The sequence below is a fragment of the Streptococcus sp. 2020WUSS089 genome (genome assembly GCF_044427405.1).
GTDB classification, from domain to species: domain Bacteria; phylum Bacillota; class Bacilli; order Lactobacillales; family Streptococcaceae; genus Streptococcus; species Streptococcus hashimotonensis.
Map to the genome: position 1 here is coordinate 1 of NZ_JAOTGD010000013.1, position 41,818 is coordinate 41,818.

The window sequence follows — 41,818 nt, forward strand, 5'->3', positions numbered from 1 at the left end:
ACTGTAACTGGTTTTAGCCATTTCTTTTTCCTCCTTTATCTAACCTGAACAATTAGATTATATCAGGAAAAAGAAATGGAAGCTCAAAGCCTTGTCAGCCACCAGCATAGCTGGTGGTTTTCTTGTTTTTCTCTACGAGAAAAACTGGCTCGAAGCCATAAGAAAAAGATTGAAAAGAATTGACTGCAATCATCTTTTCAATCTTTTTTTACTTTTTACAACTCAACTGTCGCAACTTGGCTATCTTGATTGACTTGTCCAAGATTTTCAAGGCTGACAGATTTGATTTCAGCTGTGTTTGTAAAGGCAACGACGATGGTTGTTTCACGTCCTGCTGAGCGAATAGCTTCAAGGTCTGCAACAAGGAGCAAGTCACCTGCTTCAACGCGTTGGCCATCTGTTACCTTAGCTGAGAATGGAGCACCGTTTAGCGCAACCGTATCTAGGCCGACGTGCACCAAGACTTCTACACCCTTGTCAGACAAAATACCGACAGCGTGTTTGGTTGGGAAGACACTAGTTACAATACCTGAAACTGGTGCGTAAACATTGCCGGAGCTAGGCTCAACTGCATAACCGTCGCCCATCATTTTTTGTGAGAAGACTGGGTCTTTTACTTCTGTAATGCCAATAGCTTGCCCTTCAGCGACAGAGTAAACTGTCTCCGTCACACCTTTAAACTGAGTCTCAGGAGCAACTTCTTCTGTCGCAACAATTTCCGTACGAGGAATAGCTACGCCAGATTCTAGCAAGTCTTGAATGTCTGATTTGAGAACATCTGCTTTTGGTCCATAAACTGCTTGAACACCTGAGTCTTTGATAATCAAGCCCATAGCACCAGCCTGTTTCCAAGCATTTTCATCTCCAACCTGTGCTACATCTTTAACACTAACACGAAGGCGAGTCATACAAGCATCCACATCTGCGATATTATCACGACCACCAAGCAAGTTGATGATTTGAACTACTTGTGAATTGGCATCCGCAGTATCTACGTTTGAGTTTGAAACCACATCCGTTGTTTCTGTATCATAGTTACCATTGCGTCCAGCTGTTGCTAGGTTGAATTTCTTAATCATAAAGTTGGCAATAAAGTACATACCAACCGCAAAGAGGGCTGTTACCCAGATGAAGTTAATAACATCCATACCGATACCAGCTTTAATCGCCATCGGTGTACGTGTAAGGAATTCGATATTACCAAATGAGTGCATACGCAAGTTGACAACGTCAGCCATGGCAAAAGCCGCACCTTGTACAAAAGCATAAACGACATAGAGTGGCATTGCTGCAAACATGAACATAAACTCAATTGGTTCTGTTACACCTGTCAAGAATACTGCAAGTGCTGAAGAAATAAACATACCTTTGTACTTATGTTTTTTATCTTCATCCACATTGCGGTACATCGCGTAAGTCAATCCCATCAAAATCCCTGATGAACCAATCATTTGACCAACTTTGAAACGGGCTGGAGTAATGTTTGCAAGAAGGTCATTGTACTGAGCCATATCACCAGCGTCTTTGAGGTTGATCAAGTCTGTAATCCAAGCCAACCAGAGCGGATCTTGTCCAAATACTTGTGTACCTGCTTGTGCACCTGTTAAGATCTCATAGGTACCACCAAGTGAAGTATAGTTCATTGGAATGGTCAACATGTGGTGAAGACCGAATGGAAGAAGCAAACGTTCCAAGGTACCATAAACAAAAGGTGCAAGAATTGGTGCTGTATCCTGTGAGCTTGCAATCCATTTACCAAAGCTGTTGATTCCTGTTTGAACAACCGGCCAAAAGATAGCTAATCCTAGCGCTACAAGAACTGAGCGATAGATAACCACAAATGGTACAAAGCGTTTACCGTTAAAGAAGGTCAAAACATCAGGTAATTTGCGGTAATTGTAGTATTTGTTATAGGTTGTTGCCCCTACAAAACCAGCGATGATACCAACGAAGACACCCATGTTCAAAGCAGGTTGACCCAAGATATTGACGAAGTAGCCTGAAACTGGAATCTCTGTTCCAAAAACAGTGGTTACGGTTGCCGCTGCATCTGCAAGCATGTCAGTCGTCACACCAAAGAAGTGACCAGTAATCAAGTTAATCAAGATAAAAGCAAGACCTGCCGAGAAAGCACCGCCAGCTTTTTCCTTAGCCCAGCTACCACCGATAGCCAAGGCAAAGAGCAAGTGAAGGTTTCCGATAATCCCCCAACCGATTTGGGCGATAATATTCCCAATACGAATCAAGAGTTCTGATTCTGGGCTGATTAACGGAATAGAGTTTCCGATAGAAACCATAAGACCTGCTGCAGGCATAACTGCAATCACGACCATTAAACACTTACCGAATTTTTGCCAAAATTCGAAACTAAGAAATTTTTTCATTTTTTCTCCTTTATTTTTTGGCTCTGTGCCATTTTATACATTAATTTCAACTTCCACACCAAAATGGTCTGAAATAATCGGACGATTCTCTCCATTGAAAATCACTAAGCTGGATAAAACTTCCTTTTTCTGATTTAAGAAAATGTAATCCAATCGTTTTTCCTGACTGTGACCAGCCCAGCCATCGATAGCCTTTTCAACCGTAATCCCCTGGTCTTTTTCCATCGCTAGATTGTATGAATCATAAAGCCCAAGCTCTGTAATCGCTTCGTAGGCCTCTCGATCTGAGAAGGCATCGGTATTAAAATCTCCCATGAGAATCTTAAAACGTCTATTGCCAGTCCGTTCCACAATCGTACGAATGTTATCAAGCTGGTCTTCCTCTTCACTCCCCGGAAGATTGATGTGACAAGAATACAGGTCGATCAACTGGTCTTGATAGAAGACCGTCAAGCCCATAATTTTTCGTGATAGGATGGAATCAACAGATTTATTCTGACTACAATAAAATGGATCCACTTCATAAACTGGCAACTTGGTAAGAAAGGCAATCCCTTCTTCGTACTTATCGTAGCCGATATGTGAGTTGCTCCAATAATATGAATAGTCAAATTGTCCCAAGGCTCTTAATTTTTCTAATAAAATCAAGCCATAATTATCCGCCTTCAAGTCTTTCGTTACCAAATCAGCAGTTATGAGCTGATTGACTTCTTGAAGAGCGATGACATCATAAGCCTTTTCAGCTATTGTTTGGGCTAAAACATCTAGTTTTTCATCCTGCCTTTCTTCTAACCAGGCATGGACATTAATTGTTAGTAATTTCATTGCTCCCCCTCTCTCTGAAAATGCGTAACCGTTTTCTTTTTATAGATATAGTATAACGTAAACGTTTGCATTAGTCAATAACTTTTCCGTAATATTTTAAACTTTTACGTAAAAGTTGTGTATTCTACTAAATAAAATAGATGTATTGCCCCTTTCTGGCTCTTTTATGATACACTAATGGGTAGAAAGACAGGAAACTATGAGTAAGTATAAAAAAGTTTATCAAGATATTAAGAAAAAAATCGAAGAGCAGGTTTGGTCAACTGGACAGGCCCTACCGACAGAAAATGAATTAATGGAAGTGTATTCCTACTCCAAGGACACCATTCGCAAAGCCCTATCTCTTCTTGAAATGGATGGTTATATTCAAAAGAAACAGGGGAAATCTTCTATTGTTATCGAACATGGTCTAATGAAGGACCAGTATCTTTCTGAAATTAAAACAGCGGGCGAATTGAACAAAAGATCACAGCACCAAATCCAGACCCAACTTACTTCGCTTTATATTATTCAAGGTCAAGAAGATTTAATGTCAACTTTCGAAGTTGATGATAAGGTAGATTTCTATCGAGTGAGTCGGGTACGGACAATTGATGGTGAGCGGTTGGAATATGACATTTCCTATTTCGACCGTAGGGTCGTCCCTTATCTCAGCAAAGAAATTGCCGAAAGCTCTATTTACCGCTACTTAGAAGAAGAACTCCATTTAACAATTTCTCATTCCAGACGTGAAATCTCCTTCCGTTTTGCAAACGAAGAAGAAAAACAATTGATGGACTTAGGAGACTATGATATGGTCGTCGTGGTCACTAGTATCACCTATCTTTCAAATGGTCAAGCTTTCCAGTATGGGACCATTAGCTACCGTCCAGACAAAGTTAGCTTTGTTTCTATGGCGAAACGGTAAAAGGAAACTTTCGATTTTTTCGACCAAGTGTACAAAACTTCTAGAATTTTATAGTTATAAAAAGAATGTCTCCGCTTTTTTGCAGAGACATTCTTTGCATTTATATACTAAGGAGAGCACCAATAATGGTAAAAACTGATAGTTTTTTATTCTTCAACACATAGGAAGAATTGATCTGATAAGTTTTGGAGTGGTTCAATCAACTTTCCTACTAATTGTTGGAATTCAATTAGTTACTGTGCCAGATGTCTTGGTTGTACTGTTCAATAGTACGGTCTGAAGAGAAGAATCCAGCTTTAGCAATGTTATGAACAACTTTCTTGTTCCATGAATCTTGATCTTCGTAATCTGCAAAGACTTGTTCTTTTACTTCGATGTATTCAGCCAAGTCAATCAAGGTCATGAACCAGTCTTTCGAAATCAATTCATGGTGCAAGCGTGCAAGGCGTTCTTCGTTACCAAGTGCTTTTACCTCATCGCTAACGATAAAGTCAACCGCACGTTTGATGTTGGCATCACCATTGTAGTAGTCCGCAGATACGTAACCAGCCTTGTCGTACAAGTCGATAATGGTATCTGAATCCTTACCAAATGTATAGATGTTGTCCATACCAGCCAACTCAGCAATCTCAACGTTGGCACCGTCCATGGTACCGAGTGTCAATGCACCGTTCAACATGAATTTCATGTTACCAGTACCTGACGCTTCTTTAGAAGCCAATGAGATTTGTTCTGAAATATCAGTTGCTGGAATCAATTTTTCAGCTACAGTTACATTGTAGTTTTCTACCAAGTGAACATTGAGGTATTTATTTACTTCTGGGTCATTGTTGATCAACTCTGACAAGCAAAGAATCAAATGAATGATATCTTGTGCAATGATGTAGGCAGGTGCCGCTTTACCACCGAAGATAACAGTGATTTTACGTTTTGGAAGGTTACCATTCTTGATTTCAAGGTATTTATGGATAACATACAAGGCATTCATTTGTTGGCGTTTGTACTCGTGGAAACGTTTGATTTGTGTATCAATGATAGAATTTTCATCCAGCTCGATACCTTTATTGTCTTTAAGGTAACGTTTGAGAGCCAACTTATTGTTGAACTTAATTTCAGCCAACTTAGCATGAACTTCCTTGTCATCAGCAAAGGCAAGCAATTTTTCAAGTTTAGTAGCATCTGTCAAGTATTCATCGCCAATCAATTCTTTGATGTAGTCAGCGAGGTCTTGGTTGGCAAATTCCAACCAACGGCGGAAAGTGATACCGTTTGTCTTATTGTTGAATTTTTCTGGGTAAAGCTCGTAGAAAGCTTTCAATTCAGAGTTTTTGAGGATTTCTGTGTGAAGCGCAGCTACACCGTTCACTGAGTTAGAGAAGTGGATATCCATGTGAGCCATGTGTACACGACCTGATTCATCAATGATTTGGACTGCTGGGTCTTTAATTTCTGCACGAATAAGGGCATCCAATTCTTTGATAATATCAACCAAGTGCGGCACCACTTCTTCAAGGAACTCAAGTGGCCATTTTTCAAGCGCTTCCGCCAAGATAGTGTGGTTTGTGTAACCAGTCATATTCTTAACGATGGTGACTGCTTCCGCAAATTCAATACCATGTTTTTCAGTCAAAAGACGGATCAACTCAGGAATCACCATTGATGGGTGAGTATCGTTGATTTGCACATAAGCGTAGTCAGCCAAGTCATGCAAGTTTGAACCGCGCTCAATTGCTTCATCAATCAAAAGTTGAGCAGCATTTGATACCATGAAGTATTGTTGGTAGATACGGAGCAATTCACCATTCTTATCAGAATCATCTGGGTACAAGAAGAGTGTCAAGTTTTCTTTAATATCAGTCTTGTCAAATGAAATACCATCTGTAATCAAGTCATAGTTTACTGACTCAATGTCAAACAAATTGAGGTAGTTCTTAGTCTCTTTTTTATAGCCAAGAATATCAAGACGATCCAATTTTGATTTCAAAGTGAAGTTTTTGAATGGAACATCATAGCTGATAGTTGTTGGAATCAACCAAGAATCATTTTCAATCCAGAAGTTTGGCTCTGCTTCTTGCTCATTTTTCTTAAATACTTGACGGAAAAGACCACAGTGGTAGTTCAGACCAACACCTTCACCGTTGATAGCAAGTGTTGACATAGAATCAACGAAACATGAAGCTAGACGTCCCAAACCACCGTTACCAAGTGATGGTTCTGGTTCAACGTCTTCAACTTGAGCCAATGATTTACCAGCTGCTGCTAATTCTGCTTGAACGTCTTTGTAAACACCCAAGTTGATCAAGTTGTTTGACAAGAGTTTACCGATAAGGAACTCAGCTGAGATATAGTAAACTTTACGTTTTCCTGTGTTTTTTGGTTTTGTAGCTGCAGCTTCTTTTACGTAGTTTAACAATTGAAGATAGATTTCTTCATTTGTCAAATCAGCTAATTTTTTCGAAGTGTTTGTTTCTGCAAATGTTGTAAATTTAGTCATGGTTTTCATTTCCTCGTTGGTATAGTAATGTCATTTTTGTCAAGAAGTCTTTGCGTTCTTGGGTCAAGTCTTCAGCTTTCATGCGCCATTCCCAGTTTCCACCGATAGTTGACGGCATATTCATTCGACTTTCTTCACCCAAGTCTAGGACGTCTTGCATGGTTGCAATAGCTGTATCACTCACTGTTGCAAACAGCATACGGAGCATAGCTTGGCTAACTTTTTCAATCGGCTTACGGTTGCTGTAGGCGTCCACGTATTCTTGTTGTTCTGGATCAAGATTGTTGTACCAGCCGTTGACAACCTCATTATCGTGAGTTCCAGTGTAGGCAACTGAATTTGGAATGCAACGGTGTGGAGCATCGATACTCTTACCTGTTACATCAAAGAAACCAAATTCTAAGATTTTCATGCCTGGATAGCCACAATCTGCAAGCAATTTGCGAGCTTTAGCGTCAATGTTTCCAAGGTCTTCTGCAATGATTGGAAGGTCTCCAAGTGTTTCTTTGACAGCCTTGAAGAGATTGTAGCCAGGACCTGGTTCCCAAGTTCCAACTTTTGCCACCTCTGCCTTACCATCAACTTGCCAGAAGTCTGAGAAACCTTTGAAATGGTCAATCCGAAGGACATCATAAAGTTTGAAACTTTCATGGATACGATAAATCCACCAGTTATAGCCTGTTTTTTCATGTTCTGGCCAATCGTAAATAGGATTTCCCCATAATTGACCATCTGCCGAGAAGTTATCAGCTGGTACACCTGCTACATAAAGCGGCTTGCGTTCACTGTCCAATTTGAATAGTTGGGGTTTTGTCCACACTTCAACGCTATCAGCAGAAACATAGATTGGCATGTCTCCGATGATTTTGATGTGGTGTTTGTTGGCATATTCTTTCAATTGTTTCCATTGGCTGAAGAAGAAATACTGTGTGACTTTGTAGTAGTCGATTTGATTTGCCAATTCTAAGCGGTACTTATCAAGAGCTTCCTCGTTGCGAGCTACAACTTTTTTATCTTCCCATTCTTGGAGAGCTTTATTTCCAAAGTATTCCTTGATAGCCATGAACTCCGCATAATCTGTCAACCAAGATGAGTTAGCCTTTTCAAACTCTAGAAAAGCAGCCTTCTTCTTATCATCTTGTAAAAATGCTTGAACAGCTTTTTCCAAAATTGGACGACGTGCTTGATAGATAAGAGCATAGTCTACTTTTTCAGGATTATCTCCAAAATTTACATCTTGGAAATCTTCTGTTGCCAATAAGCCATCTTCAACCAAGAGGTCAAAGTCTATCAAGTGTGTATTTCCTGCAATAGCAGAGAAAGACTGGTAAGGAGAATCTCCATAGCTTGTAGTTGTTAGTGGTAAAATCTGCCAGTAGGTTTGCTTGGTTTCTACCAAGAAATCTACAAAATCATAGGCAGACTGTCCAAAAGTACCAATACCAAACTTACCTGGAAGTGAGGTAATATGCATCAAAATTCCACTGGTACGATTTGTCATAAAAACGTTTTCCTTTCTGTCGGTTACGAATATAGTTTAACGCAAACGTTTGCACTTGTCAAGGGTTTTATAAAAAAAGTTTTAATATGCTCTAAAAAGCCTATTTTATAGCATTTGTTAGCGAATAACAAAAAGAAAAAATCAGATATTTCTATCCGATTTTTCGAATTCTTCACTATTTTTAAGCAAAGCTTTGCTCTTTTATTTGGATGCTTCCATCAACCACATCCGCTTCCAGATATTTGACATCAACATGATCCAAATAGTAATCTGTTACCTTGTCTCGAATCTGATTTTCAATCACACGGCGCAGAGGACGAGCTCCCATGGCCTGGTCATAGCCTTCTTCCATCAAAAATTCTTTCACTGCTTCTGTTACCGTTAATTGGATGCCTTTCTTCGCCAGGGTCTTATTGACCTGGGCCAAGAGTAATTCTACAATGGCTTTGAGATCATCTTTATCCAAGTGCTTGAATTCGATAACTGCGTTAAAACGATTAAGGAACTCCGGACGGAAGAATGGGGCGATGCGGTCCATGATGTCTTGATTTTCTTCACCTTCTGGCATTCCATAACCAAAACCAGCATTAGAAGTCGCGATAATAATGGTATTTTTAAAGTTAACTTGGTTGCCCTGTCCATCAGTCAAATGCCCATCATCTAGCACTTGCAAAAGGAGGGTAATCACTTGTGGATCTGCTTTTTCAATTTCATCCAAGAGGACAATGGAGTAAGGATTGCGGCGGACACGCTCGGTAAGAGTATGGGAATTGTCATCATATCCAACATAACCAGCTGTGGTCCCGATTAATTTGGAAACGGCTGTCCGATCGCTGTATTCCGACATATCCAAACGAATAATGGCATCCTTGTTACCAAACAAGTCTAGCGCTAACTGTTTTGCCAACTCTGTCTTACCCACACCTGTCGGACCGACAAAGAGGAAGGAACCAATTGGACGGTTTCCGTCATCAAAACCTGCACGATTTCGACGAATGGCACGAGATACTGCTTCCACCGCATCGTCTTGACCAATGACATTTGTCTCCAGGCGATGTTTCAATTCCTTGAGTCGTTCAATGTCAGAAGCTCCCATTTGAGAAACTGGAATTCCTGTCATTCGCTCAACCGCCTGAGCCACATCATTGACGGTCGCTACCACTTTCTGTTGCTCCGTATGGTTGTCAATTTGTTCTTGGAGCTTGTCGATACGGACTTTTTCATTCAAGGCTTTTTCATAATCCTCTTTCTCAGCCGCTTCCAACTGCAACTGTTTTGCCTCAGCCATTTCTGCTTCTAAGGTCTGAATATCTGTCACAGGATGTTGTGCAGCTAAGTGAGCAGCGGTCACATCGATCAGGTCAATAGCCTTGTCTGGCAAGCTACGTTGTGGAATATATTGGACGGAATAATCAACCGCAGCTCTCAAAACCTCATCTGGCAATTCAATATTGTGGTGGGCTTCATAAAGCGGCTTAATCCCTTTCAGAATCTGGTAGGTGTCTTCTGCGGACGGAGCATTAACCTTGACTTCATTGAAACGACGAGCCAGAGCGGCGTTCTTGTGAATGGTATTGCGGTATTCATCTTGGGTAGTAGCACCGATAACAGTTAACTCTCCGCGGGAAAGAGCTGGTTTGAGAATATCCGCTAAGCCCTTGGAACCTGAGTCTCCACCAGTGCTGCCAGCTCCCAAAATCTGATGAATTTCATCAAAGAAGAGAATGATATTTCCAGCTTTTTTGACTTCATCCACAAGATTCTGCACATTTTCCTCAAAAGCTCCACGATACTGAGTCCCAGCTTCCAAGCCTGAAATGTCGATGGAGATGATTTCCTTGTTCTTAATGGCTGCTGGCACATCACCATTGACAATGGCTTGAGCCAAGCCTTCTACTACCGCAGTTTTACCAACACCCGCATCACCAACCAGAACAGGATTGTTCTTGGTACGGCGAGCCAGAATTTCAGATGTTTCTTGGATTTCCTTGTTTCGTCCAATGACTGGATCCAACTTCCCTTCACGCGCATCTTGTGTCAAATTGCGACCAAGTTTTGCCAGAATTCCGTCTGACTTTATCTGACCTTTAGCCTGAGTTTGAGCCACTTCTTCTGTCTGTGGCAGGCGACCAGTCTGACGGTAAATGGCAAATTCCTCCGGTGTCACTTCACGCCCATTGATAGAATAACGGCGACGCTCTGTGCTGTAGCCACCCATGTTGCCCATAAGTTGATTGAAAATATCATCCATATTGTTAAAATTATTGAAATTGTTGTTCATAGTTTTTACCTCGTTTATAAATTCTATTGTTTTTGACTTTTACTGACCTTTTTTTGAAAAAATAGATTTAGTCTTTTAGTTTGCTTTTAGTACTAGGCAACGAGCTGAAGACAGTACTGGAGTACGGCAAAGCGAGTTAACGCAGTAATAAAAGATAAACTAAATGACGCTAGTAGGGTATAATCCTGTCTTTCATCCTAACCTCCTTAGAAGTTTGTCTTTTACTGATCATTTAGTCAATTAGTCAATTAGTCAGTCAAACTTTTTAGTTTGACCTAAACTGACCTTTTGTTCAAAGAATTCGTAAGGTCCTTTACCTTACGAATCTTATTCTACACCATTGGTCAGTAAAAGTCAACGGTTTTGTTTGACCTTTTTTGACTTTTTGATATAGTCTTTTAGTTTACTTTTAGTACTAGGCAACGAGCCGCAGACATAACTGGAGTTAGGCAAGGTGAGTTAACGACGTAATAAAAGATAAACTAAACGACGATAAAAAATCTACCTGACGGTAGATTCGGTAGCTACTAGATGATAATCCCTTCCAAATGATCCAGTTCATGCTGGACAATCTGAGCTTGGAAATCTGTCAGCTTTAGGCTCTGCCTTTTCCATGAAGCATCAAAAAACTCCACTTCAATCTCCTGATAGCGTGTCGTCGGGCGGGTACCTTCCAGCGACAGACAGCCTTCCTCTGTCTGATAGGGCTTGGTCTTGCTGATGAGGACGGGATTATACATGACCAGGTTGGTGAAGCCCATGTTGACGATGATAATCCGCTTTTTGACGCCAATCATGTTAGCCGCCATGCCCACGCAGGCGTGAGCGTTGGCTGATAAAGTATCCTGCAAATCTTGACCGACCTGCACATCTAGCTGAGTCGCAGGCTCAGACTTCTGCTGCAGGAAGAAAATGTCTTTCATAATAGGTTGAATCATGGGGTGTCTCCTTCGTTTGTTTGGGAAGCGAAATAAGCTTGCCAGTCTTTTAAGTATCTTACTCTAACTACGTTACCATCATTGAAATGATTGTCCTGATAACTCTCTAACTCATTCGCAGTAAATAGGCTACCTAGTTGCTTACCATTAATTTTTATAGTCGGTTTTAGATGGGTAATAAATAGTCTTTTTCTCTTTTCTACCTCTTCTATATCTCTTTTAAAAATATAATTTTGTTTTAAATTATCATCCTGTAAATCATAGTAGATTTCCACCAATAGCTTTTCTACGAATAACGCACTATATTCAGGCATTGCGTACTGTTTTGTCTCCTCACCTACTTCTACAGCTCGACTATCATAATGCCAAATAAGATTCTTATAGCCTTTTCTCCAAAGAATAGCCATCATTGCTTGATAATGCTTTAATTGTTTGTCAATTTTTACTTCATCCAATTCTCTTTGTTCAAAATCATACATCAAGTTATCAACTAAATATATTACTTGATAGTATGGAGAGTACAGGGCCTTATTTTTCACTTCGGCATCATAATCGAATAAAAACTCTCTTAGAGTGGACCACTTATTCATTATTTTCAATACAATAGTTTCATAGGAATCATTCTGGTTAAAATCAAATCGAAATTGTTCTATAGAGTTTTGTATTTCCCGTAAATTGACCGAATTCCAACAAGATAGTAGCTTGAATAATTCTATCAAAAAATCTCTAACAAATGACTCATCGCAATATCTTTCCACTACAAGTTCAATAATTTTGTCTTGGTCTGGGATATTTGTAACAGTTGGTTTAAATTTCCCTTCAATAATCTGTTGATAAGTATTTTCCATATCTTCCTTATTCATCAAGACAAGTACTTTTTGATTACGGTGGTTAGCAAGGTGGTCTATAAAACCAAGAAGATCGTTATAATCCTCAGGACTATCCGTGTATTCTTCCTGGCTATCTCCTTTCTTTTCACTATAAGCTACACGTTCCAAATCATCGAAAATAACAAGAGAATGTTTTTTCATCAAATCTAGACCTAGAATTTTATAAGTCCATTTCACAAGGCTACTGACAACGGGAATATGGTCCAAACTCCCAAAGGTTGAATGTTGCTCAATCTCATCAATCAGTACCTTCTCCGCCTGTTCCCTGGTCCGAATGCCAAAACAGGAGATATAATAAATCTCACGCGGTTTGTAAAGTTGATTTTCAAAGAATGTGCGAATAAAGTGGGTTTTCCCACTTCCCCACGAACCATCTAACCAAAAGATATTCCTACCTCGTTCTTCCTTTCGATTCAAGAAAGAAACCAGTTCCTCTTGAAAAGGGAAGTCATATTCAGGGTATTTTTTCTTACCTAGTGGAAAATAACGGATAACATTAAGCCATCGCAAGATGTTAAAAATAATCTTCGCAAGGAAAAGCAGGAAAGTGAAAGCTAACAAAATAGTCAATCTATTCACATATGGCCATTGTATCCAGGGAAAATCCAACAGATAATCACCCACTGGTCTGAGAATTTCCTTCACTAACTCTTCTCGCAAAAGAAAATAGGCAATCCACGCCAAAGCCAAAACTTGCTTATATCTTCGGACAAACCATCTCTCTCCGCTCCAATCAATTCGCCGTACTGGCTTTGTGGCGAGTTCTTTTAACTTCTTGCATATTTTTTCCTTCATAACTTCCTCCTCATTTTAGTATAGCAAAAAAGCCTAGTTCTCACTAGACTTCTTTCGTTTATTCTTTGCAATAGACCGCGATGGCCTTGCTGACAAAGGTTGCTGTTCCTGGTCCACCTGCTCGGTCAATGTTGGCTGAAAATCGTTCATCTTCAACGTACATAAGACCTAGCCCCTGCAAGATTTCCTTGGTGCAGGTGTAGAAGTTTTCCGTGATATAGGCCTGCAAAGTAGCTACCTGATCCTGTACATCTGGATGACTTGCTTCCAAGCTCTGCATTTTTCCAAAAGCTTCAAAAATAGCCTGCATCTCTCGGGCAAACGCTTGATCCTTACTGGCATCGTAACCTTCTTCAAACTCAGCATAGGCCGCGGTCTGTCCCCACCGCTCCTTGGCCTCCGCCTTGTAGGCTTCTAGTTGACTGCTGTCAAACGCGTGAAAGTCCATGACTTCTCCTCCTTTTTCTGTGAGCAATCTGGCGTGATTGATGATGCGGTCCAGCCGTTCCCTTTTGAGCTCTAAAAGGGTAATATGGTTCCGCAAGACCTGCTGACGATTGATCTCCGTCACATCCAGAAGCTGCTGAATATCTTTGAGAGGAAAGTCCAACTCACGAAATAAGAGAATTTCCTGCAGACGAGCCAAATTCTCCTGATTATAGTAGCGATAACCATTCTCAGCCACAAATACTGGTTTGAGCAAACCAATCTGGTCATAGTGGTGCAGGGTCCTCACCGTCAATCCTGTCAACTGACTGACCTGCTTAACTGTCCAATTTTCGTTCATAGAAATCTCCTCTCTATGATCAGTATAAGGGATAACGTAAGGTGAGAGTCAAGGGAAAAATGAATTTTTTATCCCTTCTTTGTAATTTCATTCATATAGCCAGCCGTAATAATCCCCGCAGGTAGAGCAACAATCGCAATTCCAATTATCGAAGAAAACATTGTAATGATTTTTCCTAGTATTGTTGTTGCAAATATATCACCATAACCAACAGTAGTTAATGAAATTGTCGCCCAATAAATTGCATCAAAAAATGTTTCAAATGTATCTGGTTCAACAGAAAATATCAACAAAGCAGTAAAGAAAATATAACCAACAGCCAGGCTTGCTACTAGCAATAATGACTCTTTTTGATTTTGCAAAACATTCGTCAAAATCTGAATGTTTTTTGAATAGCGGATAACTTTGAAAACTCGAAGTACTCGCCCCATCCGTACAATTTTCAATAATCGAAGACTGTTATTAAAATATAAAAAAGTCGGTAAAATGGACAATAAGTCCACTATGGCTAATAGGCTAAATGGGTAGAACAGAAATGATAGTTTTCCTTTTTGCAATTTGAAATCAGCTGTTAGTATTCTAAAAAGATAATCCAAGCAAAAAATAGCAGTCGAAATATAATCCATTAACAAATGAAAAGAATTCGTATGCTTAGACATCAAAGGAATCAAACTAACCACTATTGCAAATAACATTATTAAGTTATAGCAACGTGACAATAAACTATCATTATCATTTTCTAGAATACAAAATAATTTTTCCCTCATCTCACTCCACCCTCACCGGCACGCGCCCGTAGGTCTGCTCAGCCATTGCGTCAGCGCCGAGTTGATAGACCGCATCCGCCTGCTGGGTCAGGCTGTCCCAGGGCTCTTTGCCGATCCGCGTCACCAGATCCACCCGCTCCTTGACCTGCTTGAGATAGGCCTGACCTCGAGCAGAAAAGCCTAGGACATGGACCGCATCTGGTAAGGGAGTTTCCACCGCATTGACCAAGATGTAGGTCAGCACCCGACGCACCCGCGCCTTGGTGTAGCGCTTGGTCGCAACGGCCTCCACTAACTCCTCCACGGTCGCTACGCTCCCAATGGCAGAGCGGATACGACTGGCTAGTTCTTCGTTGACCTGAAAGACCTGACTGAGATCTGGGTGGGTCGCAATCTGGTAGCGGAGCTGCGGAAAATAATTTCTCCAGCTTACCTTGGTCGCCTCTTCAAAGAGACTAGCAGACGGTAAAAAGCCACGCACCAAGTCCAGCTGGTCAGCACCCTTGCGGATAGCTGTCGCCGAGGCGTAGGACGTTTCCACCTCTTCCGAATGAAAACCAGCTCCCTGCCGTTGAACAGGGCTGAGCTGAATGCCTGTTCCAGCCACCGCCTTAGCATAAGCCAGAGCCAGAATATGATTGGGTGTGTCACCTGTGAAAGTCAGCCCAGCAAACTCCTGCCACATAGCCTGGGTCTTCTGTGGATAAGAGAAATTGTCTGGCAAGTTTTTCACAAAATTTTCCATCTCTTCCGACTTATCCACATAGATATCCGCAATTTTCTGGTAATCCAGCATTTCTTCCGTACCGAAAACCAGTTTTTCCACACCTAGCCTGTGTAAAATACTGATTGCTCCCTTGGCAAAATGGTCAGCCGACTGGACCGACACCAAAAAGGGCATCTCGACAACAAGATCTGCCCCGTGTTCCAAAGCCATCTGAGCCCGTGTCCACTTATCCACAATGGCTGGCTCACCCCGTTGCATAAAATTGCCAGACATAACTACAATTTTCAATCCTTCCGCCTGTTCCAGCAGATATTTATGCCCCGTGTGAAAAGGATTGTATTCTGCTATTATCCCTGAAATCATGCCTTGACCGCCTTGAAAAACCACCGCTGGCTTGTTTTAGTAGGTGCCTTATCCTCAAAATCCGCAAAGACTTCCACAGATGTAAAACCAGCTTCTTTCAATAATTCCACATAGGTTTCAATCGAATAGGTTCGCTCTTCGTGAACTTCGTCCCGACGGATAAACCTCTCCTCTTGACTGTCCTCATCTTTGACAAAGAAGGTCAATTCATGAACAATGGAATGCTCATGCTCCCCCTCATAGGTGTCCCAGACAAAGGCAAAATCCTCATAGTTTTCATGGTAGCTATAGCCTGCAAAGACTTCCTCCATTTGATAGATGGAGTGAACGTCAAAAAGGAAAGTACCACCTTGATTGAGAACAGAGTGAACACCCTCAAAAACCCGTAAAACAGCTTCTTGGTCCGCCATGTAGCAAAGGCTGTCCGAGTAACAGGTCACCGCATCGAAATCTCCAACACCTTCCAGAGCCATCATATCTGCTTGGGCCAGTTCCATCATGACACCAGCAGCTTCTGCTTTTTTCTGGGCCAATTCCATCATTTCATAGGACAGGTCAAGCCCTGTCACCTCATAACCCTTTTGAGCAAAACGCACAGCCTGAATCCCTGTCCCACAGGCCAATTCTAAAATTGTCTTGGTATCTTGTGGCAAGTTCCGCAAGCTAAAATCTGTCCATTTATCATACAAGCTGTCATCCATGATTTCATCATAGACCGCCGCAAAGGTTTCATAAGTTGCCATATTTTTCTCCATTATCCGAAATGTTCTTCTAACATTTCTTCATTATATTTCAAGATGATGTCCTTATTTTTTAAATCAAAAAAGATATCTTTTCCATATTTTAACTCTATAAAATCTTTAAAGTCCATAATATTTATTAATTTCACTAATATTTCCTCAATATCATCATAAATTTCAACTTTATAGAATTTTCTAGGTGTTACTCCATATTGTCCTCTATTCGACGCACGAGAGGAATTTGTTTTTCTTGTAATTTCTTTATGTACTTCTTTACTCAGAAGAAACATATTTTTATAAGTGTCGATTTTCTGTCTCGATAAGTGATTTTCCTCATCAATCTCAGCCCACTCTATAACGTGATGCACCTCAAATTCATCAGAAGGAAAATCCTTCTCATTTACTGCGACATTATTTTTGAAAAATTCTCTTCGTGACCGCTTACTTTTAGATGCTGCCATATTTTCCTTTCATAAAAAGCAGCCAATCGACTGCTTCATTAACTCACACTGTGTTCAAAAAGTCAGAGTTTTGAGTTGTTGACAAACCCTTTTTGTCAGTCGAGTTCTCTCCGCTCTCACTATTCCTCTTCTAAAAGTTCTGCGACTTCTAGGAAGCTGCCTTCGTGCCATAATTTTTCAAGGTTGTAGAGGTCACGCATTTCTTCTGAGAAGATATGAACAACTACGCCTCCAAGGTCCAAAAGGACCCAGCCACCGTTACTATCGCCTTCTACACGGCTACCCTTGATCCCAACTTCCGCTACCTTTTCACGGATGTTTTCCGCAATAGCCTCCAACTGGCGACTGTTCATGGAGCTGGCAATCACAAAGTAGTCTGTCAGGCTGGTCACGCCTTGAACATCAATTACAACAAGGTCCTCAGCTCGCTTGTCATCAGCAGCCTGAACCACAACTTTTACTAAATCTAGTTCTTTCATCTTATCCTCTAATTATATTTTCTAATGTATCCACCTGGGCAAAATTCCATGACCAGATGTTTTGGTAGTGGTCAATCAAGTCCTTGGCATCCAATTTGCCTGAATAACCTGTCGTCGTTCCGTCCTGAATCACAGCTACCTTGTAGCCTAGTTCAAAGGCTACTTTAATCGTCGTGTCAATGCAAAAATTGGTCGCCATGCCCATGATGATGAGCTGCTCAATTCCCTTTTCCTGCAAATAAGTATGAAGCCCCGTTTCCTTGAAGGCGCTATTGAAGGTCTTATCGAAAATCTTCTCACTAGCTAAGGGTGCAACAGTTGAATGAATCTCCCAATCAGCAGTCCCCTTGACCAATTCCTGGTCATGATGGCGGACATGGATGACTTCTATCCCCGCTTGACGGGCTTGAGCAAGGCTATCTTGCCAGATCCGAAGCCGATTTTCAATCCCATAGGGCTTGCCTTCCACAGGCAAATGCTGAATGTCAATGACTAACAATGCAGATTTCAAAACTTGACCCCAGGCGTTTCCAAACGGAACACCAATTCCCTTTCTTCTTCAAGATCTAAGACAAAACCATTTTTTTCCAAGAGTCTTGCCATCTTTTGGTTGCCCTTGACATAGGCGACAATCAAATGATTACAGACAGGGTGAGCTCTTGCTTGATCAATCACGACTTCCAAAGCAGCCTGACCATAGCCTTTCCCCTGAAATTCTTGACCAATCATAAACCACCAGAGCATATACTGCTGGATGTCCTCATCAATGTCAATCAAAGCAAAGCCAACAACCTGCTCATCAGCCCAAATGGCATAGGGAAAGACATCGCCGTTATCTCTATATAGCCAGGCATCTGCCAAGGAGCGCACGTTGGGAGCCACGAAGCCCTTATCTGCCTCGGCTACTGTCAAGTCTAAGACAGCTTGATAAGAACTTTCGTCCACAGGTTTTAATACAATCATTCTTGCTCCTTCAAATATGTGACATGTCCATTATAAGTTTCCAAGGTTTGTGGATAAATGGGAACCCCCTTCTTGGCCAAGTAGGAAATGGTTTGGGCAGTTTCAAAGGCTACTGCCTTGTCCAAAGACTCTTTTGCAATTCGTCGCGCCTCGTCCACCCCAGGAAAATCCCGATTGGGTTCGATGTAGTCCGCCACATAGAGCACCTTGTCCAGTAAGGTCATCTGCCCAGCACCAATAGTATGTCGTTGAATGGCTTGGAAAATTTCCTCATCTTTCAAGCCAAAATCTTCTGCGATTTTATAGGCCCCAACCACACCGTGCCAGATGTTATTATCCCAGTTGAGCAGTTCCTTGTCTAAATCATACTTGGCAATCAAGTCCAGAAAGACTTGATCTTCCACTTCCTTGGCATAATCATGCAAAAGTGCTGCCAGACTGGCTTTTTTCGGATCACAGCCGTATTGGTCTGCCAAGGCAAGCGCTGCCTCTTCCACACCCAAGACATGTTGGAAGCGCGCCGGCTTCATGGCTACACGGATTTTTTCCAAAAGAGCCTGACGGTCAAATGTCAAATCTGCTGCAATCATTGGTACAGTCCCTTTTCTTCGATATAGTCCAGAACTTCATGAGGCACCATAAAATTCGGCACCCGTCCTTGCTTGATAAAGCTCCGCACCATGCTGGAGGAAATGTCCATCAAGGGCACATCTACCCAGATAACAGGATAGGAAGTCCCTGCCTTGTAACGAGGACGCTGGACACCAACAAACTGCACCAACTGGACCAATTCATCAATCCTGTGCCATTTTGGGAGGTAGTCTACCATATCTGCACCGATAATGAAATAATAATCCGTATCAGGATTTTTTTCCTTCAGCAATTTCATGGTGTCGTAGGTATAGCTGACACCACGGCGTTCCAGTTCAATGGTTTCAATCCCCAAGCCCTCAATACCTGCAATAGCCATCTTGAGCATGGAATAGCGATGGTATTCGTCAATGGTTTCTTTCTTATCCACATGAGGCGGAATGAATTCTGGCATGAGCAAGACCTCATCCAACTTCAACTGTTGACGGACCTGGTCTGCCACAATCAAATGAGCATTGTGGACAGGATTGAAATTCCCTCCCAGAATCCCCACTTGTTTGCGATTGGTTTCTTTCTTTTCAACCTCTAATTCAACCTTGGTAAAGGGTGTTAAGAGTTCAATAGCCATAGGCTCTCCTTCTTAGATTTCTTTGACCTGTTTGGAAATTTTACGGTTCTCTTTCTTGCTAGATTGTTTGAATAAAATCAAAATGCGACCGATTTTTTGGACCGTATCCACACCGATTTCTTCTTCCAAGATTTCAGCTACTTCGTGGATGTTTTCATCCGTATTTTGTAGCAAGGTCACCTTGATCAATTCACGCGCGTCCAGCGCCTGACGAACACTGGTTTTAATCTGGTCATTGAGACCATTTTTCCCAATCTGAATGATGGGTTTGAGACTGTGTGCCTGACTGTTCAAAAAGGCACGTTGTTTTGAAGTTAATGACATCTATTTTTCCTATGTTTCTATATTTATTATTTATTGGCTAACAAATGTAACCAGGACTCACATCTAAATAATGGCCTTGCGGATCACCACATCCACACCCTTAGGTGCCCAAGCTGCAATCTTAGCCTTTTCATTGACCCGAATCCAACCAAGACCTGAGAAGACCACATCCGTCTTTTCGTTGATGGTAAATTCATGACGGACCAATTCAGGAAATTCTTTCAATTCCTTGCTGGTTGGCGGCACTAAAAGTGAGCCTGCATGTTTCTGGTAAAATTCACTAGCTCCCTGCAGTTTGGTGCGGTGGAGCTGCAATTCATTGTCAAAGAAGGCCGTAAAGCCTTGGCGTTCACCAGCCACAAAGTCAAATCGTCCCAGACCAGCCAAGAACAAGGTTTGTTCTGGATTGAGCTGGTAGGTCTTTGGCTTGATTTCTTTCCGAGGGCTGATGTACTTGAGGTTTTTAGCCGTCAAATAATGGGCCATCTGGTGACGATGGATAATTCCTGGCGTGTCATAGATGTATGAACCATCATCCAAAGGAATTTCAATCTTATCCAGCGTCGTTCCAGGGAAACGTGAAGTCGTAATGACATCCTTGTCCCCTGTGATTTCTTGGATAATAGCATTGATCAAGGTTGATTTGCCAACGTTGGTCACGCCGACCACATAGACATCCCGTCCCTTGCGGTGTTGTTCAATCTTTTCAATCAAGTCCTTGATAGCCTGCTTGTTTTGGGCTGAAGTCAAGACCACATCGACTGGTCGCATGCCAATTTCATGCGCCCGTTCGGTCAACCACTGAGTAACCTTGCCTGTCTTGACAGACTTGGGTAAAATGTCCTGCTTGTTGCCGACCAAAAGCACGTCATTTCCAGAAATAAAGCGAGGCAAACCTGGAATGACTGAACCATTGAAATCAAAAATATCAATGACATTAACCACCAAGGCATCGCTTTCTCCTACGCTATGGAGGAGTTTCAAGAAATCGTCATCCGAGATATTGACATCTGAAATCTCATTGTAATGGCGCAAACGGAAACAACGTTGGCAGTAGAGTTGCCCTGTTTCCAGGCCTTTTTCTAGGGCTGATTGAGGTGTAAAACCAGCGACAGCCTTGTCTAGCGTCTGAATCTGGGCACCACAGCCGATACAAAATAATTCTTCCACTTACATCTCCCTCTTGTAGTCTATCGCTCCATATTTAGCGATGATTTTTTTCATGGTCCGTCGTTCACGCCAACGGTTGATCTGCGTATTAATAGAGTCCGTCTTTATCAAGGGTTTGACCAAGACAGACTTGAGACCTGCTCGCTTAGCAGCCCGAATGTCCGTCATCAACTGATCGCCAATCATGACCACTTCATGTGGCTGGACATCATAGCGTTTCAAAGCACGGTTAATCCCAAAGGTGAAAGGCTTGAGAGCGAAGGCTTCAAATTCAATCCCAAATTTTTCAACCGCCCGTTTGACACGTTCATATTTATTGTTAGACACCACCACAACAGGAATGCCTGCGTCTCGCAAATCATGTAACCACTGGCGCATCTCTGGCGTTCCATCGGGATTGTTCCAAGCAATCAAGGTATTATCCAAGTCAACAAACACTACTTTTATGCCATGTTTTTTCAAGCTTTCGACGGTCACGTCATAAGCCTTTTCCAAGGCAAAATCTGGCATGTAATTTTCTAAACTCACTATCGTCTCCAAAGTTTTTTATCAGATAATTATACCATTTTTCTAAGAAAAATGCGAATGGATAGCAGAAAACACTCGGATCAACCGAGTGCCTTCTGGAGGTAATCTAATGGTAGTTGTAAATTACATCTGCCCTTCTTCCAAAATCCAATCTTTCGGAATGAAAATCATATGGGTTAGCAACCAATCAATATCAAGAGTAAATTTTGAAAAAGCAAAACCGATTTGCTCTACTCCTGACTCATCCTCATCCAACCCCAAAATGGTAAGAGCATGTCCATAATTTGCATGACTATCATCGAATAGACGCCATGCGAGAGCCCGATAAATTAACTTCTTAGCATCATAGAGACTGTAACGCTGTCTGTACTCTGAAAATGATTGACAGTCCTTACCTTTGGGTTCAACTCCTTTGGTTTTAGCAATGGCAATCAAGCTATCATAATTATGATAACGCAAAGTACTATTCAAGGATTGGGCTAAACGAACAGCATAGTCCAAAGCAAAATCACTCATCTCCACTGCTACAGTCCCCAACTGTTTACGCAATGGATTCAGAAGTGTTACGGCATATTGAGCCAACTCTTCTCTAATTTCTTTGTCTAAGTTCTCAATATCAGACAGGATAATTTCCCTATCTGCTTCCTGACCCTTGTAGACATTAAGCAACAGCCCCTGCTCGCCAAGTCTTTCCAATTCCGCATCGAAACCAGTTTTCTCAGCTTGTGCATACTCTAAAAGCTTCTCATAATATCCATCTGGCAATAGAATCTTATCTGAAATTTCGTGATTTCCAACCATCCCCATAGTCTCCTCCCCACGTGTTTATTTATACCATTATTGTAACAAGTTTATACATTTTTGTAAATATTTTCATATCACAAACCCTTTGTGCAATATGAACAAAAAGCACCCACTTAGGTGCTTTCTAGGAGGGATATGAAAAAGAATAAAAAGAGTATACTCCCTCTTCCTTAAATAAAGCTAATATAAACCCAGAAAAGTAAATAGTCTGCTGAGCCGTTTAGAGGCAGACCTGTCCTACCAAAACAATCTTGTCCCATGAACTTGGTCAATAGCTAGTTTTTCTAGTAAAACTGGCACATTTTCAACCGTTAACCCACCGCCAACTAGAATTTCAATTTTTCCATCCGCATAGGCTTGAATGTCTCGTAACCAATCGATATTCTGCAAAGCTGAACCTGTCAGACTTCCACGCGTCAAAATCCGTGTCACTCCATGTTCTGCCAGCCAATCAAGAGCCTCAAATTGGCGTTCGCGAGGAATTTGGTCAAAAGCCATGTGAAAGACAATCTGACAGTCCTGCGAAACAGCAAACAGTCTTTCCAAGGCCGCTTCGTCCAACCAATTTTCCTCGGTTAACAAACCATAAACCAGACCATCTGAACCTAGTTCAATCGCTGCTTTACAATCTTCAACCATCATTTCCACCTCAGCTTCATCGTAGCAAAAATCTCCACCTCGAGGGCGAATCATGGTCATGACTGTGGCTTCATTCTCATGAGCCAGTTGACAAACATGTTTGATCACTCCATAACTCGGCGTCGTCCCTCCGACTGCCAAATTATCACAGAGTTCAATCCGTTTAGCTCCTAGGGATAGGGCCTTCATCACACCTACATGATTTTCGGAACAAAATTCTTTAATCATCTTTATTCCTTTCAAGTTTTTTCTTTAGTATAACAAAAAAGAGTATATTAACCAATACTCTTTTGGGCAACCAATATATCTTTTAAAGAAATAAGTAAAACAGCAAGTAAAATCAACAACATTCCAACAAAATCAATTGCATAAAATTGTTCATTGACCAACCACACTGCAAAAAAGACAGATGCAATCGGCTCAATCGAGGCCAAAAGACTACCATTGACAGGACCAACCATACTGACGCCTTTAAGAAAGGCAGTATAGGCAAAAATCGTCCCGACTCCGACAATACCTAACAGCCCCAGGAAACTTCCACCATCAATAGGAAGATGATGCTGCCAAGTTTGCAAACCAAGCGTGACTACAAAACCACCCATTAACATCCCTAAACCAATCACCGTTATACTGCCGTATTGACGGATCAATTTACCTGGCAAAATAATATATAGCGCATAAGTAAAGGCTGAGAAGATTCCCCAGAACAAACCGATTGGAGTCACTGCCAATTCATCTAATTTGCCATGAGTCGCAATCAGAAAAGTTCCTGCTACGGCTAAGAGAATTGAAATCAACTCAATCCCTGATGGTTTTTCCCTATTTTTCAAACAGGTATAAGCCAAGACTAAGATAGGGCAAAGGTATTGTAAAACCGTAGCCGTTCCCGCATTGGTATGATAGATAGCTTGTAAATAAGCCATCTGGTTAAGAACCAGACCCAACATCGCAAAAACAAAAATTCCCAACAAGGCTTTTCTATTTTTCAATACTATCAACAGCTGTTCTTTCGCTGTAGCATAAGCCAGGCCAACGAGAAAGAATCCCGATACCAACAAACGCAGGGAGGTAATCATATCTACTGAAACACCACGTGACATCAAGTACTGCCCACTCACTCCAGACAAGCCCCAGGCTATACCTGCTATTAATGTAATCAGTGTCCCCAATCTCTTTTCCGCCATCATATCTCCTTCTCACACTGTGAATACTTCCATTATACCAAAAGAGCAGGAAGGGAGGCAAAAAGACAGGTCCAACCTCACTAAGTTTGCGTCAACATCTCAGCGCAGTGGTTGATTGGCTTTAACAGTCTGGGAGACTGTTAAAGGTTGGAAATGGGATTTGCAGAGCAAATCTCAGCAATTCGCGTTTCACACTCCAAATCTGACCTCTACGACTGATGCGAACAAAGTTCGCTTCATTTCCAACCTCAAACTGTCTCCCAGACAGTTTGAGCTGTACGGGGTGGGAGTGAAACAGTCTGGGGATAGACTGTTTCAGCTCAACAACTGGAAATAAGGACTTGTTGACGAACTCTTTAGATTGGTCGAGTTCTATCCCACTCCCACTCTTTCTTACATTTATGCTACTAAACCTACAAATTCTACGAATCGTAGAAAGGCTGCCTGTCCTTCTGGAGTTCGTTTGTAGACACCTGCATCTTCCAATACACGCGCGAAAATTTGTCCCACTGACTCACGAACAACTTGTTCGACGGTTTCTTCCGTCACATCTGGATGAGCTGATTTTAGGCTTTCCGCCCAAGACTGATGATAGTCAGCCACCTGACTAGCTTGACCCAGTAAGAATTTTTCTACTTCAGCCAATTCTGCCTTTAAGCGTGGAGGTAAAATCGCCAAGCCCATTACCTCAATTAAGCCGATATTTTCTTTCTTGATATGTTGCACATCTGGATGTGGATGATAGATGCCATCTGGAAACTCTTCTGAAGTCTGATTATCGCGGAGAACCAAATCCAGCTCGTACAAATCTCCTCGTTTCCGAGCAATCGGGGTGATGGTATGATGGGGAGTTCCATCCGTCTCAGCCTTGATCTGAACACTATCATCTGAGTAGCTCCGCCATTTTTCCAAAATCTTAGTCGCTAAACCAAGAAGCGATGGCTTATCTGCTGAACTCAAGCGAATGACCGACATGGGCCACTTGACAATCCCTGCCGAAACGGACTCAAAGCCGTCGAAGACCAGCTGGCCTTCTATCGGAGCCTTTTCCATGGCAAAACTGTGCCGCCCACCCTGATAGTGATTGTGGGTCAAGATGGAGCCACCCGAGATTGGTAGGTCGGAGTTGGAACCGACAAAATAGCCTGGCAATAAATCCAACAAGTCCAAGAGTTGCTCAAATGTTCGCGGACTAATGACCATCGGCACATGTTCCTGATTTAGGAAAATAGCATGTTCATTGTAGTAAGCATAGGGCGAATACTGGAAGCCCCACTTTTCCTGACCAAGATCCAAGCGAATAATGCGGTGGTTGGCGCGTGCTGGATGGTTAATCCGTCCCTGATAGCCCTCATTTTCCATACAGAGTAGACATTTGGGATAATTGCTTGCTTCAGCTTTCGTAGCAGCTGCAATAGACTTGGGATCCTTCTCAGGTTTAGATAGATTGATTGTGATTTCCAAATCCCCATACTCTGTCGAAACTTGATAATAGATATTTTTCGCAATCGCAGCCATCTTGATATAGTCATTGCGCTTGCTCAATTCATAGAAGTCGCCAATCGCTTGCTCTGGACTGTCCTGATAGGTCTGCCAAAAATCACGATTGACCTGACTCGGACTCGGTGTCATCAAATCCATCAAACAAGCCCCAACCATGTCCTGCTCTTCCAGCAATTCACCCACAAAACCAGTTCGAACTCCATGAGCCAATAGTTCATCTTTTAATTCAATCAGGTCCTCTAAATCTGTTTGAACAGTCAAAACCTGGTCTCCCACCAAAGCCAAGACTCGATTGCGCAGGTAAAGAGCATCCATTTCTTCAAAACCACTGTTGGCAATGACCTGCTCAACAAAACGATCCACCAATCCTGTCATCATTTCTCCAATCTATTATTAAAAATAGTCTTTCAGTTTAAGAAAAGGCTAGGAAACAAGCCAATACCACTTCTCAACGTTCGTCGCATACAGTCGATAAACTTACATATAAGTCACTTCTGTCAACCTAATAAAAGACAAAATGAATGACTATAAGACGCGAGAGCCTCCAGCAATTTCCGCTACATAGAAGCTTGGTTCATAGCCAACAACCTCTGTATAGGTCTTACCAACATTTTCAGTAAAGGCATCAACCTTGTCCTTATGGACAATGGCAATACCACAGCCACCGAAACCAGCTCCCGTCATCCGAGCACCAAGGACGCCTTCTTGCTCCCAAGCTGTATGAGCCAAGGTATCCAATTCCAAACCTGTCACTTCATAATCATGTTCCAAAGAAACATGAGAAGCATTGACCAAACGACCAAAGGTTGCCAAATCTCCTTCTTCCAAGGCCTTACGAGCCTGCAAGGTCCGTTGATTTTCTAAGACAGCATGGCGGGCACGCTTGATACGATTTTCATCCTTAATCAAATAGCTATATTGATCAAAGGTCCATTCATCCAATTCTCCCAGAGTTTGAATATTCAAGACAGCATTCAATTCTTCCACTGCTTTTTCACATTCCGAACGACGCTCATTGTACTTAGAATCTGCCAATTCACGGCGTTTGTTGGTATTCATAATGACAATCACATGGTCACCCAAGTCAAGTGGCACCAATTCATATTCTAAGGTATTGGTATCCAGATAAATGGCACGCTGGTCTGCTCCCATACCAATAGCAAACTGGTCCATGATACCAGAATTGACACCGATAAAGTGATTTTCCGTTTGTTTCCCAATTTTCACCAAATCAAGGCGAGTCAATTCTAGACCATACAATTCTTCTGCAATAATCCCAATCAAGAGTTCTAGAGAAGCTGATGATGACAAGCCTGAACCATTTGGAATGTTACCGTAAACAAAGACTTCCATCCCTGTGTCAATGGTGTGACCTGCTTCTTGCAAGAACTTAAGAACACCTTTGGCATAGTTGGTCCAGTTGTCCGCCTTATCAAAGACCAGATTGTTCAAATCCACTTCGATAATTCCAAGTTCTTCAAAGTTTGCGGAATAAAAACGTAGAAGCTGGTCATCACGTTTGCGAGCAGCTCCGTAGGTCCCCAAGGTAATAGCCGCGGGAAAAACATGACCACCGTTATAGTCAGTGTGCTCACCAATCAAATTAATGCGCCCTGGTGAGAAAAAAGTTGCATCAGCCTCTTGTCCAAAAACATCGAGAAAGGCCTGCTTGAGTTGTTCTTTATCCATAAGAACCTCCTTGATTTTGTAATCGTTTTCTTTTATTGTACAACTCAAGAATTTAAAAGTCAATAGTTTTACTAAAAATTTACTAATTTTATGTTTTGTGCTATACTAGAGACAAATAGACAGGAGAAAAACATGGTTACTATCAAAGATATTGCCAAAAAAGCAGACCTATCCCCCGCCACCATTTCAAGAGTTCTAAAGGGCGACCTGACCTTATCCGTCAGCCCAGAAACCCGACAAAAAATCTTAAACTTGGCTCAAGACTTAGGCTACACCAAACACCTCAAAAAACAAGCACCCCAACAAAAAGGCACCATCGGAATTGTCCAATGGTACACCGAGAGCGAAGAGCTAGCCGACCTCTACTACTACTCTATCCGAGCTAGCATCGAGCAAGCCGCCAGCCTCTTGGGCTACCAAATCGTCCGCTCCTTCAACGACTTGACCAATCCCCTCCTTCAAGGATTGGACGGCATCATCGCAGTTGGTAAGTTTTCTTTTGGGCAAATAGCAGAGCTGACTAGCCTGTCTTCCAAGCTCATTTTTGTGGACTCTGATACACTGACCGAGGGATTCTCCTGCGTCACAACTGACTTTGAACACTCTGTCCAGACAGTTATCGACCACTTCCGTTCACAAGGTCTGACTGATATTGGACTCCTAGTCGGACAGGAAGAAACCACAGACGGACACCAACTGCCAACAGATCCCCGCCTGACTGCCTTTCGGACCTATCTAGGCTCCTTGGGCATGCTCCAAGAAAGTTATATCTATCAAGGAAAATTCTCAACTCAATCTGGCTATGAGCTGATGAGCCAGGCTATCGCAGACCTGGGTGACCAACTGCCACCTGCCTTTTTCATGGCAAACGATACTCTGGCTGTCGGCGCCCTTCGAGCACTTCAAGAGCGCCAAATAGCCGTTCCCGAACGTGTCCAACTCATCACCTTTAACGATACAGCCATCACGCGCCAAGTCTACCCAGCCCTATCTTCAATCAGCATCTTCACCGAAGAAATGGGGCAAGAAGCTATGCAACTGCTGGACCGTATCATTGCGAATCCGCAGCCCCACCACCCCCGCAAAATCAAGCTGGGTACCCAGCTGGTTATACGGGAGAGTTCTTATTAAAAGTGCAAAAGAAAAACCGAGAGTTCACAACGAATTCTCGGTTTTCTTTTATTCATTTTAATCCAACAACTTAGCCAATTCTTGAGCCAAGAGTTGTTGTGCAACTTGTGGGTTGGCTTGTCCCTTGGTTGCTTTCATCAAGAAGCCTGTAAAGGCCTTATCGGCATTGCGTTTGCCTGACTTGAAGTCAGCTACGGCTGCTTCATTATCCGCAAAAACTTGGTGGATAATCGGAATCAAGATCGCAGGGTCTGAAATCTGTACCAAACCAGCTTTCTCTACGTATGCCTTAGCAGAGCCGCCTTCTTTGGCCAAGTGAACAAAGACTTTCTTGGCAATTTTGGATGAAATAGTACCATCCGCAATCAAGGCAATCATCTCCACCAAGTTTTCTGGTGTTAAGGCGATTTGCTCAATAGTCTTACCTTCAGCATTGAGGAACTGAGCCACTTCACCCTGCAACCAGTTAGAAACTTGTTTAGCATCGCCACCTACTGCCACTGCTGCTTCAAAGAAATCAGACAGAGCCTTGGTAGACGTCAACTGACCGGCATCATAGGCGGTCAAGCCCAAGTTTTCCACATAGTGAGCACGGCGAGCCTTTGGAAAGACTGGCAATTCTGCACGCACTTCCTCAATCCAGCTATCATCAATCTCATAGAGCGGCAGGTCTGGCTCTGGGAAGTAACGGTAGTCCGCTGACCCTTCTTTGACACGCATAAGAATGGTTTCACCGGTAGATTCATCGTAACGACGAGTTTCCTGCTGGATTTGACCACCTGAACGCAAGATTTTTGCCTGACGTTCTACTTCGTGCTGCAAGCCCTTGCGAACATAGTTGAAGGAGTTGAGGTTTTTCAACTCAGTCTTGGTACCAAATTTTTCTTGACCATAAGGACGAAGAGAGATGTTGGCATCCACGCGCATAGAACCCTCTTCCATCTTCACATCTGAGATACCAGTGTACTGAATGATTTCTTTAAGGGCTGTCAAGTAGGCATAAGCTTCTTCAGGCGAACGCATATCCGCTTCTGATACAATCTCAATTAAAGGAACACCCTGACGGTTGAGGTCCACATAAGAATAACCATCTGTCCCGTGGGTATTCTTACCTGCATCCTCTTCCAAATGCGCACGCTCGATACGAATTTTCTTAGTCGTACCGTCTTCTAGCTCAATCTCAATCCAACCATTGTAGCCAATCGGCTCGTCAAACTGGGAAATCTGATAGGCCTTAGGGTTATCAGGATAGAAATAGTTCTTACGGTCAAAGTGCATGTCCTTGTGAATGTCCATGTTCAAGGCCAAGGCAGCCTTGATACCAGCATCCACAACACCCTTATTAAGGACAGGAAGGACACCTGGGAAAGACCAGTCAATCACGTTTGTATTGGCATTTGGATCCTCACCAAAATGAGCAGATGAAGGTGAGAAAATTTTCGAGTTGGTATTCAACTCCACATGGACTTCTAGACCAATAATCGTTTCAAAGTTCATTAGTTAGCACCTCCAAAAATCACTGGTTGCTGCTTGTGGTAGTCTGTTGTCGCTTCAAAGGCAGCAGCCACTTGGTAAATGGTCTCTTCTGAATATTTTGGACCAATCAACTGCAAACCGACTGGCAAGCCTTCCACAAAACCAGCAGGAATAGAAAGACCAGGGAGACCTGCCAAGTTTACAGGAATGGTTAACAAATCTGCCAAGTACATAGCGACAGGGTCATGGTTGAGCGTGTCCAAACCAAAGGCAACCGTCGGAGCTGTTGGACCCAAAATCAAGTCATAGTCAGCAAAGACTTTTTCAAAATCTTGGATAATCAAAGTCCGCACCTGACCAGCCTTCTTGAAGTAGGCATCGTAGTAACCTGATGACAGGCTGAAAGTTCCAAGCATAATACGGCGTTTGACTTCCTCGCCAAAACCTTGGCTACGGGTCTTCACATAAATCTCATCCAAGTTTGTCGCATCTTCTGCACGGAAACCATAACGGATACCGTCAAAACGTTGCAAGTTAGAAGAAGCCTCTGATGAAGCGATAATGTAGTAAACAGCAACCCCATACTTAGAATGTGGCAGGCTAACTTCCTCGATAATCGCACCCAGACTTTCCAAGTGCTTAGCCGCCTTGAGAATGGTTTCCTTGACCTGCGGATCGATCCCTTCTCCCATGTATTCTTTTGGAAGAGCGATTTTCAAGCCCTTGATGTCCTGACCAATCTTGCTGGTGAAGTCAGCAATTTCATTGATCGTTGATGTAGCGTCCTTGACATCATGACCAGAGATGACATTGAGCAACTGGGCATTTTCCTTAACCGTCTGTGAAAATGGACCAATCTGGTCAAGAGATGAACCAAAGGCAATCAAACCAATACGTGACACCGTTCCATAGGTTGGCTTCATACCGACGATACCATTAAAGGCCGCAGGCTGGCGAATGGAACCACCTGTGTCAGAACCGAGTGACAAACGGACCTGACCAGCAGCAACTGCTGCTGCCGAACCACCTGACGAACCACCAGGAACTTTTGTCTGGTCCCAAGCATTTTTAGTCGGTTTGAAGGCAGAATTTTCATTGGAGCCCCCCATGGCAAACTCATCCATGTTGGTCTTACCAACAATAATCATATCCTTAGCATAGGCCTGAGCAATAGAAGTCGCATCGAAAATCGGCTCGTAGTTATAGAGCATTTTTGAAGCTGCTGTGGTCAAAATTCCCTTAGTTGAGATATTGTCCTTGACTGCCAAAGGAATCCCTGCCATAACATTGTCCGCATCAATCCCTTTTTCATCAAGGGCAGCAGCTTGAGCCAAGGCCGCATCTTCTGTGATAGTCAAGAAAGCATCCACTGCACCCTCACGGCTCTTAATGTCTTCCAAAGTTGCCTTGGTCAACTCAACCGCAGAAATCTCCTTTTTGACAAGGAGGTCATGCAATTCATCAATGGTTTTATTGTTAAAAGTCATTAGGCATCTCCTCCCCCGTCTAGAATAGCTGGTACCTTGATAAAATTATCTTGTGATTCAGGCACATTTTTAAAGAGCTCCTCACGGCTCTCACCTTTTTGGGCAATATCTGCTCGCAAGACATTCTTACGGTCAGCCATAGTGGTCGTCACCGCAACACCGGTCGTATCCACTTCATTGAGCAATTCAACCATATCAACAATCTTGCTCAAACTTGTCGCAAATTCCGCTGTTTCTTGATCCGAAAATTCCAGCTTAGACAGCTTGGCAACGTGACGGACTTCAGCTTCAGAAATCTTCATTCTTACTTTCCTCCTAATGGAAATCTATCTTCTCATTATACCATATTTCCAGCCCCAGACAAAGGTAGAAATGACCTAATATGTTACCTATTTCCTCCTAAAAATCCGTTCTTTAAATTGCGCAGTATTCCTAATCTCACACCGTAAAACGATAAAAAACAGCAAGTTTCATCTAGCAATAAAACTTACTGTTTGCTTAGCCTATCTTTTTATGAACTAATCCTTTGCATGTTTGCGGTATTTTTCCATTTTCCCCTTAAAAAGCTCTCCATTACTTGGTGCTGTATAGGAGACAGCATTGGCTCCAGCTTCGATAACCCGACGAATAGAGTCCTCAGTCGGACCACCAGTCGCAATAATTGGAAAGTCAGGGAAAGCTTCTCGAATCTTCTTCACAACCCTTGGCGTTTCCATACCGCAAGAAACATTTAAAATATCTACTCCTGCTTCAATCCGTGAGGTTAAATCAGACTTTTCAGAAACAACTGTATAAATGATAGGAATATCCACTACTTTATTGATTGCCTCAATTGTTTTTACATCCGTTGGTCCATTTACCACAACAGCGTATGCTCCCTCCGACTCAGACAATAGACTCATATTAGCTGAACGCATACCTGTCGTCAAGCCTCCACCAACACCAGCCAAGACTGGAACTGACGCAACCAACATAATACTTTTGATAATAGCTGGACTGGGCGTAAATGGATATACAGCCAAAATAGCATCTGCATTGTGATTGGCAATAATCGACACATCCGTTGTAAATAAGACTGAACGAATGCGACGACCATAAATACGAATTCCACTACATTCCTTGATAACTTCTGGCATCTGAACAATATCCTGCCGTAAATCTGATAAAACAGATGGAATAAACTGTTCGCTCATCCGCAACCTCCTCTATACTAGCTACAATAATATATAGTATAACATATTATTTCATGGAAGAGACACAAAAACAATCCATTTTGCCACTGCTTTCACAATAAAGTACTTTTCAACAGATTTTTTTAAAAAAAGAGACAGCTTTCGCTGCCTCCCATTTCTCCGACCAAAATAGTCTGTAGGACTATCTTAACGACGGATTTCTTTGATACGTGCTGCTTTACCTTGCAATGCACGTAGGTAGTACAATTTAGCACGACGTACTTTACCGTAACGTACTACTTCAATCTTATCAACACGTGGAGTGTGGATTGGGAATGTACGTTCAACACCTACACCACCAGAGATTTTACGTACAGTGTACATTTCTGAGATGCCTTGACCTTTACGAGAGATAACAACACCCTCGAAAATCTGGATACGTTCGCGGTTACCTTCGACAACCTTAGCGTGAACACGCACAGTGTCACCAGGACGGAATGAAGGGATGTCAGTACGAAGTTGACCTTCTGTCAAACTTTGGATCAATGGATTCATTTTATTCTCCTATCTTTGTCAATCTTAGGTGCTTTTAAACCCAGCGGATAAACTGTATTTTTGTGCGTCCATTACACACAGACTATATTATACACCAAGTAATCACCTATGTAAAGCATTTTGATAAATTTATCATGGTCAATCACACCGCTTCTTTTATAGTCTTTTAGTTTACTTTTAGTACTAGGCAACGAGCTGCAGACAGTACTGGAGTACGGCAAAGCGAGTTAACGAAGTAATAAAAGAAAAACTAAATGACTATATCAGAATCAGACTGACGACGTAGTTGTAGATGGAACTGAAGTTCATCAAGCTAAGTCAACAAGGTCTGAGTTTGATTTTCGAAGAGTGTTAATGATACAGATTCCTGTTGGAGAAAAACGAAAAACCAGTCCACAGACTGGTCACTATACTATTAGTCAATGATTGTCGCACCAAGTACATGACGCAAATGGTTGAGAGCAAACTGATGATTCTCCTCCGTCAATGCAGCAATGGCTGATGAGATCACCTCAATACGATACCCCTTATTATAAGCATCAATAGCTGTATGAAGAACACAAATATCAGACAAAACCCCCGTCAAGACAACCGTATCTACACCACGTTCTCTTAGTCGAACATCCAAATCCGTCCCAGAAAAAGTAGAATAATGACGTTTATCCATCCAACGAACACGTGCATGCCCTTTATGTTTTTGATAAAAATCTGCTAAAGGACCATACAAGTCACGCCCTTGCGTCCCAATGATATTATGACTTGGGAAAAGCTGAGCTTCAGGATGAAATTCATCCCCCTCCTCATGACCATCAATCGCAAAGAAAATGTAGTCTCCATTTTCAAAAGCTTCTTGCGTAACCTGAGCAATTCGTTCAGAAATAGCCTGAGCTGATTTTCCAGCAGTCAACTTTCCTTCGTCTGCCACAAAATCTATTGTATAATCAATCGAAATCAATGCTTTTGTCATTTTAGTAGTCACGTTTCTTAATTTCATCAAAAATAGCTGGGATGAGAACTTTCAAATAAGTCCCCTTCATTCCCAAAGAACGACTTTCAATAATCCCTGCACTCTCCAACTTACGCAGTGCATTCACAATCACCGAGCGTGTAATACCGATACGATCTGCAATCACAGAAGCAGTCAATTGCCCCTCGTTGCCATCCAATTCACCCAAAATAGCTGCAACTGCCTTCATTTCTGAGTAAGATAGCGTATTTACCGCCATATTAACTGCCGCACGACGACGGATATTCTTCTCGTCTTCTTCCCGTTGGAAATTAAGTAACTGAATACCAACTACTGTTGCCGCAATCTCCACCAAAATCAAATCATCATCGTGAAACTGCTCATCATTCCGCCAAATAATAAGCGAACCAAAACGAATCCCCGTCACATGGATAGGCGCTATCGTTGTCAGACCATTTGGATAGGTCGAACGTGATTCGACAGGGATGGCAGTCAACTCGCTCTCGACAGGCAAATTAACCTGCGTATCGTAAACCTGTGCAACTGCTTTTACATATCCTTCTGGGAATTGTTTATTTTGGAAAAATTCTTCCACACGATCATTGTTCGTCTCATAGTTCATGTGGTATCCCAAAACCTCACCTTCACTATTAATGATGCACGAGTTGCAGTCAATAATAGCTGATAAATGCTCAGCAATGGCATTGTAAGGCAATTCTTCTGCCAATTGCTCTTCGGAACGCTTCAAAATAGAAGTAATATTCCGTGTCTTCTCTAATAATGTTGTCATATTTTCCTCTTTACTCTGTAATTGCTTTCAGTATAGCAAAAAATACATAAAATTTCAACAATTATCAGAATATTTACCGTTGTTAGAAAAATACAAACAATTTCATTCAAGTAAAAAGAAAAGGCTGATTAACATTCAGCCCTAAATTCCATTATCTACGATATTGCCGCAAGAATCGTGACATTTTTTCTTGAATTTCTGCCAACTCATCCACACGTGGTAAATACACAATACGGAAATGATCTGGATCCTTCCAGTTAAAACCTCGACCATGGACCAAAAGTACTTTTTCTTGCTTGAGGAAATCCAATACAAATTGTTCATCATCATCAACTCTGTACATCTCACGATCAATTTTTGGGAAGACATACAGACCAGCCTTAGGTTTTACAGCAGAAAGTCCTGGAATATCATTAATCGCCTTAGTAATAAACTCCCTTTGTTCATATAAGCGTCCGCCAGGCATCAAGAGTTCATCAACCGATTGGTAACCTCCCAAAGAAGTTTGAACAACCTGTTGAGCCAAAACGTTTGAACACAAACGCATATTGGACAACATATTCAAGCCTTCAATGTAACCTTTTACATGTTTTTTCGGACCAGATAAGACCATCCAGCCTACTCGGAAACCACAAATACGATGCGATTTAGACAATCCATTCATTGTCACAATAAACAAATCTGGAGCCAGTGTCGCAATAGGGATATGAACAGCTCCGTCAAAGACCATACGATCATAAATCTCATCAGAGAAAATAATCAATTCATGTCTACGAGCAATATCAATGATTCCTTCTAAAATTTCTTTCGGATAGAGAGCACCAGTTGGATTATTTGGATTGATAAGGACAATTGCCTTGGTTCGAGAAGTCACCTTGGACTCCATGTCTGCCAAATCTGGATACCATTCAGCTGCTTCATCACAAACATAGTGAACAGCTTTACCACCAGCCAAACTAACTGCAGCAGTCCAGAGAGGATAGTCTGGCATTGGCACCAACACCTCATCACCATTATCTAGCAAACCTTGCATAGACATAACAATCAGCTCACTCACGCCGTTTCCAAGATAAATATCTTCAATATCAACATTTGGAAATTTCTTTAGCTGACAATACTGCATGATAGCCTTACGTGCAGAAAAAATTCCCTTACTGTTCGAATATCCCTCAGATTTACGGGCGTTATGAATCAAGTCACGAATAACTTCATCTGGAGCAGTAAAACCAAATTCTGCAGGATTCCCCGTATTCAAACGTAAAATCTGCTCTCCATTGGCACGCATGCGCATGGCCTCTTCCAAAACAGGCCCACGAATATCATATGCTACATCATCCAATTTTGTTGACTTGTTAAATTGCTTCATGTCGTCACCTCGACTTTCTATCTTTTCTATTGTACTGTAAAAGCTAAAAAAGTACAAGAATCCTTTACATTTTCTCTCAAAAGGCTTATAATAAAAATGTAAGGAACTACTCTACCTATTTCGGGACAAAGCTCTTCTGAAAGGAGTGATTATTATGACACAAACTTACAAAACAATACTCGTCGCTGTAGACGGCTCTAAAGGAGCAGAATTAGCTCTTCATAAAGCCATTCATGTTGCACTACGCAACCAAGCACGTCTGATTATCGCCCATGTGATTGATACCCGTGCTCTCCACAATGTTGTTGCATTTGACGCCTCTGTCTATGAATCTTTAGAAAGAGAGGCGGAGCTCCTCCTCGAAGAATACAAACAAGAAGCCCTCAACGCTGGTCTGACCGATGTACAGATTCGCATTGAATTCGGTAATCCTAAAACCCTACTGGCTATCGATATTCCAAAGGAAACCGGTGCGGATCTTATGTTACTTGGAGCAACTGGTCTAAATGCCTTTGAACGTCTCCTAATCGGATCCTCATCCGAATATATCATGCGCCACGCAACTATTGATTTACTCATTGTTCGCGATGGAGAAAAAAGTTTATAAACCAAAAGACTTGATTTACGAATCAAGTCTTTTCATCTGTCTTTTCAGCTCTTCCTGAATCTTTTCCTCCGGCGCAAACCGTTCTTCCCAATCATCAGGTTTTAAAATTTTATGAGTAATTGGATCAAAATGGGCCTTCCCATCTGGAAATGTTTTCCCCATATTTGCAGTATGGACTATCTGAAAAATTGGTTCTGGATCAACCCCCATCAAAACAAACGAACCATATGTAAAATAAAGAATATCCAGCAAAGCATCTACCTGATCCTGCATCGAAACCCCGAAACTTCTCTTGCCAGATACCTTAGCAGCAGCAGTATCTAAATCCTGATGAAGTTGTTGAATAAAATCATGAAACTCAACTTCAGATTCTGAAGCTGCATGTAGAAATTCTACCAACTCCTCCACTTTAAAACCAGCACGATGCAAAGCCGTCTGTCCATCATACACACTGGGAAGTTCTTGGGTTTCACCATCCATTAAAAAATGAAAATCCTTTACCCTATTAAAATTATCGTCCTTGCTCTGAAACATCTTATCCCTCAATCACACCAAAATGAATTAATGCCTTATAAATCCCATCACGATTATTTGTATCTGTAACAAAGGAAGCTGCTTGTTTAACCTTTTTCGTCCCATTTCCCATCGCTACCGAGTGCTGAATTTCATTCAACATTTCAAAATCATTATTAGAATCTCCGAATACCATAACTTCATCTAACTCAAAACCATATCGATCTGCAACCTTTACAATACCCGATAATTTTGAATTTCCCTTACTGATAATATCAGTCGCATAGGGACTCGAACGCGTAAAAGACAAGTTCGGAAAGAGCACCTCCAATGATTGCGTCTCCCTTTCCGTCGTCAGCAACATCAGCTGATAGATTGGTTGAAAGAGAAAACCTTTCAAATTCGTTTCCTGTTGAGGACTAATCCAACGTACCAAGCGATTGAAAATAAAGTTTATGATTCCAGCCCAGGACTCCGGAATCATACGCGTCACACGATATGCAAAATTTCCTGTTCCAGCACTCATAATCTTACTACCAAATATGCCTTTAGCAGTTCCAAAAGACAAATCCTTATGGTGAGTTTGCGCATACTCCATAATTTGTTCAATTTGCTTTGACTCTAAACTCTGACTATAAATAACTTCTTCTCTTGAAAAAATATATTGACCATTATAAGTAATGGCCAAATCTAGCCCTAAACTAGCCATATACTGCAAAACAAAACGAGGGTCACGTCCTGTAGCTAGACCAACTAAAATCCCCTTCTCTTTCAAAGTATTAATGGCGAGAATAGTTGAACTACTAACCATACGATTGTCGGTCAATAAGGTACCATCAATATCGAAAAATACAGCCTTTATCGTCAACCAACTCACCTACTTTCTAAGAATTATGTTACAATTAGTATATCACACTTTGAAAGAAACTGAAAATTTATGAAAAAAATTCTAGTATTGCATACAGGTGGAACCATTTCTATGCAAGCCAATCATCAGGGTGAAGTTGCATCGAGTAAAATCAATCCAATGACCCAAATTGATAGCCCACTAGAAGAAATTCAAGTGACATCCTTGGATTTTCTCAATGTTCCAAGTCCACACATTCGCTTAGAACACATGATGGCTCTATACCAAAAAATCAAAGAAGAACAAATGAACTTCGATGGTTTTGTCATTACACATGGCACAGATACTTTAGAAGAAACTGCCTATTTCCTTGATACAATGGCTATTCCAGAAAAACCAATTGTATTGACCGGAGCCATGCGTTCCTCAAATGAACTAGGTAGCGACGGGATTTATAACTACCGAACAGCCCTACGTGTGGCTGCTGATGATAAATCCTCAGATAAAAGTGTTCTAGTGGTCATGAACGATGAAATTCATGCTGCTAAATATGTTACAAAAACGCATACCACCAATGTCTCAACCTTTCAAACACCAACCCATGGACCACTGGGCTTAGTCACCAAACGAGAGATTCTCTATTTTAAAACTGCTGAACCACGTGTTCGATTTGACTTGTCAAGAGTCACAGGAACGGTCCCAATCATAAAAGCTTATGCAGATATGGACTCCATCCTCCTTGATTCTCTCACTGCAAGCTCAATTTCCGGCTTAGTCATTGAAGCACTCGGCGCCGGAAATCTTCCGCCTACCATCCTTCCAGCCATTAAGAAACTCCTTGATCAAAAGATACCCATTATTCTGGTATCTCGCTGTTTTAACGGAATTGCTGAGCCTGTCTATGCCTACCAAGGAGGTGGCATCCAACTGGAGCAAGACGGCATTCTATTTGTTAAAGAATTGAATGCTCAAAAAGCCCGCCTCAAACTCCTTATCGCTCTCAATGCAGGCTTGGAAGAGCAAAGCTTGGCAGATTACATCCAAGGTTAATCGTTGACGAACTATACAATATGTCAAAAGACCAGCACATGTGTGTTGGCCTTTTTATATGACTAATCCAATTCCTCTCGATCTTTCAAATTAGCAAGTAAAATCGACCAATTAGGGTCCTCCTGCCAATTTTCCACACTAACAATCTGACTAGCAACTCGTCTTGCTTCCTCTAAAATTGGATAGTCCTCGATAATATTTGCAACCTGAAATTCTGGCAAACCTGATTGACGAGTTCCAAATATTTCTCCAGACCCACGCATTTTCAAGTCTGCTTCAGCCAAAATAAAACCATCTGTCGTCTCTGTCATAATTTTCATGCGTTCCTTACCAGACTCTGTTTTAGGATTAGCAACTAACACTGCATAAGACTGCTTATGACCACGTCCTACACGCCCTCTCAACTGATGTAATTGGCTTAAACCAAAACGATCTGCATCCATAATAACCATCACCGTTGCATTGGGCACATTGACTCCGACTTCAATAACAGTGGTAGAAACCAAAATATTCGTTTTTCGCTCCTTAAAAGCCTGCATGATGGCATCTTTCTCGTCATTTTTCATCTTACCGTGTAACAAATCCACTGTAACTTGCTCTCCAAAATGCGCCTGTAAATCAGATTGCAGATCTACAGCATTCTTTAAATCCAGAGCCTCAGATTCTTCAATCAGCGGAGAGATAAAATAAACCTGGGCACCTACTTCTAACTCCCGCTCCAACCAATCTAAGACCGTGGGCAGCTGTTGATGTTTGACCCAGCGAGTAATAATTGGCTTCCGACCAGCAGGCAACTGATTAATAATCGATACATCCATATCTCCAAAAGCTGTAATGGCTAACGTCCGAGGAATAGGTGTAGCAGTCATCATGAGCACATCCGGATTATCACCCTTCTCACGAAACAGACGGCGTTGTTTAACCCCAAAACGATGTTGCTCATCCGTCACAACCAAACCAAGCTTATGGTACGTCACACTTTCCTGGATAAGAGCATGAGTTCCTACAATGATGTCTACCTGACCACTAGAAATCGCCTCTAAAGCAGTACGACGCTCCGCAACCTTCATTCCCCCTGTCAAAAGAGCAATAGAAAGTTCTGGAAAAAGCTGGCGCAAACTCTCAAAGTGTTGCTCCGCCAAAATTTCTGTCGGCACCATAATTGCAGCCTGCATCCCCGCAGTTACAGCAGCAAACATAGCCAATCCAGCAACTACTGTCTTCCCTGAACCAACATCCCCTTGTAGCAAACGATTCATGTGCCCATAGGACTTCATATCTGATAGTATTTCAGCCAAAGCCCCAGACTGAGCATCCGTTAAGACAAACGGCAATTGTCTTATTTGCATAGCCAATCTATCAGCATCATAGGCAATCTTCAAACCATTCGAAATATCACGATTGTTGGCTTTCAGCAGTTGCAACTGTAATTGAAAATAAAATAATTCCTCAAACTTCATACGTCGCAAAGCTTGTCTATACTCTTCTAAATTTGTCGGAAAATGCATCGCAAAAACCGCCTCTCGGCGATTCATTAACCGATAGCGCTCTCGTAAAACTGATGGTAAATTCTCCTCTAATAAATGCAAATATCCCTGATCAATAGCTGTTTTAATTGCCTTAACCAAATTTACTTGCGAAATCCCTTGCGCCACATGATAGACAGGCTGTAGCTCATCTGATACTTGAGCCAAAACTTTCATTCCTGTCAAACTTGCCTTAGCCTTATCCCACTTTCCCCAAACTGCAATATCCTGCCCCAAAACAATCTTATCTGCTAAATAAGGCTGATTAAAAAACGAAACTGCTAAGACAACCTCACCCTGTTTCATTGAAAAACGGAGTCTATTTCTTTTGTAACCATAATACTGTACATTAGCTGGAGATACCACCTCCCCAACTACCACTGCCTTCTCACCATCCTGCAAATCATAAATAGACTTACTCTCAAAATCTTCATATCTAAATGGATAGTAAGTCAGCAAATCATTAATATTCTGAATGTTAATTTTTAAAAATTTTTCAGCCGATTTTGGACCAATCCCTGGCAAAACCGATAATTCATCACATAATCTTTTCATGTCTCTATTATATCAACAAACAATGAATAGACAAAGCAACAAGAAAAGAAAAAGGAGCCAAATTAAAGCCCATTCACCTCAAAAAACAAAAAAAGAGACTTAAGCAGCCTCCCAATATAGTCCGTACGGGATTCGAACCCGTGTTACCGCCGTGAAAAGGCGGTGTCTTAACCCCTTGACCAACGGACCATATACTAAAGATTTCTCTTTACTCCGCCAACAGGGCTCGAACCTGTGACATCATGATTAACAGTCATGCGCTCTACCAACTGAGCTATGGCGGAATATGCTAAGCGACTACCGTATCTAACAGGGGGCAACCCCCAACTACTTCAGGCGTTCTAGGGCTTAACTGCTGTGTTCGGCATGGGTACAGGTGTATCTCCTAGGCTATCGTCACTTAACTGTTGAGTC

38 protein-coding genes, 2 tRNA genes, 1 rRNA gene and 1 pseudogene are annotated in these 41,818 nt (G+C 41.9%); 4 read left to right on the forward strand and 38 right to left on the reverse strand.

What is annotated here, in order from left to right; genetic code table 11:
• Window positions 1-215: 215 nt before the first annotated feature.
• Window positions 216-2,384, reverse strand: coding sequence for a PTS transporter subunit IIBC (locus ODU46_RS08800; protein ID WP_398579522.1), 2,169 nt, complete (start codon window positions 2,382-2,384; stop codon window positions 216-218).
• 33 nt (window positions 2,385-2,417) lie between these two features.
• The gene (locus ODU46_RS08805; protein ID WP_014637507.1) at window positions 2,418-3,209 is read right to left on the reverse strand and encodes an endonuclease/exonuclease/phosphatase family protein; all 792 of its coding nucleotides are present in this window, start codon (window positions 3,207-3,209) and stop codon (window positions 2,418-2,420) included.
• A 199-nt stretch (window positions 3,210-3,408) separates the two neighbouring features.
• Here ODU46_RS08805 and ODU46_RS08810 point away from each other — a divergent pair, with 199 nt between their 5' ends.
• Window positions 3,409-4,116, forward strand: coding sequence for a UTRA domain-containing protein (locus ODU46_RS08810; protein WP_004194205.1), 708 nt, complete (start codon window positions 3,409-3,411; stop codon window positions 4,114-4,116).
• A gap of 229 nt (window positions 4,117-4,345) precedes the next feature.
• Here the strand turns inward: ODU46_RS08810 and glgP are convergent, their stop codons facing one another.
• The 23 genes from glgP to ODU46_RS08925 all read right to left on the reverse strand — a co-directional run bounded on the left by glgP (window position 4,346) and on the right by ODU46_RS08925 (window position 27,362).
• A complete protein-coding gene (gene glgP / locus ODU46_RS08815; protein ID WP_238710535.1) occupies window positions 4,346-6,610 on the reverse strand; it encodes a glycogen/starch/alpha-glucan family phosphorylase in 2,265 nt (754 codons plus the stop codon).
• Window positions 6,603-8,111 (reverse strand): 4-alpha-glucanotransferase, encoded by a 1,509-nt coding sequence (gene malQ / locus ODU46_RS08820; RefSeq protein ID WP_336372857.1) that lies wholly within the window; start codon window positions 8,109-8,111, stop codon window positions 6,603-6,605. Before malQ ends, glgP begins: the two co-directional genes overlap by 8 nt.
• A gap of 181 nt (window positions 8,112-8,292) precedes the next feature.
• Entirely contained in the window at window positions 8,293-10,392 is a 2,100-nt protein-coding gene (locus ODU46_RS08825) for an ATP-dependent Clp protease ATP-binding subunit (protein WP_114866230.1), read from the reverse strand.
• A 527-nt stretch (window positions 10,393-10,919) separates the two neighbouring features.
• Window positions 10,920-11,330: a peptide deformylase gene (locus ODU46_RS08830; RefSeq protein ID WP_105136595.1), complete on the reverse strand. Its 411-nt coding sequence runs from the start codon at window positions 11,328-11,330 to the stop codon at window positions 10,920-10,922.
• Window positions 11,327-13,015: a P-loop NTPase fold protein gene (locus tag ODU46_RS08835; protein WP_398579523.1), complete on the reverse strand. Its 1,689-nt coding sequence runs from the start codon at window positions 13,013-13,015 to the stop codon at window positions 11,327-11,329. Before ODU46_RS08835 ends, ODU46_RS08830 begins: the two co-directional genes overlap by 4 nt.
• A gap of 58 nt (window positions 13,016-13,073) precedes the next feature.
• Entirely contained in the window at window positions 13,074-13,802 is a 729-nt protein-coding gene (locus ODU46_RS08840; protein WP_105155433.1) for a MerR family transcriptional regulator, read from the reverse strand.
• Between the two features lie 68 nt (window positions 13,803-13,870).
• A complete protein-coding gene (locus ODU46_RS08845; protein ID WP_024401555.1) occupies window positions 13,871-14,569 on the reverse strand; it encodes an ion transporter in 699 nt (232 codons plus the stop codon).
• Window position 14,570: 1 nt separating this feature from the next.
• Window positions 14,571-15,659 carry a nucleotidyltransferase gene (locus ODU46_RS08850; RefSeq protein ID WP_044685681.1) on the reverse strand — a complete coding sequence of 363 codons (1,089 nt, stop codon included), beginning with the start codon at window positions 15,657-15,659 and terminating at the stop codon, window positions 14,571-14,573.
• A complete protein-coding gene (locus ODU46_RS08855) occupies window positions 15,656-16,402 on the reverse strand; it encodes a class I SAM-dependent methyltransferase (protein WP_105155434.1) in 747 nt (248 codons plus the stop codon). The genes ODU46_RS08850 and ODU46_RS08855 overlap by 4 nt, the downstream gene beginning before the upstream one ends.
• 11 nt (window positions 16,403-16,413) lie before the next feature.
• A complete protein-coding gene (locus ODU46_RS08860) occupies window positions 16,414-16,860 on the reverse strand; it encodes an HNH endonuclease (protein ID WP_024384106.1) in 447 nt (148 codons plus the stop codon).
• Between the two features lie 119 nt (window positions 16,861-16,979).
• Window positions 16,980-17,339, reverse strand: coding sequence for a ribosome silencing factor (gene rsfS / locus ODU46_RS08865; RefSeq protein ID WP_024407250.1), 360 nt, complete (start codon window positions 17,337-17,339; stop codon window positions 16,980-16,982).
• A gap of 1 nt (window position 17,340) precedes the next feature.
• Window positions 17,341-17,850: a cysteine hydrolase family protein gene (locus ODU46_RS08870; RefSeq protein WP_336372851.1), complete on the reverse strand. Its 510-nt coding sequence runs from the start codon at window positions 17,848-17,850 to the stop codon at window positions 17,341-17,343.
• A complete protein-coding gene (locus ODU46_RS08875) occupies window positions 17,847-18,302 on the reverse strand; it encodes a GNAT family N-acetyltransferase (RefSeq protein ID WP_398579524.1) in 456 nt (151 codons plus the stop codon). The genes ODU46_RS08870 and ODU46_RS08875 overlap by 4 nt, the downstream gene beginning before the upstream one ends.
• Window positions 18,299-18,892 (reverse strand): bis(5'-nucleosyl)-tetraphosphatase (symmetrical) YqeK, encoded by a 594-nt coding sequence (gene yqeK / locus ODU46_RS08880; RefSeq protein WP_395382268.1) that lies wholly within the window; start codon window positions 18,890-18,892, stop codon window positions 18,299-18,301. The genes ODU46_RS08875 and yqeK overlap by 4 nt, the downstream gene beginning before the upstream one ends.
• Window positions 18,889-19,521, reverse strand: a complete 633-nt coding sequence (locus tag ODU46_RS08885) for a nicotinate-nucleotide adenylyltransferase (RefSeq protein WP_014637492.1) — start codon at window positions 19,519-19,521, stop codon at window positions 18,889-18,891. Before ODU46_RS08885 ends, yqeK begins: the two co-directional genes overlap by 4 nt.
• 12 nt (window positions 19,522-19,533) lie before the next feature.
• Window positions 19,534-19,845 carry a ribosome assembly RNA-binding protein YhbY gene (yhbY, locus tag ODU46_RS08890; protein WP_004195298.1) on the reverse strand — a complete coding sequence of 104 codons (312 nt, stop codon included), beginning with the start codon at window positions 19,843-19,845 and terminating at the stop codon, window positions 19,534-19,536.
• Window positions 19,846-19,908: 63 nt separating this feature from the next.
• Window positions 19,909-21,015, reverse strand: coding sequence for a ribosome biogenesis GTPase YqeH (yqeH, locus tag ODU46_RS08895; protein ID WP_011922650.1), 1,107 nt, complete (start codon window positions 21,013-21,015; stop codon window positions 19,909-19,911).
• Window positions 21,016-21,543 carry a YqeG family HAD IIIA-type phosphatase gene (locus tag ODU46_RS08900; RefSeq protein ID WP_024384111.1) on the reverse strand — a complete coding sequence of 176 codons (528 nt, stop codon included), beginning with the start codon at window positions 21,541-21,543 and terminating at the stop codon, window positions 21,016-21,018.
• A 123-nt stretch (window positions 21,544-21,666) separates the two neighbouring features.
• On the reverse strand, window positions 21,667-22,344 hold the full coding sequence (locus tag ODU46_RS08905) for an SEC10/PgrA surface exclusion domain-containing protein (RefSeq protein WP_079268379.1): 678 nt from the start codon (window positions 22,342-22,344) through the stop codon (window positions 21,667-21,669).
• Window positions 22,345-22,584: 240 nt separating this feature from the next.
• Window positions 22,585-23,214 carry a copper homeostasis protein CutC gene (locus ODU46_RS08910; protein WP_395326786.1) on the reverse strand — a complete coding sequence of 210 codons (630 nt, stop codon included), beginning with the start codon at window positions 23,212-23,214 and terminating at the stop codon, window positions 22,585-22,587.
• Window positions 23,215-23,261: 47 nt separating this feature from the next.
• Window positions 23,262-24,170, reverse strand: a complete 909-nt coding sequence (locus tag ODU46_RS08915; protein ID WP_044763227.1) for a DMT family transporter — start codon at window positions 24,168-24,170, stop codon at window positions 23,262-23,264.
• Between the two features lie 399 nt (window positions 24,171-24,569).
• Window positions 24,570-26,051: a UDP-glucose--hexose-1-phosphate uridylyltransferase gene (gene galT / locus ODU46_RS08920; RefSeq protein WP_105136585.1), complete on the reverse strand. Its 1,482-nt coding sequence runs from the start codon at window positions 26,049-26,051 to the stop codon at window positions 24,570-24,572.
• Between the two features lie 147 nt (window positions 26,052-26,198).
• Window positions 26,199-27,362 carry a galactokinase gene (locus ODU46_RS08925; protein ID WP_105136584.1) on the reverse strand — a complete coding sequence of 388 codons (1,164 nt, stop codon included), beginning with the start codon at window positions 27,360-27,362 and terminating at the stop codon, window positions 26,199-26,201.
• A gap of 132 nt (window positions 27,363-27,494) precedes the next feature.
• Between ODU46_RS08925 and ODU46_RS08930 the strand changes: the two genes are divergently transcribed.
• Window positions 27,495-28,493, forward strand: a complete 999-nt coding sequence (locus ODU46_RS08930; RefSeq protein ID WP_398579525.1) for a LacI family DNA-binding transcriptional regulator — start codon at window positions 27,495-27,497, stop codon at window positions 28,491-28,493.
• A 57-nt stretch (window positions 28,494-28,550) separates the two neighbouring features.
• Here the strand turns inward: ODU46_RS08930 and gatB are convergent, their stop codons facing one another.
• From gatB to ODU46_RS08970, 8 genes are all read right to left on the reverse strand, one after another.
• Window positions 28,551-29,990: an Asp-tRNA(Asn)/Glu-tRNA(Gln) amidotransferase subunit GatB gene (gene gatB, locus ODU46_RS08935; RefSeq protein WP_105150901.1), complete on the reverse strand. Its 1,440-nt coding sequence runs from the start codon at window positions 29,988-29,990 to the stop codon at window positions 28,551-28,553.
• Window positions 29,990-31,456, reverse strand: a complete 1,467-nt coding sequence (gene gatA / locus ODU46_RS08940) for an Asp-tRNA(Asn)/Glu-tRNA(Gln) amidotransferase subunit GatA (RefSeq protein WP_398579526.1) — start codon at window positions 31,454-31,456, stop codon at window positions 29,990-29,992. Before gatA ends, gatB begins: the two co-directional genes overlap by 1 nt.
• The gene (gene gatC, locus ODU46_RS08945) at window positions 31,456-31,758 is read right to left on the reverse strand and encodes an Asp-tRNA(Asn)/Glu-tRNA(Gln) amidotransferase subunit GatC (protein ID WP_011921930.1); all 303 of its coding nucleotides are present in this window, start codon (window positions 31,756-31,758) and stop codon (window positions 31,456-31,458) included. Before gatC ends, gatA begins: the two co-directional genes overlap by 1 nt.
• A 216-nt stretch (window positions 31,759-31,974) precedes the next feature.
• On the reverse strand, window positions 31,975-32,649 hold the full coding sequence (locus ODU46_RS08950) for a hydrolase (protein ID WP_024407238.1): 675 nt from the start codon (window positions 32,647-32,649) through the stop codon (window positions 31,975-31,977).
• Window positions 32,650-32,835: 186 nt separating this feature from the next.
• Window positions 32,836-33,183: a 50S ribosomal protein L19 gene (gene rplS, locus ODU46_RS08955; RefSeq protein WP_011921928.1), complete on the reverse strand. Its 348-nt coding sequence runs from the start codon at window positions 33,181-33,183 to the stop codon at window positions 32,836-32,838.
• A 415-nt stretch (window positions 33,184-33,598) separates the two neighbouring features.
• On the reverse strand, window positions 33,599-34,150 hold the full coding sequence (locus ODU46_RS08960; protein WP_024384121.1) for a cysteine hydrolase family protein: 552 nt from the start codon (window positions 34,148-34,150) through the stop codon (window positions 33,599-33,601).
• Window position 34,151: 1 nt separating this feature from the next.
• Complete coding sequence (codY, locus tag ODU46_RS08965) at window positions 34,152-34,940, reverse strand: GTP-sensing pleiotropic transcriptional regulator CodY (RefSeq protein WP_023369388.1); 789 nt, start codon at window positions 34,938-34,940, stop codon at window positions 34,152-34,154.
• A 151-nt stretch (window positions 34,941-35,091) separates the two neighbouring features.
• On the reverse strand, window positions 35,092-36,306 hold the full coding sequence (locus tag ODU46_RS08970; RefSeq protein ID WP_253212398.1) for a pyridoxal phosphate-dependent aminotransferase: 1,215 nt from the start codon (window positions 36,304-36,306) through the stop codon (window positions 35,092-35,094).
• Window positions 36,307-36,460: 154 nt separating this feature from the next.
• On the opposite strand from ODU46_RS08970, the gene ODU46_RS08975 reads away from it, so the two are divergent.
• On the forward strand, window positions 36,461-36,913 hold the full coding sequence (locus tag ODU46_RS08975) for a universal stress protein (protein ID WP_105119852.1): 453 nt from the start codon (window positions 36,461-36,463) through the stop codon (window positions 36,911-36,913).
• Window positions 36,914-36,928: 15 nt separating this feature from the next.
• Here ODU46_RS08975 and ODU46_RS08980 read toward each other — a convergent pair.
• A pseudogene (locus tag ODU46_RS08980) lies at window positions 36,929-38,294 on the reverse strand (Cof-type HAD-IIB family hydrolase).
• Window positions 38,295-38,363: 69 nt separating this feature from the next.
• On the opposite strand from ODU46_RS08980, the gene ODU46_RS08985 reads away from it, so the two are divergent.
• The gene (locus tag ODU46_RS08985) at window positions 38,364-39,323 is read left to right on the forward strand and encodes an asparaginase (protein WP_105242545.1); all 960 of its coding nucleotides are present in this window, start codon (window positions 38,364-38,366) and stop codon (window positions 39,321-39,323) included.
• Window positions 39,324-39,385: 62 nt separating this feature from the next.
• Here ODU46_RS08985 and recG read toward each other — a convergent pair whose 3' ends face one another.
• The 4 genes from recG to rrf form a co-directional block, all read right to left on the reverse strand.
• Complete coding sequence (gene recG, locus ODU46_RS08990) at window positions 39,386-41,404, reverse strand: ATP-dependent DNA helicase RecG (protein WP_398579527.1); 2,019 nt, start codon at window positions 41,402-41,404, stop codon at window positions 39,386-39,388.
• 117 nt (window positions 41,405-41,521) lie between these two features.
• Window positions 41,522-41,593 (reverse strand) — tRNA-Glu (locus ODU46_RS08995).
• Window positions 41,594-41,615: 22 nt separating this feature from the next.
• Window positions 41,616-41,688: transfer RNA gene (locus ODU46_RS09000), tRNA-Asn, on the reverse strand.
• A 4-nt stretch (window positions 41,689-41,692) separates the two neighbouring features.
• Window positions 41,693-41,808, reverse strand: a 5S ribosomal RNA gene (rrf, locus tag ODU46_RS09005).
• Between the last annotated feature and the right edge of the window lie 10 nt (window positions 41,809-41,818).

What these genes read in the sequence shown, in the direction of transcription:
- recG (WP_398579527.1), bottom strand. Translation starts at nt 41,404, where the DNA reads ATGAAAAGATTATGTGATGAATTATCGGTTTTGCCAGGGATTGGTCCA.
- ODU46_RS08930 (WP_398579525.1), top strand. Translation starts at nt 27,495, where the DNA reads ATGGTTACTATCAAAGATATTGCCAAAAAAGCAGACCTATCCCCCGCC.
- codY (WP_023369388.1), bottom strand. Translation starts at nt 34,940, where the DNA reads ATGACAACATTATTAGAGAAGACACGGAATATTACTTCTATTTTGAAG.
- malQ (WP_336372857.1), bottom strand. Translation starts at nt 8,111, where the DNA reads ATGACAAATCGTACCAGTGGAATTTTGATGCATATTACCTCACTTCCA.
- gatA (WP_398579526.1), bottom strand. Translation starts at nt 31,456, where the DNA reads ATGACTTTTAACAATAAAACCATTGATGAATTGCATGACCTCCTTGTC.
- ODU46_RS08835 (WP_398579523.1), bottom strand. Translation starts at nt 13,015, where the DNA reads ATGAAGGAAAAAATATGCAAGAAGTTAAAAGAACTCGCCACAAAGCCA.
- rplS (WP_011921928.1), bottom strand. Translation starts at nt 33,183, where the DNA reads ATGAATCCATTGATCCAAAGTTTGACAGAAGGTCAACTTCGTACTGAC.
- ODU46_RS08970 (WP_253212398.1), bottom strand. Translation starts at nt 36,306, where the DNA reads ATGAAGCAATTTAACAAGTCAACAAAATTGGATGATGTAGCATATGAT.
- ODU46_RS08850 (WP_044685681.1), bottom strand. Translation starts at nt 15,659, where the DNA reads ATGATTTCAGGGATAATAGCAGAATACAATCCTTTTCACACGGGGCAT.
- ODU46_RS08800 (WP_398579522.1), bottom strand. Translation starts at nt 2,384, where the DNA reads ATGAAAAAATTTCTTAGTTTCGAATTTTGGCAAAAATTCGGTAAGTGT.
- ODU46_RS08810 (WP_004194205.1), top strand. Translation starts at nt 3,409, where the DNA reads ATGAGTAAGTATAAAAAAGTTTATCAAGATATTAAGAAAAAAATCGAA.
- ODU46_RS08960 (WP_024384121.1), bottom strand. Translation starts at nt 34,150, where the DNA reads ATGACAAAAGCATTGATTTCGATTGATTATACAATAGATTTTGTGGCA.
- ODU46_RS08855 (WP_105155434.1), bottom strand. Translation starts at nt 16,402, where the DNA reads ATGGCAACTTATGAAACCTTTGCGGCGGTCTATGATGAAATCATGGAT.
- ODU46_RS08985 (WP_105242545.1), top strand. Translation starts at nt 38,364, where the DNA reads ATGAAAAAAATTCTAGTATTGCATACAGGTGGAACCATTTCTATGCAA.
- ODU46_RS08950 (WP_024407238.1), bottom strand. Translation starts at nt 32,649, where the DNA reads ATGAGCGAACAGTTTATTCCATCTGTTTTATCAGATTTACGGCAGGAT.
- ODU46_RS08830 (WP_105136595.1), bottom strand. Translation starts at nt 11,330, where the DNA reads ATGATTCAACCTATTATGAAAGACATTTTCTTCCTGCAGCAGAAGTCT.
- gatB (WP_105150901.1), bottom strand. Translation starts at nt 29,990, where the DNA reads ATGAACTTTGAAACGATTATTGGTCTAGAAGTCCATGTGGAGTTGAAT.
- ODU46_RS08910 (WP_395326786.1), bottom strand. Translation starts at nt 23,214, where the DNA reads ATGATTAAAGAATTTTGTTCCGAAAATCATGTAGGTGTGATGAAGGCC.
- ODU46_RS08840 (WP_105155433.1), bottom strand. Translation starts at nt 13,802, where the DNA reads ATGAACGAAAATTGGACAGTTAAGCAGGTCAGTCAGTTGACAGGATTG.
- rsfS (WP_024407250.1), bottom strand. Translation starts at nt 17,339, where the DNA reads ATGAAAGAACTAGATTTAGTAAAAGTTGTGGTTCAGGCTGCTGATGAC.
- yhbY (WP_004195298.1), bottom strand. Translation starts at nt 19,845, where the DNA reads ATGTCATTAACTTCAAAACAACGTGCCTTTTTGAACAGTCAGGCACAC.
- ODU46_RS08885 (WP_014637492.1), bottom strand. Translation starts at nt 19,521, where the DNA reads ATGGCTATTGAACTCTTAACACCCTTTACCAAGGTTGAATTAGAGGTT.
- ODU46_RS08875 (WP_398579524.1), bottom strand. Translation starts at nt 18,302, where the DNA reads ATGATTGTATTAAAACCTGTGGACGAAAGTTCTTATCAAGCTGTCTTA.
- ODU46_RS08975 (WP_105119852.1), top strand. Translation starts at nt 36,461, where the DNA reads ATGACACAAACTTACAAAACAATACTCGTCGCTGTAGACGGCTCTAAA.
- ODU46_RS08825 (WP_114866230.1), bottom strand. Translation starts at nt 10,392, where the DNA reads ATGAACAACAATTTCAATAATTTTAACAATATGGATGATATTTTCAAT.
- gatC (WP_011921930.1), bottom strand. Translation starts at nt 31,758, where the DNA reads ATGAAGATTTCTGAAGCTGAAGTCCGTCACGTTGCCAAGCTGTCTAAG.
- ODU46_RS08845 (WP_024401555.1), bottom strand. Translation starts at nt 14,569, where the DNA reads ATGAGGGAAAAATTATTTTGTATTCTAGAAAATGATAATGATAGTTTA.
- ODU46_RS08925 (WP_105136584.1), bottom strand. Translation starts at nt 27,362, where the DNA reads ATGGATAAAGAACAACTCAAGCAGGCCTTTCTCGATGTTTTTGGACAA.
- yqeK (WP_395382268.1), bottom strand. Translation starts at nt 18,892, where the DNA reads ATGATTGCAGCAGATTTGACATTTGACCGTCAGGCTCTTTTGGAAAAA.
- ODU46_RS08905 (WP_079268379.1), bottom strand. Translation starts at nt 22,344, where the DNA reads ATGGTTGGAAATCACGAAATTTCAGATAAGATTCTATTGCCAGATGGA.
- ODU46_RS08805 (WP_014637507.1), bottom strand. Translation starts at nt 3,209, where the DNA reads ATGAAATTACTAACAATTAATGTCCATGCCTGGTTAGAAGAAAGGCAG.
- glgP (WP_238710535.1), bottom strand. Translation starts at nt 6,610, where the DNA reads ATGACTAAATTTACAACATTTGCAGAAACAAACACTTCGAAAAAATTA.
- ODU46_RS08915 (WP_044763227.1), bottom strand. Translation starts at nt 24,170, where the DNA reads ATGGCGGAAAAGAGATTGGGGACACTGATTACATTAATAGCAGGTATA.
- ODU46_RS08860 (WP_024384106.1), bottom strand. Translation starts at nt 16,860, where the DNA reads ATGGCAGCATCTAAAAGTAAGCGGTCACGAAGAGAATTTTTCAAAAAT.
- galT (WP_105136585.1), bottom strand. Translation starts at nt 26,051, where the DNA reads ATGATGACAGGATTGGTGGATCGTTTTGTTGAGCAGGTCATTGCCAAC.